The organism is Agrobacterium sp. 16-2014-1-2a (assembly GCF_053522705.1).
The window spans coordinates 1-57,671 of record NZ_JBNWBX010000003.1; the positions used below are offsets into that span (position 1 = coordinate 1).

The 57,671-nt window shown below is 59.6% G+C and carries 43 protein-coding genes (1 of these 43 running past the window's edge); 14 read left to right on the forward strand and 29 right to left on the reverse strand.

Annotated features, from left to right (window positions below; translation table 11 throughout):
- The first annotated feature begins 103 nt into the window (after positions 1 to 103).
- Positions 104 to 511, forward strand: a complete 408-nt coding sequence (locus tag ACQZ45_RS11675; RefSeq protein WP_448742252.1) for a CPBP family intramembrane glutamic endopeptidase — start codon at positions 104 to 106, stop codon at positions 509 to 511.
- A gap of 86 nt (positions 512 to 597) precedes the next feature.
- Here ACQZ45_RS11675 and ACQZ45_RS11680 read toward each other — a convergent pair whose 3' ends face one another.
- Both ACQZ45_RS11680 and ACQZ45_RS11685 read right to left on the reverse strand, forming a co-directional pair.
- Complete coding sequence (locus tag ACQZ45_RS11680) at positions 598 to 2,028, reverse strand: mannose-1-phosphate guanylyltransferase/mannose-6-phosphate isomerase (protein WP_025595636.1); 1,431 nt, start codon at positions 2,026 to 2,028, stop codon at positions 598 to 600.
- Positions 2,029 to 2,295: 267 nt separating this feature from the next.
- Positions 2,296 to 4,725 carry a glucose/quinate/shikimate family membrane-bound PQQ-dependent dehydrogenase gene (locus tag ACQZ45_RS11685; protein WP_111795337.1) on the reverse strand — a complete coding sequence of 810 codons (2,430 nt, stop codon included), beginning with the start codon at positions 4,723 to 4,725 and terminating at the stop codon, positions 2,296 to 2,298.
- A 327-nt stretch (positions 4,726 to 5,052) separates the two neighbouring features.
- On the opposite strand from ACQZ45_RS11685, the gene ACQZ45_RS11690 reads away from it, so the two are divergent.
- The 8 genes from ACQZ45_RS11690 (at position 5,053) to ACQZ45_RS11725 (ending at position 14,811) form a co-directional block, all read left to right on the forward strand.
- Positions 5,053 to 6,027, forward strand: a complete 975-nt coding sequence (locus ACQZ45_RS11690) for a LysR family transcriptional regulator (RefSeq protein ID WP_025595631.1) — start codon at positions 5,053 to 5,055, stop codon at positions 6,025 to 6,027.
- 160 nt (positions 6,028 to 6,187) lie between these two features.
- The gene (locus tag ACQZ45_RS11695; protein ID WP_003510961.1) at positions 6,188 to 8,476 is read left to right on the forward strand and encodes an NADP-dependent malic enzyme; all 2,289 of its coding nucleotides are present in this window, start codon (positions 6,188 to 6,190) and stop codon (positions 8,474 to 8,476) included.
- A gap of 267 nt (positions 8,477 to 8,743) precedes the next feature.
- Positions 8,744 to 9,583, forward strand: coding sequence for a transporter substrate-binding domain-containing protein (locus tag ACQZ45_RS11700; protein WP_003510963.1), 840 nt, complete (start codon positions 8,744 to 8,746; stop codon positions 9,581 to 9,583).
- A 203-nt stretch (positions 9,584 to 9,786) separates the two neighbouring features.
- Positions 9,787 to 10,530 (forward strand): amino acid ABC transporter permease, encoded by a 744-nt coding sequence (locus tag ACQZ45_RS11705; RefSeq protein WP_003510965.1) that lies wholly within the window; start codon positions 9,787 to 9,789, stop codon positions 10,528 to 10,530.
- Positions 10,527 to 11,309, forward strand: coding sequence for an amino acid ABC transporter permease (locus tag ACQZ45_RS11710; RefSeq protein ID WP_013761604.1), 783 nt, complete (start codon positions 10,527 to 10,529; stop codon positions 11,307 to 11,309). Before ACQZ45_RS11705 ends, ACQZ45_RS11710 begins: the two co-directional genes overlap by 4 nt.
- Positions 11,310 to 11,321: 12 nt before the next feature.
- Positions 11,322 to 12,122: an amino acid ABC transporter ATP-binding protein gene (locus ACQZ45_RS11715; protein WP_013761605.1), complete on the forward strand. Its 801-nt coding sequence runs from the start codon at positions 11,322 to 11,324 to the stop codon at positions 12,120 to 12,122.
- Positions 12,123 to 12,126: 4 nt separating this feature from the next.
- The gene (locus ACQZ45_RS11720) at positions 12,127 to 13,473 is read left to right on the forward strand and encodes an MmgE/PrpD family protein (protein WP_112192079.1); all 1,347 of its coding nucleotides are present in this window, start codon (positions 12,127 to 12,129) and stop codon (positions 13,471 to 13,473) included.
- Positions 13,474 to 13,491: 18 nt separating this feature from the next.
- Positions 13,492 to 14,811, forward strand: a complete 1,320-nt coding sequence (locus ACQZ45_RS11725; protein WP_162685975.1) for an LLM class flavin-dependent oxidoreductase — start codon at positions 13,492 to 13,494, stop codon at positions 14,809 to 14,811.
- A gap of 69 nt (positions 14,812 to 14,880) precedes the next feature.
- Here the strand turns inward: ACQZ45_RS11725 and ACQZ45_RS11730 are convergent, their stop codons facing one another.
- Positions 14,881 to 16,617 carry a methyl-accepting chemotaxis protein gene (locus tag ACQZ45_RS11730; RefSeq protein WP_065659559.1) on the reverse strand — a complete coding sequence of 579 codons (1,737 nt, stop codon included), beginning with the start codon at positions 16,615 to 16,617 and terminating at the stop codon, positions 14,881 to 14,883.
- A gap of 332 nt (positions 16,618 to 16,949) precedes the next feature.
- On the opposite strand from ACQZ45_RS11730, the gene ACQZ45_RS11735 reads away from it, so the two are divergent.
- Positions 16,950 to 18,203, forward strand: coding sequence for an NAD(P)/FAD-dependent oxidoreductase (locus tag ACQZ45_RS11735; RefSeq protein ID WP_003510975.1), 1,254 nt, complete (start codon positions 16,950 to 16,952; stop codon positions 18,201 to 18,203).
- 61 nt (positions 18,204 to 18,264) lie between these two features.
- Here the strand turns inward: ACQZ45_RS11735 and ACQZ45_RS11740 are convergent, their stop codons facing one another.
- Positions 18,265 to 18,798, reverse strand: coding sequence for a hypothetical protein (locus ACQZ45_RS11740; RefSeq protein WP_413373049.1), 534 nt, complete (start codon positions 18,796 to 18,798; stop codon positions 18,265 to 18,267).
- An 82-nt stretch (positions 18,799 to 18,880) separates the two neighbouring features.
- The gene (locus tag ACQZ45_RS11745) at positions 18,881 to 19,105 is read right to left on the reverse strand and encodes an aa3-type cytochrome c oxidase subunit IV (RefSeq protein WP_003510978.1); all 225 of its coding nucleotides are present in this window, start codon (positions 19,103 to 19,105) and stop codon (positions 18,881 to 18,883) included.
- A 415-nt stretch (positions 19,106 to 19,520) separates the two neighbouring features.
- Between ACQZ45_RS11745 and ACQZ45_RS11750 the strand changes: the two genes are divergently transcribed.
- The gene (locus ACQZ45_RS11750) at positions 19,521 to 20,060 is read left to right on the forward strand and encodes a TRAP transporter small permease subunit (RefSeq protein WP_003510982.1); all 540 of its coding nucleotides are present in this window, start codon (positions 19,521 to 19,523) and stop codon (positions 20,058 to 20,060) included.
- A 32-nt stretch (positions 20,061 to 20,092) separates the two neighbouring features.
- Positions 20,093 to 21,574: a TRAP transporter large permease gene (locus ACQZ45_RS11755; RefSeq protein ID WP_003510985.1), complete on the forward strand. Its 1,482-nt coding sequence runs from the start codon at positions 20,093 to 20,095 to the stop codon at positions 21,572 to 21,574.
- A gap of 313 nt (positions 21,575 to 21,887) precedes the next feature.
- Here ACQZ45_RS11755 and ACQZ45_RS11760 read toward each other — a convergent pair whose 3' ends face one another.
- Positions 21,888 to 22,985: a TRAP transporter substrate-binding protein gene (locus ACQZ45_RS11760; protein WP_003510986.1), complete on the reverse strand. Its 1,098-nt coding sequence runs from the start codon at positions 22,983 to 22,985 to the stop codon at positions 21,888 to 21,890.
- Between the two features lie 304 nt (positions 22,986 to 23,289).
- Here ACQZ45_RS11760 and ACQZ45_RS11765 point away from each other — a divergent pair, with 304 nt between their 5' ends.
- Positions 23,290 to 24,045 carry a gamma-glutamyl-gamma-aminobutyrate hydrolase family protein gene (locus ACQZ45_RS11765; protein ID WP_080801247.1) on the forward strand — a complete coding sequence of 252 codons (756 nt, stop codon included), beginning with the start codon at positions 23,290 to 23,292 and terminating at the stop codon, positions 24,043 to 24,045.
- Positions 24,046 to 24,143: 98 nt separating this feature from the next.
- Here ACQZ45_RS11765 and ACQZ45_RS11770 read toward each other — a convergent pair whose 3' ends face one another.
- From ACQZ45_RS11770 to ACQZ45_RS11860, 19 genes are all read right to left on the reverse strand, one after another.
- Positions 24,144 to 25,175 (reverse strand): ABC transporter permease, encoded by a 1,032-nt coding sequence (locus ACQZ45_RS11770; RefSeq protein ID WP_113291570.1) that lies wholly within the window; start codon positions 25,173 to 25,175, stop codon positions 24,144 to 24,146.
- 32 nt (positions 25,176 to 25,207) lie between these two features.
- Positions 25,208 to 26,749, reverse strand: a complete 1,542-nt coding sequence (locus ACQZ45_RS11775; protein WP_003510992.1) for a sugar ABC transporter ATP-binding protein — start codon at positions 26,747 to 26,749, stop codon at positions 25,208 to 25,210.
- A 241-nt stretch (positions 26,750 to 26,990) separates the two neighbouring features.
- On the reverse strand, positions 26,991 to 27,920 hold the full coding sequence (locus ACQZ45_RS11780) for a sugar ABC transporter substrate-binding protein (protein WP_003510994.1): 930 nt from the start codon (positions 27,918 to 27,920) through the stop codon (positions 26,991 to 26,993).
- 360 nt (positions 27,921 to 28,280) lie between these two features.
- The gene (locus tag ACQZ45_RS11785) at positions 28,281 to 29,723 is read right to left on the reverse strand and encodes a M20 family metallopeptidase (RefSeq protein WP_113291571.1); all 1,443 of its coding nucleotides are present in this window, start codon (positions 29,721 to 29,723) and stop codon (positions 28,281 to 28,283) included.
- A 127-nt stretch (positions 29,724 to 29,850) separates the two neighbouring features.
- On the reverse strand, positions 29,851 to 31,395 hold the full coding sequence (locus ACQZ45_RS11790; protein WP_162690576.1) for an ABC transporter substrate-binding protein: 1,545 nt from the start codon (positions 31,393 to 31,395) through the stop codon (positions 29,851 to 29,853).
- 29 nt (positions 31,396 to 31,424) lie between these two features.
- Positions 31,425 to 32,267 carry a serine hydrolase gene (locus ACQZ45_RS11795; protein ID WP_026330689.1) on the reverse strand — a complete coding sequence of 281 codons (843 nt, stop codon included), beginning with the start codon at positions 32,265 to 32,267 and terminating at the stop codon, positions 31,425 to 31,427.
- A 13-nt stretch (positions 32,268 to 32,280) separates the two neighbouring features.
- Positions 32,281 to 33,915 (reverse strand): ABC transporter ATP-binding protein, encoded by a 1,635-nt coding sequence (locus tag ACQZ45_RS11800; RefSeq protein ID WP_112192086.1) that lies wholly within the window; start codon positions 33,913 to 33,915, stop codon positions 32,281 to 32,283.
- Positions 33,912 to 34,730, reverse strand: a complete 819-nt coding sequence (locus tag ACQZ45_RS11805) for an ABC transporter permease (protein ID WP_013761618.1) — start codon at positions 34,728 to 34,730, stop codon at positions 33,912 to 33,914. Before ACQZ45_RS11805 ends, ACQZ45_RS11800 begins: the two co-directional genes overlap by 4 nt.
- The gene (locus ACQZ45_RS11810) at positions 34,727 to 35,671 is read right to left on the reverse strand and encodes an ABC transporter permease (RefSeq protein WP_448742253.1); all 945 of its coding nucleotides are present in this window, start codon (positions 35,669 to 35,671) and stop codon (positions 34,727 to 34,729) included. The genes ACQZ45_RS11805 and ACQZ45_RS11810 overlap by 4 nt, the downstream gene beginning before the upstream one ends.
- 180 nt (positions 35,672 to 35,851) lie before the next feature.
- A complete protein-coding gene (locus tag ACQZ45_RS11815) occupies positions 35,852 to 36,757 on the reverse strand; it encodes a LysR family transcriptional regulator (RefSeq protein WP_003511007.1) in 906 nt (301 codons plus the stop codon).
- 117 nt (positions 36,758 to 36,874) lie between these two features.
- Positions 36,875 to 37,819, reverse strand: coding sequence for an isoaspartyl peptidase/L-asparaginase family protein (locus ACQZ45_RS11820; protein ID WP_065687770.1), 945 nt, complete (start codon positions 37,817 to 37,819; stop codon positions 36,875 to 36,877).
- Positions 37,820 to 37,864: 45 nt separating this feature from the next.
- The gene (locus ACQZ45_RS11825; protein WP_065687771.1) at positions 37,865 to 39,403 is read right to left on the reverse strand and encodes a hydantoinase/oxoprolinase N-terminal domain-containing protein; all 1,539 of its coding nucleotides are present in this window, start codon (positions 39,401 to 39,403) and stop codon (positions 37,865 to 37,867) included.
- A complete protein-coding gene (locus ACQZ45_RS11830; RefSeq protein WP_065687772.1) occupies positions 39,400 to 40,476 on the reverse strand; it encodes a DUF917 domain-containing protein in 1,077 nt (358 codons plus the stop codon). Before ACQZ45_RS11830 ends, ACQZ45_RS11825 begins: the two co-directional genes overlap by 4 nt.
- Before the next feature lie 115 nt (positions 40,477 to 40,591).
- Positions 40,592 to 42,187 (reverse strand): ABC transporter substrate-binding protein, encoded by a 1,596-nt coding sequence (locus ACQZ45_RS11835; protein WP_065687773.1) that lies wholly within the window; start codon positions 42,185 to 42,187, stop codon positions 40,592 to 40,594.
- A 43-nt stretch (positions 42,188 to 42,230) separates the two neighbouring features.
- The gene (locus ACQZ45_RS11840; RefSeq protein ID WP_413373040.1) at positions 42,231 to 43,364 is read right to left on the reverse strand and encodes a DUF917 domain-containing protein; all 1,134 of its coding nucleotides are present in this window, start codon (positions 43,362 to 43,364) and stop codon (positions 42,231 to 42,233) included.
- Positions 43,357 to 44,913: a hydantoinase/oxoprolinase N-terminal domain-containing protein gene (locus ACQZ45_RS11845; RefSeq protein ID WP_065688002.1), complete on the reverse strand. Its 1,557-nt coding sequence runs from the start codon at positions 44,911 to 44,913 to the stop codon at positions 43,357 to 43,359. The genes ACQZ45_RS11840 and ACQZ45_RS11845 overlap by 8 nt, the downstream gene beginning before the upstream one ends.
- A gap of 17 nt (positions 44,914 to 44,930) precedes the next feature.
- Positions 44,931 to 46,577, reverse strand: coding sequence for an ATP-binding cassette domain-containing protein (locus ACQZ45_RS11850; protein WP_035199488.1), 1,647 nt, complete (start codon positions 46,575 to 46,577; stop codon positions 44,931 to 44,933).
- A gap of 4 nt (positions 46,578 to 46,581) precedes the next feature.
- Positions 46,582 to 47,463 carry an ABC transporter permease gene (locus tag ACQZ45_RS11855; protein ID WP_019564714.1) on the reverse strand — a complete coding sequence of 294 codons (882 nt, stop codon included), beginning with the start codon at positions 47,461 to 47,463 and terminating at the stop codon, positions 46,582 to 46,584.
- Complete coding sequence (locus ACQZ45_RS11860; RefSeq protein ID WP_448742254.1) at positions 47,463 to 48,491, reverse strand: ABC transporter permease; 1,029 nt, start codon at positions 48,489 to 48,491, stop codon at positions 47,463 to 47,465. Before ACQZ45_RS11860 ends, ACQZ45_RS11855 begins: the two co-directional genes overlap by 1 nt.
- 136 nt (positions 48,492 to 48,627) lie before the next feature.
- Between ACQZ45_RS11860 and ACQZ45_RS11865 the strand changes: the two genes are divergently transcribed.
- Positions 48,628 to 50,979, forward strand: a complete 2,352-nt coding sequence (locus ACQZ45_RS11865; RefSeq protein WP_161986913.1) for a helix-turn-helix transcriptional regulator — start codon at positions 48,628 to 48,630, stop codon at positions 50,977 to 50,979.
- Positions 50,980 to 51,012: 33 nt separating this feature from the next.
- On the opposite strand, the gene ACQZ45_RS11870 is transcribed toward ACQZ45_RS11865, so the two are convergent.
- The 4 genes from ACQZ45_RS11870 to ACQZ45_RS11885 form a co-directional block, all read right to left on the reverse strand.
- A complete protein-coding gene (locus tag ACQZ45_RS11870) occupies positions 51,013 to 52,326 on the reverse strand; it encodes an HlyD family type I secretion periplasmic adaptor subunit (protein WP_065687776.1) in 1,314 nt (437 codons plus the stop codon).
- Positions 52,313 to 54,160, reverse strand: a complete 1,848-nt coding sequence (locus ACQZ45_RS11875; RefSeq protein ID WP_065687777.1) for a type I secretion system permease/ATPase — start codon at positions 54,158 to 54,160, stop codon at positions 52,313 to 52,315. Before ACQZ45_RS11875 ends, ACQZ45_RS11870 begins: the two co-directional genes overlap by 14 nt.
- A 14-nt stretch (positions 54,161 to 54,174) precedes the next feature.
- Positions 54,175 to 54,930 (reverse strand): hypothetical protein, encoded by a 756-nt coding sequence (locus ACQZ45_RS11880; RefSeq protein WP_065687778.1) that lies wholly within the window; start codon positions 54,928 to 54,930, stop codon positions 54,175 to 54,177.
- Positions 54,931 to 55,035: 105 nt separating this feature from the next.
- Positions 55,036 to 57,671: the 3' portion of a TonB-dependent receptor gene (locus tag ACQZ45_RS11885; protein WP_065687779.1), read on the reverse strand. The gene runs 136 nt beyond the window's last position; 2,636 of the gene's 2,772 nt are visible here — the last part of the coding sequence; the start codon falls outside the window, past its right edge — the gene reads right to left on this strand; it ends in the stop codon at positions 55,036 to 55,038.

Consider the following 57,671-nt stretch of genomic DNA (forward strand, 5'->3'; position numbering starts at 1 on the left):
AGCTTCGCGTTTCCGCCGGTTGCTCACACCGCGCCACTTGGCGTATTCAAAACCACCGGGGCTCTAATCGCCACTGGATGAAAGTTCAGTGGCAGGTCAGTCTGTGATCCTGCCTGCCTTCACCGATACGGCAACCATGGAAAAAATGGCGGCGTTTGAAGTCCCACTTGTCACCCGGCTTCTCTATGGCGGCATAACGGAGGAGCTGCTGACCCGATGGGGCTTGATGGCATTATTCGCATGGGCGCTCTGGCGAATAGTGGGCAAGGGGCAAGTCCAGCCGGTCATGATGTGGACTGCCATTGTCATCGCAGCGGCCCTTTTTGCCTTGGGCCACCTGCCCTTTCTGTTTGCCATTACCGTTCATCCGCAACCATTGCTGATTGTCTGTGTCATGCTCGGCAATTTTATCCCCGGACTGATGTTCGGGTGGCTGTTCTGGCGTCGCGGGCTGGAAGCAGCGATGCTTTCCCACGCTTTCGCCCACTGCGTGAATGCAACTGTCGCCTGACCCGTCGAACCGACAGATAAGTCAGGGGTTTATCATCCCGGCCTCGCCGGCCGGGATAAAATGCCGCTTCGGTGCGGGCAGCAGTCCTAATGCCTCTTATAATCATCCTCGATGCGGATGACGTCGTCTTCGCCAAGATAGGCGCCGGTCTGGATTTCGACCAACTCAAGTGGAATCTGCCCCTCATTGGCAAGCCGGTGCGGTTGACCAATCGGGATATAGACGGACTGGTTTTCCGTCAGCAGCCGGGTTTCGTCGCCAATCGTTACGGTTGCCGTGCCCTTGACGATGATCCAGTGCTCCGAGCGGTGATAGTGTTTCTGGAACGAGATGCGGTGGCCAGGATCAACCGTGATGTGGCCCACGCGGTAGCGCTCGTCCACATACATATGTTCGATGTAACCCCATGGACGATACACTCGCCTGTGCGCTTGCGTCCGCGGCGCGTGTTCGCCATCCTTCAGTGTCTCCACCAGGCCCTTCACGTCCTGCACCCGGTTTTTCGGCACCACCAGAACCGCATCCTTGGTGGCCACCACCACCAGATCCTTTGCCCCCACCACGGTCGTCAGCAATTGCGTGGAATGGATCAGGCAGCCCTCGGAATCGATGAAGACGCCGTCGCCCTCGAGCGCATTGTCGTTGCCGTGCTTGTCGGCGATTTCCCAGATCGCGTCCCAGCTGCCGATATCCGACCAGCGGAAATGGCCGTGCACCACCGCCATGCGCTTGGTCTTCTCGATCACCGCATAGTCGATGGAGTTTTTCGGCGAGGCTTCGAAGCTCGCCTGATGCAGGCGCACGAAGCCAAGGTCGCTTTCATATTGTTCGACCGACTGCGTTACTGCCGCAAGAATCTCTGGCGCGAATGCCTTGAGTTCGGCAATCATCACGTCGGAACGAAACAGGAAGTTGCCGGAGTTCCAGAGATACCCCTTCTCCAGATAGGAGATTGCCGTCTTCACATCCGGTTTTTCCACGAATGCCTCGACGATGCTCAGGTCAGCCTCACCATCAATTGCTTCACCAGGCTTGATGTAGCCGTAAGAGGTGCGCGGCTCGGTTGGCACCAGACCGAAAACGACGATATTGCCCTGATCGGCGGCCTTGGCGCCAAGCCTCACGGACTCTGAAAATTTGTCGGCATCCAGCACCACATGGTCGGCGGCGAGCGCCAGCACCAGGCATCCCGGCTCCCGGCGCTCGGCCAGCACGGCGGCAGCGGCCATGGCGGCGGCACTGTCGCGGCGGGCGGGTTCGAGAACCACCGTCGCCGGAAGATCGATCTCCTCAGCCTGGCGGCGGGCGAAGAAGCGGAAATCCTCGTTGGTGATCACCAGCGGCTCGGCATAAAGCGCCTTGTCGGCCACGCGCGTCAGTGTCTGCTGATAGGTCGAAAGATTGCCGACCAGCGGCTGGAACTGCTTGGGCAACTGATCGCGCGATACCGGCCAAAGCCGTGATCCCGCCCCACCAGCAAGAAGAACCGGCGTGATCTTTCGAGATTGTTCCGTCACAATAAAAACCTTTCCAACTTTAAAAAATTCCCGGCGGGCCGGACAATATACATATTTACCAATGCTGCCATCATCGATTCACGGGCGGATAAGCGCAAGCTCATAAGTTCGCCTTGTGAAAGCTTGGTGAATGTCGGACCCGTTTTGCTAACGCAACCCACAGGGTGAGGTTCCGCGCAAAGGTAGTTCAGTGGCTTTGACAGGCCGCAAAGAAAAACCCGGGCGAATGGCCCGGATTTCCGTTTTCAGAGCGATGACCTGTCAGGATCAGTTCGGCAGCGCGTAAGCGATCACGTAGTCGCCACGGTCAGGAGACTGACGTGCACCGCCGGCCGAGATGACGACATATTGCTTGCCTGTCTTCGGAGACTTGTAGCTCATCGGGCCGCCCTGGCTGCCGACAGGAAGGCGGGCCTTCCAGACTTCCTTGCCGGTCGCCGTATCGAAGGCGCGCAGATAATAATCCTGGGTGCCGGCGATAAAGACGAGACCGCCCTGGGTGGCAAGCGTTCCGCCGAGCGTAGGCATGCCGATCGGGATCGGCAGACCCATCTTGATGCCAAGCGGACCGGTATCCTCAACGGTGCCGACAGGAACCTGCCACTTGATCTGCTGCGTCTTCATGTCGATCGCAGTCATCGAGCCATAGGGCGGAGCCTGGCAGGGAATGCCAAGAGCAGACAGGAAACGGTTCTTGTTCACCGCATAGGGCGTGCCCTTCATGGGAACGACGCCCATGCCGGTATTGACGCTTTCGCCGCCGCTTGCCGTTGCCTTGGTGGGAGCAGCTTCCTTCATCTCAATCCACAGGCCGAGGCGCATATCGTTGATGAAGATTGTGTTGGTCGTCGGGTCAGTCGAGATGCCGCCCCAGTTCATGCCGCCGAGCGAGCCCGGGAAGGCGAGGGAGAGGTCCGTGCCCGGCGCCGTATAGAGGCCTTCATAACGCATGCCCTTGAAAGCGATACGGCACAGAAGCTGATCGAAAGGGGTGGCACCCCACATATCGGCTTCCGTCAGCGTCTGCGCGCCGATTTGCGGCATGCCCACCGAACGCGGCTGCGTTGGTGCATATGGCTCGTTCGGAATGTTGCCGGCCTTGACCGGAACGTCTTCCACCTTGGTCAGCGGCTGGCCAGTCGCCCGGTCCAGCACATAGATCTGACCGGCCTTGGTGCCGAAGACCAGAGCCGGAACGGTCGTTCCATCAGCCTTCGGGAAATCGATGAAGCTCGGCTGCATCGGCACGTCGAAGTCCCATAGGTCGTTATGAACCGTCTGGTAGACCCACTTTTCGCGGCCGGTCGTGGCATCGAGCGCCAGCATGGAAGCGCCGTATTTATGATCGAGCGGTGTGCGCGTCGCGCCATAAAGATCGACCGAGGGGCTGCCCACCGGCATGAAGACCGTGTTCAGCTCCGGATCGTAGGACATGGATGCCCAGACGTTCGGCGTGGAACGGGTGTAGGTCTGGCCCTCGGGCGGCAGTTTGGTGATTTCAGGGTTGCCGGGATCGAAAGCCCAGCGAAGCTCACCCGTCACCACGTCGAAACCGCGCATCACGCCGCCAGGCATATCCACCTGTACGTTGTCAGCGATACGTCCGCCGACCACGACGGTGGTGCCGGCCAGTGTGGGGGCCGATGTCAGCACATATTGCGGGTCCGGCGCATCACCAAGACCGATCTTCAGATCGACGCGGCCATTGGTGCCGAAATCCGGGCAAAACGCGCCGGTGTCGGCATCGAGCGCGATGAGTTCCGCGTTGATGGTGTTCATGAGAATGCGGCGCTGGCAAAGCGCGCCGTCGGCTACGATCGCCGGGGTGACAGGCGTTGCGCCCGGAGCGGTCGGCTGCTTCAGCGGCGCCTTGGCATCGAAATAGGCGAGACCACGGCAACGCATCCAGACGGTGGATTTGGCGTTGATTTCGGTCTTCCACTTCTGCGCGCCGGTATCGGCGTCGAGCGCGATGACATTGTTGTGCGGTGTGCACACAAACACGGTGTCGCCGACCTGAAGCGGCGTTTCCTGATCTTCCGCACCGTTCGCGCCGGGGCTGATCGGGATGTCGCCGGTCCGATAGGTCCATGCCACCTCAAGGTTCTTGACGTTATCGCGGTTGATTTCGTCAAGCGCAACAAAGCGGCTGCCGCCCGCCGTATTGCCGTAATGTTCCCAGTTCTTCTGCTCTTTTTCCGGCGTTACCGGCGTCAGTGCAGCAACCTCACCCTTGAAGGCGACGGTCGGATGCGGCACGAACATGCCGGCAAAACCGGCAGCGGACGCGATGGCCAGAACGCCAGCAAGGGCAAAGGAAGCGCCGTAAGCGGGCGTCTTGCCAGCCGCGCGCCGCAGCAGCGGATAGGAGAGCGCAACCACCGTGGCGCCCACGCCCAACGCCAGCAGGCGGGAGATGAGCGGCCAGAAGTGCAGTCCGGCTTCCCACACTGCCCAAACACCGCTAACGATGAAGACAAGGCCGAACAGAAGCGCGCCGGCAGGCTTGCGCAGGAGAATAAGCAAGCCGGAGACGATCAGCGCGATACCCGCCAAGACGAAATAGAGGCTGCCGCCGAGTGTTGCGAGCTGCCCGCCGCCAATGGCGAAGAACAGTCCCGCAGCGACAATGACAGCGCCGAGCACGAAGAGCCATAATCTGGCTGCAAGCGACGTTGAGGTTGCTGGTTTACTCATGAAATTAAATATCCGGTTAGGAGAGCCGCCGCGAAGGCTGACGCCCTATGATCTTTCAATGCCCGGCCCAGGCCAGACAGTCCGCCGCACTTACGGCTGAGCGAAGATGCGCTGAAGGCGACGAGGCGAAATGGGGAACAATGGTGGGGGAGACTTCCGTGGTGACTGTCATTTTGACCCATTCACTGCAGTTTATCGCCGGCCCCAATGGACGGCGGACAATGTGCTCGAACAAATCCTCCCAAGTTCGTATCGCAGAGGCCCGCATGCGGGCACTGGGCGACCGAAACCTCGGTGCGGTATAACGTCGCCTGCGACAAGATGACAATGCGCAAGACGGGCATTTTTGATAAGCTGCGCTTATACCATATCAACACCTACAACACAAAGACCTCTCCGCCGATGGATATTCGCCAGCTCGCCATTTTTGTGGAAGCCGCAAGGGCCAAAAATTTCCGCGCGGCCGCTTTGCAGCTGGGCATCGCCCAACCGGCCGTAACGCAGCGTATCCGGCAACTGGAAGAGAATCTGGGCTTCAAGCTTTTCCTCCGTGTCAACCGTGGTGTGGAACTTACGCCGGCTGGGCAGTCGATGCTGCTCGATGCGGAGGAAATTCTTGCCCGCACCAAGGGCGCGCTGGAAAAGGCACACCAGATCAGGCGCGGCCAGCTCGGCACGCTGCGCATCGGCTTCGGCACCAGCGTGATGGCGGAACGAAAATTGCCGGCGCTGATCACCCGCTATGGCAACGACCACAGGGAGGTGACGCTTGAACTCCTGCCCGGCATGACGATGGAACAATTGATCGAGCAGGTGGCGACGCGCAAGACAGACGTCGCTTTCATTCGCGCACCCCTGCCCCAATTGCCGCAGAGCTTGCGGGCCATGCCCTTCGACCGCTCCAAACTGTGCGTCGCCCTGCCGGAGCGCCATCCGCTCGCCTCCCGCCCCAGAGTTTCGGTTGGCGATATCGTGCAGGAAAAACTGCTGCTGCCGGTGGACGAGATCGGCCTGGGGCTCAGCAGCAGCGCGCTTTCCCTTTTCGAGGATGCAGGCTGTGAGCCGGAAATCGGCATGCGCATCGCCAACGTCAACACCATCCTTGCCCTCGTGGAAGCTGGCGCAGGAATTTCCATTCTGCCGGAAAGCACCGTGCGCTCCACAAGGGGCATCACAGGTGTGCCGCTCGAAAGCGCCGATGCCTGGTCAGATAGCGTGCTGGTCGTCAGACGCGGTCCGCTTGCCCTCCACGTGGAGGCCTTCGTGAATATGGTACGGCAGGCCTACCAGTCCCACCTATAATGCCGACAATACGCACTTAATCGATTGAATCGGCCACAAATTTCGCCACGGCTAAATTTGCTGCACTGAACAACATTCAACGCTTGGCACGCGCGCGAAAAATACAATAACAACGACGGATATTTTTGCACTGTTATCGACACGAAAGCACACTCAGCCCATGTCCGACACGACGAAGCCCGCCAGCCCCAGAACATCGGTTACAGATCAGGAAGCACTGGATTTCCACGCGCAAGGCAGACCGGGGAAACTGGAAATCACCCCGACCAAGCCGATGGCGACTCAGCGGGATCTGTCGCTTGCCTATTCGCCTGGAGTGGCCGTGCCGGTGAAAGCCATCGCCGAAAATCCGGCGACCGCTTACGATTATACGACACGCGGCAACATGGTGGCAGTGATCTCCAACGGCACGGCGATCCTCGGTCTCGGCAATCTCGGTGCGCTCGCCTCCAAGCCTGTCATGGAAGGCAAGTCCGTTCTGTTCAAGCGCTTTGCGGATGTGGATTCCATCGATCTCGAGGTTGATACCGAAGACGCCGACGAATTCATCAATTGCGTGCGTTACCTTGGCCCCTCTTTCGGCGGCATCAATCTGGAAGACATCAAGGCGCCGGAATGTTTCATCATCGAAAGCCGCCTGCGCGAGCTGATGGACATTCCCGTTTTCCATGACGACCAGCACGGAACCGCCATCATCGCCGCCGCCGGTCTCATCAACGCCATCGAACTGACAGGCCGAGACTTCAAGACGACGAAGCTCGTCTGTAACGGCGCAGGTGCTGCTGCCATCGCCTGCATGGACCTCATCAAGGCCATGGGTTTCAACCCCGAAAACATCACGCTTTGCGACACCAAGGGCGTGATCTACCAGGGACGCACCGAAGGCATGAACCAGTGGAAATCCGCCCATGCGGTAAAGACTGACAACCGCACGCTGACTGAGGCCATGAAGGGCGCGGATGTCGTCTTCGGCCTGTCGCAGAAGGGTGCCTTCACCGAAGAGATGATCCGCTCAATGGCGCCAAAGCCGATCATTTTCGCAATGGCCAACCCTGACCCGGAAATCACCCCGGAAGAAGTCGCCCGCATCCGCGATGACGCCATCATGGCGACCGGGCGTTCGGATTATCCGAACCAGGTCAACAACGTCCTCGGGTTTCCCTATATCTTCCGCGGCGCGCTCGATGTCCGTGCAAGCCAGATCAACGACGCAATGAAGATTGCCGCGGCACAGGCGCTGGCCGATCTTGCCCGCGAGGATGTGCCGGATGATGTGGCCGCCGCCTATCAGGGCAACCGCCCGCGCTTCGGATCGCAATATATCATTCCCGTTCCCTTCGATCCGCGCCTGATCTCGGCAATTCCGGTGGCCGTGGCCAAGGCCGCCATCGAAACCGGCGTCGCTCGCCGCGAACTGCCCGATCTCGATGCCTATGCCCGCGAGCTTTCCGCCCGTCGCGACCCCATGGCGTCGACCACGCAGCGCCTTTACGAGCGTGTGCGCCGCTCTCCGAAGCGGGTCGTTTTCGCCGAAGCGGAAGAAGAACAGGTGATGCGCGCAGCGATCTCGTTTACCGCGCAGGGGCTTGGCACCGCCATCCTGCTCGGCCGTGACGACATCATCAAGGCCAATGCAGAGCGTGCCGGCATCGATCTCGACCGCGCCAATATAGAGATCACCAATGCCCGCCTTTCCAGCCGCGTCGATGCCTATGTCGATTATCTCTATGCGCGGTTGCAGCGAGGCGGCTTCCTGCTGCGCGACGTGCAGCGCCTGATCCACAACGACCGTAACCATTTCGCCGCCTGCATGGTGGCGATGGGCGATGCGGACGCCGTAGTCACCGGCGTTACCCGCAACTATTCCACGGCGCTCGAGGATATCCGCCGCTGCATCAACACCAAACCCGGCCACCGTGTCATCGGCGTTTCGCTGGTCGTGTCGCGCAACCGAACGGTCTTCGTGGCAGATACCGCCGTGCACGACATGCCGTCTGCCGAAGACCTTGCCGATATCGCCGAAGAAGCAGCCGGTCTCGCCCGCCGTTTCGGCTACGAACCGCGTGTAGCGATGCTCGCCTATTCCACCTTCGGCCAGCCGGTTGGCGAACGCTCCGACAAGGTGCGCGAAGCGGTGAAAATCCTCGACAAGCGCAACGTCAATTTTGAGGTCGACGGGGAAATGTCGGCCGATGTGGCGCTGAACCATCATCGCATGCAGAGCCAGTATCCCTTTGCCCGCCTTTCCGGTGCGGCCAACGTGCTGGTCATGCCAGCCATCCATTCCGCCTCGATCTCCACCAAGATGCTACAGGAACTGGGCGGCGCGACCGTCATCGGCCCGCTTCTCGTCGGCCTCGACAAATCGGTGCAGATCACCTCGATGGGTGCCAAGGACAGCGACATCGTCAATATGGCGGCGATCGCGGCCTATAACGCCGGTCGGTAACGATGTGGGAGCGCTCTTCGGGAGAAGGGCGCTCAAAATGCCCAAGCATAGCCAGCATATCCTCGCCTCGTGGCGAGGATATGCCAAAGCGCCGAACCCCGGCACCGTAAGAACAAGATTCTACGATTTCAAATTATTAGGTTATTTTTTCTCACCAGAGAACTTATTGGAACACGATTTTATTTATACGATTTTTTGCGCAACGCCAATTCTCGCTCTCGACGGACGCCTCATGTAGTTTCCACCCACAACCAAAAGGAAATACCCATGGCCCTCTCCTTCTCCAGATTTGCCGCAAAACTCATCGCCGGAACCGTCGTCATCGCTTCGATGGCCACCGCCGCTCACGCGGATGCGACGCTCGACCGTATCAAGGGTCGCGGCAAGCTCACCGTCGGCGTCATCCTGTCCGGCGCGCCTTTCGGCTTCATCGATCCGAAGACGCAGGAGCAGAAGGGCCTCAACATCGACGTCGCCAAGGCGCTGGCCGCCGGTCTCGGTGTGGAGCTGGTGACCGAAACCGTGACCCCGCCCAACCGCGTGCAGTTCCTGCAGCAGGGCAAGGTCGATATTCTGATCGCCAACATGCAGTACACGGAAGAGCGCGCCAAAACGCTCGATTACGTGCCCACCCCCTATGACCGCCAGGGCGGCGCAGCCATTGGTCGAAAGGACTCGGGCATCAAGGACTGGCCGGACCTGAAGGGCAAGATTGCCTGCGTATCGCAGGGCTCCAACTACACCCAGCCGCTGATCGAGCAATATGGCGCGCAGGTAAAGGCGTTGCCGAGCCAGCCGGAATCGCTGCTCGCGCTGAAGGGCGGCAATTGCGATGTCTCCGTGCACGTCAACGGCACGCTGAGCCTAATGCTTCAGGACCGCGCCGATGAGTGGAAGGATTACGGCATCCTGATCCCCACCGACCTTATCCCTTCTGACTCAGTCATCTGGCTGCGCAAGGGCGAGGCCGACACGCAGGCTGCGCTCGACAAGATCGTCAAGGAGCTGCACGCTTCCGGCAAAATGATCGAATTCGCGAAGGCCAACCGCCTGCCGAGCATCGGCTTCATGGAAGAGCAGAAGACGAAGCTCTCCGCGGCGCAGTAAAGGCTGGGCAATCCCGCTTGCTTCGTCACCCCGGACCTGGTCCGGGGGACCGGCATGTCGTAGGGGCATCTGCCATCACGGAGATTTCCCCTCACCACTGAGAACGGCCGGTTTCGCCCGCCGTTCTTTTCTGCTTTATAGCAAGACAGGTCATTCTGGCACCGCCTGCCGGGCGGCAGCCGCGACAACAGCATGGATATCCGATGCAGGATGGATTTACAGCGCGTTTCATAGAGTTGGCCGCGCATATAGGCCTCAACTATGACTTTCTGAACAGCGGCTACGAGGTTCAGATCTGGCTCGACGGCATGAAGATGACGCTCATCCTCGTCGCCGTCACCCTGCCGCTCAGCCTCGTTTTCGGCTTCATTTTCGCCGCCATGCTCACGTCAGGCAAAGGCTGGCTCGCCGGTCCGGTGCGCGCCTATGTGGAACTGACGCGCAACACGCCGACGCTGGTGCAGCTGATGTGTGGTTTCCTTGTGCTCAACATGTTGATTTCAAACGCGCTCGGCGGTGCGCAGAACAATCCGCTCACCCCGTTCTTCTGGGTCGTCGCCATCACCGGCCTGCACGTTGCCGCTTTCCACGCGGAAGCCTTGCGCGGCGGTATCGAGGCGGTGCCGGCTACCACCATCGAGGCGGCACGCGCCATCGGTTTCAGCTCATTCGAGATTTTACGTTACGTGGAATTTCCGCTGGCAATTCGCACGGCACTTCCTTCCATCATCAACAATCTCATCAATCTGGTGAAGCTCACCACCGTCGGCTCGGCGATTGCGGTCGGTGAAATCACCTATGCCTCGATCCTGATCTGGACGCAGCGCGACAATGTGGTCGAACTGATGCTGGTGATCCTCATCTTTTTCAGTGTCATCAATTTCATCGTCGCAAGGGCGGGCCTGTGGCTTGAGCGGCGTCTTGCGGTTCCGGGGTTCGGTCAATGAGCGCGGTGGTCTCTCCAACACAGGCGGCGAAGAAGCTGCCTTTCGGCACCATTCTTCTGTGCGGCGTGCTGGTTGCTGTCGTGCTGTGGCTGGTTCTCGATCCCTCGCTCGGACAGGTGCTGCTGGAATGGCTGCCCTATCTCGGCAAGGGTTTTGCCATGAATGTGCTGATCAGCATCCTGGCGATTGCCATCGGCACCATCATCGGCGTCGTGCTAGGCATCATGGAGCTTGCACCCTATCGCCTCGTGCGGGCGCCGGCGCTCACCTACGTGCAAATCTTCCGCAACGCCCCGCATCTGGTGCTGATTTTCGCCGCGACCTACATCTTCCCCTTCGAGATCGTCGCCTTCGGCAACTACATTCCGTTTCCAGACTGGATCAAGGCCGTGGTCGGGCTTGCGATTCCGGCCAGCGCCCACATCGCCGAAATCACCCGGGGCGCCATCCAGTCCATTCCCACCGCACAATGGGAAGCGGCGCAGGGCCTCGGGTTTTCGCGCAACCAGACGCTGCGCTGGATCATCCTGCCGCAATGCGTGAAGCGCTCGCTGCCGCCGTGGATGAACCTTTACGCCTCCATCACCATGGGCACGGCGCTTGCCTCGCTGGTGGGCGTGCATGAGCTTCTCCACGCCGCAACCGATGCCAGCACCGCCGTGCAGCGCAACGATTTCACCGTCGTGGTCTATCTCACCGTCCTGATGGCGTTCTTCCTGTTCTGCTATCCCGTGTCCCGTTTCACGCAGCGCCTTGAACGGCGCTTCGCTTCCCGCTGATTGGAATACACCATGTCCGCATCCGCCCCCCAAACCGCCGCCAAAGCTCTGGTTGAACTGGAAGGCGTGCACCTGTCTTTCGGCGACAATCAAGTGCTCAAAGGCATTGATCTCACCGTCAACAAGGGCGACGCCGTCTCCATCATCGGCCCTTCCGGCTCGGGCAAATCCACGATCCTGCGCTGCATCAACGGCCTGCTCATTCCGCAATCTGGCAAGATCACCGTGGGGGGCACCCGCGTCGATCAGCTGAAAACGGAAGCTGAGCGCATAACGCTGCGCAAGCGCATCGGCATCGTCTTCCAGCAGTTCAACCTCTTCCCGCATCTGACTGTCATGGAAAATATCACCATCGCGCCGATTAAAATCCTCGGCACGCCGAAGGCGGAAGCCGAGCGTCATGCCCGCGAATTGCTGGAAAAAGTCCGCCTGTCGCAGAAGGTGGATGCCTATCCCGGTCAGCTGTCCGGCGGCCAGCAGCAGCGTGTGGCCATTGCCCGCGCGCTTGCCATGCGGCCTGAACTGGTACTGTTCGACGAAGTTACCTCCGCACTTGATCCGGAAACCGTGGGCGAAGTGCTCGCCGTCATCCGCGATCTCGTCAATGACGGCATGACCAGCATTCTCGTGACCCATGAAATGCGCTTCGCCGAGGAAATCAGCGACAATATCGTCTTCACGGAAAACGGCCTGATCGTTGATCAGGGCACGCCGGAGCACATCTTCTACAAGTCGACCAATCCGCGTATCAACGCCTTCGTAAAGGGTCTCGGCGGACAGGTGGCACGGGTCGCCGACGGCGAAGGGATCTGACGCCATGCCCGCCGACGAAAAACTCACCCTTCATCTGGCAGAAGCCATCGCCGCCTCTGATCCGCTCCGCGACGAAGAGGCTGTGACGATCGCCCGCACGGCGCTGATCGACTTTTTTGCCTGTATGCTGGGTGGCGCTTCCGACCGAAGCACGAAAATCCTCATCGACAGCTTTACGTCAGGCACATCCGGCACGGCGGGCATTGTCGGCCATGATCTGCGCACGGATGCATTCACCGCCGCACTCATCAATGGTCATGCGGGGCACGTGCTGGATTATGACGACGTCCATGGCAGCGTGCGCGGCCACCCCACCGTCGCCATCGTTCCCGCTCTATTGGCTGTTGCGGTCGAGGAAGGCTCTACGGCGGATGCATTTATCGCCGCCTATATTGTCGGGCTGGAAACCATGGCGCGGCTTGGCCTGTCGCTCGGCACCAAGCATTACGAAAATGGCTTCCACGCCACCGCGACCCTCGGCCCCATCGGTGCGGCGGCGGCCATTGCCCATCTTCTGAAATTCACCCCGCAGACGACCGCTATCTCACTCGGCCTTGCCGCCACGCAGTCTGCGGGACTTCGCCTGCAATTTGGTTATGATGCGAAGCCACTGCATGCCGGGCTTGCGACACGCGCTGGCCTCACCGCCGCGCGGCTGGCAAGATCAGGTTTTCAGGGTGCGCCGGATTTTCTGGAAAACCCTATCGGCTTTTATTCCGCCTTCGCCTTTGGCGCGGAACAGCCGAAACGGCTCCTGTCCGGCTGGGGTACACCCTGGCAGATCGTCTCTCCCGGATTGACGCTCAAGGCATTTCCCTGCTGCACCGCCAGCCACCCTGTTGCCGTTGGTGCGCTTGCACTGCGCAGCGCCAATGATCTGGCACCAGATGAAATCGAAACTGTCGTCATCACCTTTCCCCCGGGAGGCGATGCCGCTCTTGTGGGTTCGGCCACACCCGCCACGGGCATCGATGCGCGTTTCAGCGCCGAATATGTCTTCGCCGCCGCACTGACGGATGGCGCACTCGGCATCAGCCATTTCGACGAACGCCCTGCACGCGCCGACCTGCTTGGACTTTCCGCAAAAGTCTCGCGCCGGCACGACGAGACCGCCCGCCGCCTCTCGCCGGATCCTACCACCCGTTTCGTGGTCATCGACGTGACGAAGAAGGATGGCACAGTGCTGTCGCGCCGTATTGACGGTCTTCCCGGCATTGATGACCCCACGGAAAAATTTGCCGACGCCACCGGCGGCAATGAAAAATTCGCCGGAATTCCGGCACTGGTGCGGACCATGAAAACCGCAACCGACCTCAAGAAGCTAGAAGCGCTTCTGGCAACGCAAATATAACACGACCGAAATAAAGGCATGATCACCATGACCACGAATACCCGCAAAAGACAGATGCATCTTGGCCTGTTCCTGCAAGGAGCCGGCCACCACGTTTCCGGCTGGCGTCACCCGGATGCGGAAGCCGGCAGCGAGAATTTCGACCTGTTGACCCGTGTCACGAAAATGGCCGAAGATGCCAAGTTTGACATGGTCTTTCTGGCAGATGGCCTCACAAGCGGCGTCGACGCCCATCCCTCGATGATCGCCCGTTTCGAGCCGCTTACCCTGCTTGCGGCGCTTGCCATGGTGACAAACAAGATTGGACTGGCCGCCACCGCCTCCACCACCTATGGTGAGCCCTACCACACCGCACGCGCCTTCGCCTCCATCGACCATCTCAGCCACGGGCGTGCGGCGTGGAACATCGTTACCACCTCCTATGCCCGCACGGCGGCGAACTTCTCCAAGAGCCATCCCGAGCATGACGAGCGTTATGCCGTTGCGGAAGAATATGTGAACGTCGTGCGTGGCCTGTGGGACAGCTGGGACGACGACGCCTTCGTCAAGGACAAGGAAGGCGGCCGCTACGTCGATCCGCAGAAGGTCCATATTCTCGATCACGAAGGCAAATATTTCACGGTGAAGGGTCCGCTGAACATTCCGCGTTCGCCGCAGGGTCACCCGGTTCTCATTCAGGCCGGCTCCTCCGGCCCGGGGCAGGATCTCGCCGCCCGCACTGCCGATATCGTCTTCACCGCCCAGCAGGCCATTTCCGAGGCGCAGGCCTTCTACACCAGCCTAAAGGCGCGAGTGGAGAAATTCGGCCGCGATCCATCAAGCGTCGCCGTGATGCCCGGTTTCATGCCCATCATCGGCAAGAGCTTCGAAGAGGCCGGCGAAAAGCTGAAGGAGCTGAACCGTTGGACCGATATCAAGAGCGCCATGCCGTTGCTTGAGGAACGCATCGGCCATAGCCTTACCGAGTATGATCTCGACGGCCCGCTGCCGGACCTCCCTATTTCAGACCAGTTGCGCAGCCGCGCCGAACTTTTGACCGAACTGGCGCGCCGCGAAAAGTTGACGATCCGGGAACTGGCGCTGCGCGTTGCAGCTGGTCGTGGCCACCATATCGTCATGGGCACGGCCAAGGACGTGGCGGATCGCATGCAGGAGTGGTTCGAGAACGGCGCGGCCGACGGCTTCAACGTCATGCCGCCCTTCTTCCCCGGCGGGTTGGAAGAATTCAACCGCGAAGTCGTGCCGCTCTTGCAGGAACGTGGCCTGTTCCGCAAGGAATACGAAGGCTCGACGTTGCGCGACCATCTCGGCATCAACAGGCCTGCCCTGCGGGCATAAAAACGGATGCCCGGCGACGGGCATCCGCATGACAAGAGGCTCACGTGGAAGCAGGCTGTCGCCGATCCGTCAGGCTGCTTTCCTTCCCGACAGTTTCACACTGTGGCTCGTCCGCGACGAGTTGGATGAAATGGATGCCCCGTCGTCGCGCTGGGTCGCGCGGCGGTTCAGTTTGAACAGGCTGACCAGTTGCGCCAGCACATCCGCACCCTGGGCAAGGGTAGCGCTAATGGCGGTCGTGCGCGCGCTCATCGCCGCGTTTTCCTGCGTCATCCGGTCGAGCTGGTTGACTGCACGGTTGATTTCGCTGATGCCTAAGGCCTGTTCATCGGCGGCCTTGGCGATCATATCGACATTGCCGTCAATGTGCTTCACCAGCGCATCGATCTGCTTCAGCGCCTCACCCGTCTCGCCAACAAGCCGCACGCCTTCCATAACCTCGGTGCCGGAATTGTTGATGAGCGCCTTGATTTCCTTGGCGGCACTGGCGGAGCGTTGCGCAAGTTCGCGCACCTCCTGTGCCACGACCGCAAAACCCTTGCCCGCATCGCCCGCGCGCGCGGCTTCGACGCCCGCATTCAGGGCAAGAAGGTTGGTCTGGAAGGCGATTTCGTCGATAACGCCGATAATCTGGCTGATTTCCCGCGATGCCGTCTCGATGCGCTGCATGGCGTTGACGGTACGCCCAACGACTTCGGTGGAAGCCGCCGTTGACGTCCGCGCACTCTGAACGAGTTTTCGGGTTTCCTTGGTGTTTTCCGTCGATGCCCGTACGGTCGCGGTGATTTCTTCCAGCGCCGCCGAGGTTTCCTCCAGCGCCACGGCCTGCTCACGCGATCTTTCGGCGAGATGAACAGAGGCTTCGCTGACTTCCTGGCTGCTTCTGGTCAGGTCATCGGTCTGCCCAAGAACATTTTCCAGGGTTTTCTGGAATTCGGCGATGGACTTGTTGAAATCCCGTCTCAGCCCCTCGAACTCACCCACGAAAGGCTTGTCGAGCGTGACGCGGATGTTGCACTGGGAAAGACGCTCAAGCGCAGCGCCCAGTTCTTCCACCGCATGCACGCGGTCCGTTACATCGAAGGCGAATTTCACCACCTTGACGACTTTTCCCCGCTCGTCGATGATCGGGTTGTAGGACGCCTGGATGAAGACGCGTTTTTCGTTCTTGCCAAGCCGCATGAACTGACCGGTCGAGAACTCTCCCTTACTAAGATCTTTCCAGAAATTGCGGTACTCTTCGGACTGCACGTAGCCACGCTCACAAAACATCGAATGATGGTTGCCGATGATCTCTTCCGCCGTGTAGCCGAGTGCTGTCAGGAAGTTTTCATTCGCGGAGAGAATTTTCCCCTCGGGCGTAAACTCGATCATCGCCTGCGCACGCGAAAGCGCTGCCAGCTTGCCGTTATCCTCGGTGCTTCGGCGCTTCGTCGCCGTGATATCGGAAGCGATCTTGACCACCTTGTAAGGTTTGCCGAAACGAAAAACCGGATTGTAGGAGGCTTCAATCCAGATGTCGTCGCCGGTTTTCGACCGCCGCCGATATTGGCCCTGATCGTATTCGCCGCGTGAGAGTTTCGCCCAGAAGGCCTTGTATTCGGGTGACGCTGCATCTTCGGGAGACAGGAACATGCTATGGGGGCGTCCGATGATTTCTGATTGCTGATAGCCGACCGCCTTGCAGAAATTGTCGTTCGCTTTCAGAATTTTGCCAGTCAGATCGAACTCAATGATGGCTTGCGAGCGGCTTAGGGCATCAAGTACCGCAGATGCGTCCGTACCGAGTTTGAAAAATTGAGACATGTCTTTGAACTCCCAACAATAACTTGTATGCGGACCTTTCCTCCTCGATGCCAAAGAGATGAAAATAAAGGATCGGTCTGCGTGTACGCGGAACCTAGCCGGACACCGTTAAATAGCAATTAATGATGACCCATAACTATTGGTCCAATGACCGAAACTGTTGGCAAGAATACTTCAGACCGAGCTGCCTTTACCAACCCGTCCTCACCGGATGAGAACCGCTTATTTGCCACAGTGCTGATATTTCTGCCGCCGCAGAGCGATACGGGCTTTCATCGGTACGGCATTCATTGTTATGGCGGGCTTGAAAGATTTGTGTTGCAGGAGCGCCGATGACCAAAACCCTGAAATGCGACGTGCTGGTGATCGGCACCGGCATTATCGGTTCCATGGCGGCGCTTTACCTGCAAAATGCCGGGCGTGAGGTCTTTCTTCTGGAGCGCGGTGAAGTTGCCCGGGGCGCAAGCTCCGGTAATGCCGGTATCCTCGCCTTTCCCGAAATCATCCCCATTCCCGCCCCCGGCATCATGAGAAAAGCACCGCGCTGGCTTTTCGATCCGCTTGGCCCGCTCAGTGTGCCGCCTGCTTATGCGCCGAAGATCGCGCCGTGGCTGTGGCGTTTCTGGCGCGCCAGCGCTGAGCGCAACTTTCGCCACGGCCTGAGAACGCTCAGCGAGATCAACCGGCTGTCTGCCACCGAAATGGCCCATGTCGCCGCCATGCCGGAGCTCTCGCACTTTGTCGCGAAAACCGGCACGCTCGATCTTTACGACAGCGAAGCCAGCCTCAACGCTGCCCGCAAGGACTGGGATGAAAAGGAACAGGCAGGCTTCTCTTCCAAGCGTGTCGCCCGCAACGAGATAGACGAATTGCAGCCGGGTCTTGCCCCGCAATTCCGCCACGCCATGTTCTCGCCTGATGGCTTGCAGGTCTCCGATCCCTACGACTTCACCCGTGCCATTTTCGACCTGGTGATCGCCCGTGGCGGAAAGCTGCGCAAGGGCGAGGCAGAACGCATCGACGCCGTCGGCGAAAGTACGATCGTGACCCTGGAAAACGGCGACAAGATTGACGCCGACAAGGTGGTGATCGCCTGCGGCGCGTGGTCCAAGCCGCTTGCCGCAACACTTGGCAACATCGTGCCGCTGGAAACCGAACGCGGCTATAACACCACCCTGCCCGCCGGCGCCTTCAACCTCACGCGCCAGCTTTATTTCAACGACCACGGTTTTGTCGTTACACCGCTATCTTCCGGCATCCGCGTTGGCGGCGCAGTCGAGTTGGGCGGTCTGGAGTTGAAGCCGAATTTCAAGCGATCCGAGGCCATGCTCAAAAAAGCCGGTCGTTTCCTGCCCGGTCTCAAGGTTGAAGGCGGCCAGCAATGGATGGGGTTCCGCCCTTCGATGCCGGACTGTCTTCCCGTCATCGGCACGGCGCGCACCACACCTTCCGTCATCTATGCCTTCGGCCATGGTCATTTGGGGCTGACGCAATCGGCAGCTACCGCCCGCCTCGTGACGCAACTGGCAAACGGCGAGGAGACCGCAATATCGGTCGATCCGTTCCGTCCGGGGCGTTTTTCCTGACAATGCGGAAATCCGGTTTCAAGCCGGTTAGAGTTTCTACGGTTTAGCGGACGCCTGCACGCTATTTCACCTGCTGTACGGAATCTTCCGGAAACTCCACCGTGGCGAAGGATGGATAGACCTTTCGCAGGATCGTCACCTGCTGCTGATCGCTCACGCGCAGCAAATACCATTGCGTACCGTCTATAAGCGCCAGGGTATGGGATTTCGCTTCGATCGTCTGGCCGCCAGTTTCCATTACCGTTTTCGTCGGAACGAGCGCATAGGGTGTTCCATCAGGCGTCTGCTGCACACTGATCGCCGCCGTGTCCATGGTGAATTCGGTAATCTTGACTGCTGCAAGCGCCATTTGCATCTGCGTGGTCAGAGCGCTACGCAACTGCCCGACGGAAACACCCGCGTCGTTTGCAATGAATTCAAAGATTTTCGGCGGCACCGTCCGGCCGACAAAATCAAAATCCTGCGCATTCAAGGCGGCGCTGAACCGCTCTATCTGTGTTTGCAGCTTGTCTTGCTCAGACGGCAAAAGATCGCGCGACAAAGCGGTATGCGACATAACCGCCAGCAATAACAGCCAGGCAAACAGGCGTTTCATTGCTTCGCCTTTCCGGGTTTGGGCTTGCCGGTAGCAAGGCATCGCAGCGTCCGCGCCGCGACACGCTTGTGAACAGCGTTGTTCAGCGCAGCAGAATGAAACCCGCAGCCGAAAGCACGAGGAAAACGATAAGGCCGCCAAGGAAACCCACGGACGTGAAGAAACCCGCGACCATGGCCAGCATCAGCACGCAGACCAGCATCGTGCCATACTTCGTCATGGCAAGAAAAGCGTTGTAGGTCTTTTCATGCTCGGCGTAGTTCATCTCGGCGCCAACTTCGACCGGACCTGTGTGGTGTTCGCTCATTCCGCTTCCCCTTCTGCTCCATCCGCCATACCCGCCGCACAAGACAATTTGCCCTGCGGACGATAACGGGCCCATGCCGGATTCTCCGGGGCCAGAGGTAACATGAAGTCGGCGAAAAGTGCAATGCGTTCCACACGAAAGAACATCGATGACAAGCGGGGCAAACGGTATGCCGTGCAAAGCGTGCCGTCGTGCAACATTCTTTTGTAAACGGTTGAAAACGGCGGCCATACGGCCGGTTTAATAGTGGTTTCGGTTGCTTTTCGGACAGCCTGCCCATACACGGGATTCTGTGGGGAGGAACGCCGGAATTTGGCTGTGCGGATACGCGTGGAGGCGTGCCCGTCACGATGGCCGACCGGCTTGCTTGCCACCATAACCCGCAAAGGGCCCGGCAAGGGAAGAGGGGAAAGTCATGAAACCGCTTTTGAAATTAAGTGCGCTGATCGACCTTGTCAGCGAAGCTCTGGGCAAGGTCGCCGGTTATCTGGTGCTTGTCTGCTGCCTCGTCAGCGCCGGAAACGCCATGGTGCGTTATACCTTCAACTATAGTTCAAACGGCTGGCTCGAAATCCAGTGGTACATGTTTGCCTTCATCGTGCTGGTGGGTGCCTCCTACACGCTGCGCATGAATGAACATGTGCGGGTGGACATCATCTACGGGGCTATCTCGTCTCGCACGCGCCTGTGGGTGGACATCATCGGCATCGTACTTTTTCTTATGCCCGCCTGCTTTTATCTGGCCTGGCTTTCCTGGCCGATGTTCATGCTTTCCTGGCATCAGAACGAAATGTCCTCCAATGCCGGCGGGCTCATCCGCTGGCCGGTGAAACTCATCATCTTCGCCGGTTTCGCCCTTCTGGTTCTTCAGGGATTTTCCGAACTCATCAAGCGCATAGGCGCCCTAAACGGGCTTTATGCGCTCGATACGAAGTACGAAAAACCCCTGCAATGATCGCCGCGATCTGAACCTTCAGGATATTTCCCATGTTCGAATATGGAATTCTTCCGCCACTGATGTTCCTCGGCATGATCATCTTCATGCTCTACGGATTTCCGGTTGCTTTCTCTCTTGCCACCGTCGGTCTGGTTTTCGGCGTCATCGGCATCTTCACCGAGCATTTTTCGCCGGCCTTCCTTCAGGCCTTGCCGCTGCGCATCTTCGGCATCGTCTCGAACGACCTGCTGCTCGCCATTCCGTTCTTCACCTTCATGGGCGCGATCCTGGAGCGATGCGGGCTTGCCGAAGATTTGCTTGAAGGCACGGGCAAGCTGTTCGGCGCCATTCCAGGCGGCCTCGCCTATGCCGTCATCATCGTCGGCGCAATCCTTGGCGCGATCACAGGCACGGTTGCCGCCTCCGTCATCACCATGGGTGTCATCTCGCTGCCAATCATGCTGAAATACGGTTACAATCCGCGCCTCGCCACCGGCGTCATCGCCGCATCCGGCACCATCACGCAGGTCATTCCGCCTTCGCTCGTGCTGATCGTTCTTGCCGACCAGCTCGGTAAATCCGTGGGCGACATGTATCTCGGCGCGATTGGCCCGTCGATCCTGCAAGTCGCCATCTTCATGCTCTTCATCCTGTTCATGTCGATCGTGCGGCCGAAGGATTTGCCTGCTTTGCCGCCAGAAGCGCGGGGCGAACTCAACCGTGCACTGGTATTTCGCGTGCTGGCGGGCATGGTGCCCTCCATCGTGCTGATCTTTCTCGTGCTCGGCACCATCTTCCTCGGCCTTGCAACACCAACGGAGGCCGGCGCGCTCGGCGTCGTCGGCGCCATGGCGCTGGCCGCAGCCCACCGCCGCCTCACCTGGGATCTCGTCAAGCAGGGCATGCATTCCACCATGCACATCACGTCCATGGTGGTGTTCATTCTGGTAGGCGCCACCTGCTTTTCCCTCGTCTTTCAGGGCATGGACGGTTCGCTGTGGATCGAGCACATGTTGTCGGGCATTCCGGGCGGCCCGATCGGCTTCCTGATCTTCGTCAACATCTTCATCTTCTTTCTCGCCTTCTTCCTCGATTTCTTCGAGATCGCCTTCATCGTCATCCCGATGCTCGCACCCATCGCGCAGGCGCTCGGCATCGACCTGATCTGGTTCGGCGTGCTGATCTGCATCAACATGCAGACCAGCTTCATGCACCCGCCCTTCGGTTTCGCGCTGTTCTACCTGCGCTCAATCGCGCCGCGCACGGTCAAGACCTCGGATATCTACATGGGTGCCATTCCCTGGCTCGGCATGCAGCTCATCCTCGTCGCCATCGTGATCTTCTGGCCGGAATCCGTCACCTACTGGTTGGACAAAGCACCCCAGGTGGATCTCAACTCCATCAAGATCGAAGTGCCTGCCTTCGGCAATCAGGGCGGCAACACCATGCCCAATTTCGGCCTTCCAGGAGGCCAGCCGGGTGGGTTGCCAGGCATGCCTAACCTCGGTGAACCACCGAAGATCGGGCCTTAACCGGCGTCTTTTGCGGATTTTTCGGAGAACTTATCATTGCTGTGTGGAAGACAGGGTTGCACCCCTGCCTTCCATTTACTCTGTGTGGAAATTGAACCTGACAGTCATCGACCAGCCTGTCCGGTTTTTCCGAGGTCAGCGTGGCCAATCCTTGCCGAGACTGCGCCTGGTCACTGAGCCTGCTGCTTTTGCTTCCGACAGCCCCAATCGTCAATCGCCCTTTCCTGGCGGGCGGATGCAGGCGCGACGGCACAACAAAAACCCCGGGGACCGAAGTCCCCGAGGCTTTTGTCCGGTCCGCCGCACCGAATAATCAGAGCTTGCCGTTACGCTGCTGGATCATCATGAAAGTATCGAAAGTATATTCCGCAAGCTGCATCCACAGGTAACCCTCGCGCTTGAAGGCAACCTGATCCTCGTAGATCTTCTTGAAGTCCGGGTTGGTTGCTGAAATATTGGCATAGACTTCCAACGCCGCCTTATAGCAGGCCTCGAGGATTTCCTGGCTGAAGGGCCGCAGCACGGCACCTTCCGAAACCAGCTGCTTGATGGCGATCGGGTTTTTCGCGTCGTATTTCGCCATCATGCTGGTATTGGCGAAAGCGCAGGCATCCTGGAGCACCGTCTGGTAGTTCTTCGGCAGGCTGTTCCACTTGTCCAGATTGACGAAGGAATGGATGACCGGGCCGCCTTCCCAGAAGGCCGGGTAATAATAATATTTCGCCACCTTCTGGAAACCGAGCTTGTGGTCGTCATACGGACCAACCCATTCCGCAGCGTCGATGGTTCCTTTTTCCAGCGCCGGATAGATATCGCCGCCGGCGATCTGCTGCGGGACCACGCCGAGTTTTTCCACCACTTTGCCGGCAAGACCGGCAATGCGCATCTTCACGCCCTTGAAATCGTCGACGGTGTTGATTTCCTTGCGGAACCAGCCGCCCATCTGGGCGCCGGTATTACCTGATATCATGCCGTAGAGATTGTGCTTGGCGTAGAACTCGTTGAGCAGCTTGTTGCCGTTGCCTTCGTAGAACCAGGAATTGGTCAGGCGGGCATTAAGACCGAACGGTATCGCCGTGCCGATAGCGAAGGTCGGATCCTTGCCGACGTAATAATAGGAGCAGGTATGGCACATTTCCACCGTACCCGATGATACGGCATCGGCTGCTTGCAGGCCGGGCACGATTTCGCCAGCCGCAAAGGGCTGGATGGTGAAATTGCCGTCGGTAGCGGCCGCCACATGTTTGGCAATATCCTCGGCGCCGCCATAGATTGTATCGAGAGACTTCGGAAACGACGACGTCAGTCGCCAGGTGATCTTGGTATTCTGTTGTGCAATTGCGGGCGCAGCCAAGGCTGTCGCAGCAGCCCCCGCCAGCGCACCTTTTTTCATAAAGGAACGGCGATCCATCTATATCCTCCCAGATATCAACGCTGCCCGCAGCTTGAATTCCCCTCGTGCTGTTCAGGCATCGCAGCAAAGTAAGCACGGTTACCGCCCAGCTGACAAGCACCCGCGCCAAGAATTAATTGCCGGAAAACCAGCCATATCAGGATTTTTTCGGCGGCCTCTTCGCTATTTTATTTGCAACTGAAATATCGCGACGCCGCCTTATACTTTAGCCGCATATATTGCGTTCCGAGGACGAAACACATGCTTGACTTGGCCCGCTGGCAGTCGCACAAATTTTCGAAGATTCGCCCCCGGAGCCACCATGCCAAAACCGATTATCGCCGTCCCCGCCGACATCCGGCATTTCACCGGAGCCGACTGGCACGCCGCGCAGAACCAGTATCTTTCCGCGGCGCTGAAGGTGGCTGATGTCATGTCCTTCATCGTTCCGGCCTTTGAGGACGGCAATGAGGTCGATGCCATCCTCGACCGGGTCGATGGCCTGCTCGTCTCCGGCTCGGCCACCAATGTCCACCCTTCTCTTTACGGAAAAGAGGCACAGGAGAGTGACGGCCCGTTCGATCCAGCCCGCGACGCCACCAGCCTGCCGCTGATCCGCCGGGCGTTGGAACGCGGCATTCCGATGCTTGCCATCTGTCGCGGCATTCAGGAGCTGAACGTCGCGCTGGGCGGCACGCTTGCTTCCGAAATTCAGGAACAGCCCGGAATATGGGACCACCGAAAGCCGGAACATGAAGACCGCGACGTGGCCTTCGCCATCCGCCAGCCGGTGCATGTGCGCGAAGGCTCCTGCATTGCGCAGCATCTTGGCGTGTCGGGAGAAATCCAGATCAATTCGCTGCACCGGCAGGCAATTGCCGAGACCGCGCCACGCCTGCAGGTGGAGGCGACAGCGGCAGACGGCACGATCGAGGCCGTTTCCGTCATCGATGCCAAGGGCTTTGCCGTCGGTGTGCAATGGCACCCGGAATATTGGGCCGAGACAGACGCACCCTCGCGCGCTTTGTTCGAAGCTTTTGGCAAGGCAGTTCACGAGTACCGGAACAGCAAGACCTGAAACCGACCCCTCCCCTCCAAGGCCATTCAGGTCCTTGTCGATAGGACAAAAAAAGGGGCAAGCCTGAAAGCCTGCCCCAGGTCCGGGAGGAGAAGTGCTTAGCGTTTTGCGCGTTTCTTCTGGCGGTAGACGTCAGCGACGACCGCAGCCACGATGATCAGTCCCTTGACGATCTCCTGGTAATAGGCATCGACCCTGAGGAACGTGAAACCGGATGTCATGACACCGAGAATGATGGTGCCGATCACTGTGCCGGTAATACGGCCAGCACCGCCGGCGAGCGAAGTGCCGCCGATAACGGCAGCGGCGATGGCGTCGAGTTCATACATCACACCCATGCCGGCCTGCGCCGTCTGTGCACGGGCGGCGGTGACGACGCCTGCAAGACCGGCCAGCATGCCGGCAATGGCATAGACCTTGATCAGATGCGCCTCGATATTGATACCGGAAACGCGGGCGGCCTGCTGGTTGGCGCCGATGGCATAGGTGAACTTGCCGTAACGGGTGTAACGCAGCGCAACGTGGAAAATAACCGCGACGACGAGGAAAACCACGACCGGCCAGACACCTGTACCGATGAAGGTGAAACCGTCGGTCAGACCGGAAATCGGCTGGCCCTTGGTGTACCATTTGGAAAGGCCGCGCGCCGTCACCATCATGCCGAGGGTTGCGATGAAGGGCGGGATTTTCGTACGCGCTATAAGCTGCCCGTTGATGAAACCGGCCAAGGCGCCAGCCAGAATGCCGACAGCCAGCGGCATGAAGAAAGGCAGATCGGTCAGACCCGGGTAAAGCGCCCGCGGCCATGTGGAGGCCTGCCCCACGCTGGCGGACAACATCGCCGTCAGACCGACGACCGAACCGGAGGACAGATCGATGCCGCCGGTGATGATGACCTGCGTGACGCCGACGGCGATGATGCCGATGACCGACACCTGCAGGATCATGATCGTCAGGCGCTGCTGGTTAATCAGAAAGCTCTGGCCGATGAAAATCCAGCCAAGAATTTCGTAAACCAGCGCGATGCCAATCAGCACGAAAAATATATTTGCTTCGGGCGGTATGCGCCTGTGCGGCTTGCGTCCGGATTTTGCATCCAACTCTGCGTTGGCGGCGGCGTTCGTATTCATAGTCATTCCTCCTCGAGAAATCCCGGCGCGCCTCACCGCGATGCGAGATCCATCACTTTCACCTGTGTGGCTTCACTTCTGTCAAGGAAGCCCGTCACGCGACCTTCATGCATGACCATGATACGGTCGCTCATGCCCAGAACCTCCGGCATTTCGGAGGAAATCATGATGACGGCGACGCCATTGCGCGCCATCTCGCCAACCAGCTTGTGGATTTCGGCCTTTGCGCCAACATCGATCCCGCGCGTCGGCTCATCCAGAATGAGGATGCGTGGCTGTGTCAGCATCCAGCGCCCGATCAACACCTTCTGCTGATTGCCGCCCGACAGGTTTTCGATGCGCTCGTAAAGATTGGGCGTCTTGACCCGGAGCTTGCGGCACATGTCGTCGCAGGCTTCCGAAAGCGTCTTTTCCTGCACGAAGCCGTTGGCGACATATTTGTCCTGTAGAACCGCGATCTGCATGTTCTCAAGAATATTTAGGATCAGCAGGCAGCCGGTATCCTTGCGGTCTTCCGTCAGGAACGCCATGCGGTGACGGATCGCCTCTGTTGGACTTGCGATCGACACAGGCTTGCCGTTGATTTCCACAGTGCCCGAAGACGCCGGCGTAACGCCGAACACCGTTTCCGCCACGTTCGAGCGGCCAGAACCGACAAGGCCGGCGACACCTAGAATTTCCCCGGCGCGAACATCAAATGACACGTCATGGAAGACGCCGTTCAGCGTCAGGTTCTTGACCGACAGCACCACATCGCCGATCGGGACCTCTTCCTTCGGGAACATCTGGGTAATTTCGCGCCCCACCATCATGCGGATGATGTCGTCTCGCGTCACATCGGTGGACGCGTGGGTGCCGATATATTTGCCGTCGCGAAAGACGGAAAACTCATCGGCGATCTCGAAAAGCTCATTCATCTTGTGAGTGATGTAGACGATGCCGATACCGCGGTCCCTGAGGTCGCGGATGATGCGGAACAGATGTTCCACCTCGCGCTCAGTCAACGCTGACGTCGGTTCGTCCATGATGAGAACGTCGGAGTCGTAGGAAACCGCCTTGGCGATTTCGACCATCTGCCGGCTTGCGACCGATAGTTCGCCGACACGCATTTCCGGATCGAGATCGATACCGAGCCTTTCGAGCAATGTCTGGGTGCGGCGATACATTTCGCCATGGTCGATAAAGCCCAGTCGGTTTTTTGGCTCGCGGCGAATCCATATATTCTCCGCCACCGTCATATAGGCCATCAGGTTGAGTTCCTGATGGATCATCGCAATGCCGTTTTCGAGCGCATCAAGCGGTGAATCGAGGCGTATCGCAGCGCCCTTCAGCCGAATTTCTCCGACATCCGGCTGGTAGATACCTGCCAGAATCTTCATCAGCGTCGATTTACCGGCGCCATTCTCACCCATCAGCGCATGCACGGTGCCGCGCTTGAGGTGGAACGAAACGTCATCCAGCGCGACAACGCCGGGAAATTCCTTGCGTATGCCGTCCGCTGCGAGAAGATATTCTGCATTGGGCACGGCGCCGCTGGCGCGCACGGCGGCCATTGTCGATGGGCTGACGACCATCTTATCCTCCACGATAGACAAAAATGACCGGGGAAGAGGTTTCGCCAAAAGGCGCCCATCCTCCGGGGAGGCTTACAGCGCCGTGCCGATCAAGACACACAAGAGCGCTGTAACACTTTAAATTCACTGAAATACTATTCTAGCCTGGTTCAACTCGGCGTCTGACGCGCCGACTGCCGTCCAGAACCGGCATTTGCTTCCGATATTGCTTGAAACGGTCGCAAATGCCGGTAAAGGGTCGTCAGTTCTTGGCTACGTAGTCCTTGACGTTTTCCGGGGTAACGAGCTGGAAGGGAATGTAGACCTTCTTGTCAACCTTGTCGCCCTTGACGAGCTTCAGTGCGGCATCGAGAGCACCCTTGCCCTGGCCAGCCGCATCCTGGAAGACCGTCACGTCGAGATCGCCTGCCTGCATGGCGGCAAGAGCGTCCTGCGTGGCGTCCACACCGGCAACGACATATTCCTTCATGTCCTTGCCCGCGGCCTTCAGAGCCTGGATAGCGCCGATCGCCATTTCATCGTTATTGGCGATGACAGCATTGAACTCGATACCGCCGGACAGCCAGTTGGTGACGAGGTCGGAACCCTGCGTGCGCTGCCAATTGGCCGTCTGCTCTTCAACCACGGAAATGCCCTTGCATTCATCGGTTTTCAGAACATCGTGAACGGCCTGCGTGCGCATGCGCGCGCCCTGATTGGACAACTCGCCCATCATGATCACGGCCTTGCCCTTGCCACCGAGAAGGCGGCAGACTTCCTTGGTTTCAAGCGTGCCGGCCACAGTTTCTTCCGATGCCACGAAGGCCTGGCCGTCTGGCAGGGAATCCACGTTTACCGGCTGGCGGTTGACGTAAACCAGCGGAATCTTGGCTTCAGCAGCAAGTTTCGACATGGCCGCCGTCGCATCCGTATCAACCGGATTGACGATGATCGCATCGACCTTGGAGGCGATGAAATTCTGGATCTGGCTCTGCTGCTTGGCAACGTCGTTCTGCGCGTCCTCAACTTGCAGGGTGACGCCCTTCAGCTCCTTGGAATAATCCTGCATGCCGTTGCGCAGCACGGTCAGGAAGTTGTCGTCGAACAGGGCCATCGAAACACCGACGGTCTCGGCATGTGCCGCCGTGCCCAAAAGCACAGACATAGCCGCACTGATAATAAGCTTTTTCATTGTTTTCTCCTCCTCGGTGTCCAGCGCCACCTCTCCCAGCCGGAAACGGACCCGAGAGCCCGCCGCTAACTCCTCACATCCAGAAAACGGAATAATGAAACCGAATTTCTGTTGTTCGATATATTTATTCCATTTTTGGTTCGAACGTCAATGCTTTCTTCGTGGTCGTGGAGCGAGACGGCACACAAGGCGGTGATGATCAGGAGTTTTCAGAGAAAACGGGGATAGCCCCCTCCGCCCTGGCGTGGGCGGAGGGGGCTCATGCGCTTGCTGAGCACTTTCGCGGAAGTCGCTGGGCTGCCTGCGATAAAACATCACGGACAAATGGAAGAGTTGGACGGGCGCGAAAGACGCCACGTCTTAATCGTGAAAACCGGGCATCACATCCGCCGGAATGGGGCAGACATAATCACTGCCCTCGGTTTTTTCCAGCCATTCTTTTTTGACACTTTCAAGCAGCTCGGGCGAGGTCATCAGCGAAAGACCTGTCGATGCGAGCGTCTTGGCAGCGTGTGCCATAGCTTTGTGGGCGGCCGGGCTTTTGCCCTGCGCCACCACCTGCCATGTATGCGGATTGGTCCCGATTGCCCATGCGGGTGTCCAGCATTGCGCTGTCGGCGTCACCCAACTGACATCACCGACATCGGTCGATCCGGCACGAAAATGCGACTGCCCCTCGAAATCGCGCAGGCCGAGATGCAGCGGCGTCGACCCGTCGATCTTCCCGTTGGAAAAGACGTCGCCCTTGATCTGGTAGAGCCGGATGCTGCTTTTGATCGCCTCTTCCGTGAACGTGTCCTGAATGACCTTGGCGAAGGCCTGATCGGCCTCGTCGAAGGCTATGGGTCCAAGCGCCACCATGTTTTCATGCATCGCCGTTTCGAGTGTGATGTTGGGCAGGAGATTGGTGGAGGCGGTATCGAAGACGATCTCCACCTCTGTTTCGGTCATCATGGCCGCACCACGCGCGACCTTGTCCACACGGGCTGCGAGATCGAGCGCCTGGCGCATTTCAGGTGCGCGGATCAGATAGAGCACTTCGGCCTTTGCCTGCACAACATTTGCCGCTTTGCCGCCGGCATCGGTGATCGCATAATGCACCCGGCAATCCTGCGGCATGTGTTCGCGCAGGAAATTGACGCCAACATTCATCAATTCGACAGCATCTAGCGCCGAGCGACCAAGATGGGCGGCGTTGGAGGCATGGGAAGCAACGCCCTTGAAACGATAAAAATATTCCAGCACCGCGAGATTGTTGGTGGAGCGTACGCCGTTAAAGGGCGCGGGATGCCACGTCAGAGCCGCATCGACATCGTCAAACAGACCGGCGCGCACCATGAAAGTCTTGCCGGAACCGCCCTCTTCGCCGGGGCAGCCATAATAACGCACCGTGCCGGGCAGGTTGTTGGCTTTCAGATGCCGGGCAAGTGCGATGGCGGCCATCAGCGAGCCGACGCCGAGCAGATTGTGGCCGCAGCCATGGCCGGTGGCGTCGGGTTCAAGCGGTTTTGGCTCAGCCACGCCGGCCATCTGACTCATGCCAGCAAGCGCGTCAAATTCGCCTAGGAAGGCAATAACCGGCTTGCCGTGGCCGAATTCACCGATGAAGGCCGTGTCCATGCCAGCTACACCGCGGCGGACCACAAAGCCGTTCTCCTCAAGCGCGTTTGCCAGAACCCCGGCAGATTGCCTCTCCTCGAATTTGAGTTCGGCAAAATCCCAGATGCTGTCGCTCAAAGTGGTGAAATGTGGCTTCATTGACTCGATTTCGGCGGCAATCGACATCACGGCTTCACGGTTCATGGCTTGTCCTCGCATTCCTGCCCTTTAAGGGCGCACGCAAACGCTTCGGCGGGGGGCCGCCAAATCATTACGGTCATGATGGCAAATGCCCGCGCCGGGCTTTGCTTCCGGCGCAGGCAATATTGGATCAGTTGTCGACCGAGACTTCCCAGAGGCGGGCGTTCGACTGCCAGACCGGCTGACCCTTGAGCTTCTTGGTCGCGCCCCAGACATCGACCATGTCGTAAAGGAAGATGCCGGGCATTTCCTTCAGCATCAGTTCGTGGAACTCGTCGAAAATTTTCTGGCGCTTCGCCTGGTCGGCCTCAACATAGGCAGCCTTCATCAGCTCGATCGCCTTCGGATCATCCCACATCAGGGAGGCGTTCTTGTCCTTGTTACCGACGTAGAATGCATACATCAGGGCCGGATCGAGACGCGGCGCGACAGACTGCGAGATCACCTGATAATTGCCGGAACGGCGACGATCCACCTGCGTGGCATAGTCCAGCACCTCGATCTGTACGTTCAGACCCGCCTGCTGCATCATGGCCTGCGCCATGACGGCTGCCGGAAAACTCGGTACATTGCCGCGCTTGTTGGCGATGATAGAGATCGGCTCGCCCTTGTAACCGGCTGCCGCCAGTTCCTTCTTGGCTGCCTCGATGTCATAGGCCGGACGCTTCTTCTGGGTTTCATCGAAATAGACCGAGTCCTGCGAAACCATCGAGCCGTTGGCTTCGCCCGTACCGTTCGATGCGGCGGCGACCAGTTCATCGAGATCAAGCGCCATCGCCATGGCGCGGCGCACGCCGGGATTGCTCAGCACCTTGTCGCGGGTCTGAATATAGAAAAGGTTCTTGCCGTTGTTGCGGGCAACAATGAGCTGCATCTTCTCATTCGTCTTGAACTCCGGAATGAGATCGGGAGAAATCTCGGCGGTGTCGAGCACGCCGGATTCGAGGCCCGCCTTCACGGTCGAGGCGTCCGGAATAACCATGAACTTGATGCCGTCGGCCAGCGGCCGCTTGGAGCCGACCATGCCATCCGGCTTGCCGTCGTTCACAGGCGAAACATAATCCGCAAATTTGGCGAGGCGGATATATTCACCCTTCTTCCATTCGTTCCACTGGAACGGACCGGTGCCGATGGGCTTGACGAAGCTGCCGTCAGCGGCAACAGATTCCGGCGAGATCATGCCGGTATAACCGCATTCGGGCCGCGACATCAGGCCGAGGAAAACGGCTGACGGCTTTTCAAGCGTAATCTGAACCGTGGAGGCGTCCGTAGCCTTGACGCCGGTGACATGCGCGGCACCGCCTTCCACGAAATCATTCAGGCAGGCCCATTTGGTTTCGGGCTTCAGATAGCGCGTCCAGTTCCAGACGACATCTTCTGCGGTGAGCGGCTTGCCGTTATGGAATTTTACGTCCGCGCGCAGCTTGAACGTATAGGTGAGGCCATCTGGCGAAACCTCGAAGCTCTCGGCAAGCAGCGGCTTTACTTCGCCGCCATTGTTGTAACCGACGAGGCCTTCGACGATGTGCAGGATCACCCCGTCCGTATTGCCGTCACGATTGACGCCGGGATTGCTGCTGCGCAGATCGGAGCTCTGCGCGATGGTGATGTCGCGAGCCGCCGCGATATTGGCTGTTACGAGCAGGGCCGCGCCCGCGAGAAGAAGTTTGTTCACTGTTCTACCCTCTTTGTTGTCGTTGATTATCATTGTTGAAAGCCGTCCCAGCAGGCCTGCGCCAGCCGGCCAATCGTTTCGAGCGCGATGGTGTATCCCGGCGTGCCGTCAGGCATCACCTGCGGCACTTCATCGGTATAGGCGGTGATGATGAAAGACGGCGCGCCGTTTCTGTAGACGATGCCGGCGTCCATACGCCCGCGCTTTCCGCGTCCGCTCTTGCTCGCCACCACAGCCTCGAACGGCAGGCGGGAGCGGATTCCGTAGCGCAATATCTGGTTTTTTAGCGTCTGCATTGCCCAGCCGCACAATTGAGGGCTGCAGCCGAGCTTTGCCTGCGCCTCTGGCGAGGACTGGGCATCAAGAATGGTCTGAAGCAGCAGCACCTGGTCCGCCGCCGAGGTGGTGGTGACGGTCTTCAGCGGATGATCGGCCGCCAGCGCCAACGGCGGAATGAGGAAACGGTGGTGGGTATTGGCCATGCCGAGCGTCTTGCAATAGCTGTCCACCTCCTCAAGCGTCAGCCGCTCCAGCACCATCTTGGTGCAGACATTGTCGCTCAGCACCATCATGCCGGCGAGCGCATCGCGCAGGGAAATTACGATGCCTGGCGTCAGATAGCGGAACATGCCGCTGGCCACCTCTTCCGCCAGCCTCTTCTCATAGGTGACGGGCTGGTCGAGATCGAGCCGCCCTTCGCTGGCAGCCTTGAGCACTGCCATCATGATCGACGTCTTGCGGGTGCTGCCCGATGGGGTCTCCTCGTTTTCTCCCCGTCCGATCTCTTCGCCGGTCAGGAGATTGCGCACCATGAAGCGCGTCACAAAAGGCTGTGCATCACAGATAGCATTCAGTTGGGCAGCCACAGTCATTGTCATGTTCCTGTTAAACTTCTTCTTCCAGACGCCATTTGAGTGTCACACCGCCCTTTTCGTTCTGGTCGAGGGCGGGAATGGCCGAGAGGAGCCGGCGTGTGTAGGCCTCTCTCGGGCTGTCGAAAATCGTGTCGCGGTCGCCCTCTTCGATGATACGGCCGTCCTGCATGACGACGACACGGTCGGCCACCTGTTCGACCACGCCGAGATCGTGGCTGATGAACAGGCAGGAAAAGCCGTAACGTTTCTGCAGATCGGAAAAGAGATCGAGCACCTGCGCCCGCACCGTCACGTCAAGGGCGGAAACCGGTTCGTCGGCGATCAGGAACCGCGGACGGCGGGCAATGGCACGGGCAATCGCCACGCGCTGGCGTTGGCCGCCGGAAAGCTCGTGCGGATAACGGCTGGCATAGTCTGCGCCGAGCCCCACCTCTTCCAGCGTTTCCAGCGCCCGCTTGCGCTTGGCAGCCTGATCCAGGCCTGGGACGAGACGCAACGCCTCCTCCACCAGCGCCTGAATGGTCATTCGCGGATCGAGCGAGGAATAGGGATCCTGAAACACCATCTGGCAATTCAGGCGATAGTCGTTCCAGTCTTCTTTGCGTTCCCGCCCCTGAAACTGGATCTGCCCTTCGCTTTCCTTTACGAGACCGGCAATGGTGCGGCCAAGCGTGGTCTTGCCGGAGCCGGAGCCACCGACCAGTGCCACGACCTCACCTTCGTGAATATCGATGCTGACCCCATGCAGCGCCCGCTTCGGCTTGGCTTTCTTCAGCAGTGACTTGCGTCCGGCATAATCGACAACAATGTCTCGGGCTGAAATCATCGGCGCCTTGCTGGTGTCGACGACACGCGGCTCGCCCCGGAAGGGCAAAGAGGAAAGCAGCTTTTTCGTATAGGGATGCTGCGGCGCATCGAGCAGGTCTTCGGTTCGCCCCTGTTCGACAATCGCGCCCTTCTCCATGACCACGATACGGCTCGTATAGCGGGCCACCATCGGCAGGTCATGGCTGATGAGAAGGACGGCTGTTCCCTCCGCCCGTGTCAGTTCGACCATCAGCTCCATGACGTCGCGCTGGATGACGGCATCGAGCGCCGTCGTCGGCTCGTCGGCGATCAGCAGCGCCGGTTTCAGGAGCATGACCGAGGCCAGCATGATGCGCTGGCGCATGCCGCCGGAAAACTCATGCGGATAGGCAGCAAGCGCCCCTTCGGGATCGCGGATACCGACCCGTCTCAGCATCTCGAGAATTTTCTCGCGGCGCTCTTCCGGCGATAACTTGGTGTGAAGGATCAGGCCTTCTTCCAACTGCCGGCCAATCGTCATCGACGGATTGAGAGAGGTCATCGGCTCCTGGAAAACGACGCCGATTTCCGCGCCGCGCAGGCGACGAAGTTCCCTTGCCGGCAGGGACATCACGTCCCTTCCCTTGTAGATGACCGATCCACCGGTGACGGCGATTGCCGGGGGCAGAAGCGAGATGAGTGCGCGGGTGGCCAGCGTCTTTCCCGATCCGCTTTCACCGACGATGCCGAAGATTTCGCCAGGCGCAATATCGAAGGAAACATCCTTGACTACCCGGTGGCCGCTTCCCGCGACCTCCAGCGAAAGGCCGCGCACGGTAAGAAGAGTATTGTCCGTCATTTGAGACCTCTCATGCGCGGGTCAAGCCTGTCGCGAAGGGCATCGCCCAGAAGATTGATGCCGAGCAGTGTCAGCGCGATGCAGAGACCGGGGAAAAGCCCGAGCCAGACGGCCTGCTGGATGAAGGGCCGGCCAGCGGCCAGCATGTTGCCCCAGGTGGGGGCCGGCGGTGGCACGCCAAGGCCGAGGAAGGACAGTGCGCTTTCCGAGAGGATTGCCCAGCCGAACATGGATGTGGCAAGCACCGTGATCGGCGCGATGCAATTGGGCAGGATGTGGCGGAACATGGTGTAGATCTCGCCATTGCCCATCACCAGCGATGCCTCGATGAACTCGCGCTCACGCAGCGACAATACGGCGCCACGCACCACGCGGGCCATTGATGGCGTGTAGGCGATGCCGAGCGCAAAGATGATGCCGTACTGGTTGGCACCAAAGACCGCGAGAAGGCCAAGCGCCAGGAGAATGCCGGGAAAAGCGAGAAGCGCATTGTTGATGGCCATGATGACGCCATCAATCCAGCCGCGCGCATAACCGCTGACAAGACCGATCAGAGTGCCGCAGATCGTCGCGAAGCTGACCGTCAGGAAGCCGATCCAGACGCTGGCACGCGCGCCGACCATCAGGCGGCTGAGAACATCGCGCCCGAATTCGTCGGTGCCGAGAAGATGGCTGGGACCGGGCGCGGCCAGCCGCGAGGCGAAACCGAGCTTCATCGGATCATAGGGCGTCCAGAACAGGCCGGTAATGGCGGTGATGAGCAGGAGGCCGATGAGAACGCCGCCGATAAGCCCGTTGAGTGTGAACTTTTTCATTCGGCAACCACACGCGGATCGAAGAGGGGATAAAGAAGGTCGACGAAGAGATTGACCAGCACGTAGGACAGGGAAACGAACAGCAGGCAGCCCTGTATGACGGGGTAGTCACGCGCAAAGATACTGTCGACCATCAGCCGCCCGAGCCCCGGAATGGTAAAGACCGTCTCGATGACGGCGATGCCGCCGAGAAGATTGCCGAGGATGAGGCCGATCATTGTCCATGTCGGACCAAAGGCATTCTTGAAGGCGTGCCGCCAGAGGACGGCACTCTCCGAAAGTCCCTTGGCGCGGGCATGGGTAATGTAATCCAGCCGCAGCACTTCAAGCGTGGAGGCGCGGGCCATGCGGATCAGAACACCCATTTCGTGGATCACCAGCGTCATGACAGGCAGGACAAGATAGAGCATGCCGCCAACGAGATTGTCGCTGATCGATACGTATCCCAGCACCGGTAGCCAGCCGAGCTTTAGACCGAAGAACAGCAGAAGCAGAAGCCCGAGCCAGAATGTCGGTATGGACAAAAGCAGGGTTGCCGTTCCAACCAGTGCAAGATCGGTCAGGCTGTTCTGTTTCCAGGCGGCGATCACACCCGCCGGAACCGCAATCAGGCTGGCCAGCAGAACGGCGACGACGACGATCTCAGCACTGACGAGGAACCGCGACACGACCAGCTGCAATACTGCCTCGTCGTTGACGATGGACCGGCCGAAATCGCCCTGCACCACATTGCCCGCCCAGATGACGAACTGTTGCGGCATGGACTTGTCGAGACCAAGCTCTGTTCTCATCGCCTCGATCTGTTCCGGTTGCGCCATGTCGCCCAGCATCAGGGCGGCCGGATCACCCGGAATGAAGCGGATGAGCGCAAAGACCGTGATCGACACAAAGGCGATCGTCGGCAGCGCCATCAAAAGACGGCTCAGTATGAATCTTATCATCGGTTCCCCACGATTGATGGCCGGGAACGTGCTCCCGCCTCTATCGGTTTCGTTGCGAATGACTATGACGGATTGATAAATAACGCGCAATATTATGCATAAACGTCATATGCCTATGCAGAATGGTGGCACGTTTCATCCTGACAGGGACAATGAGATTTCTCGTGAAAAACCCTGTTTTCAGTCGATTTTTTGCGAAAGCTGGATTTGCTGCTTCAAGGCGTCGCTGAGTGCCTGCGCCGCGATGGACAGCGGTGCGCCCGATGCCCGGGCAAGACCGAACTCCTGCGTTGATTGCGGAATGAAGGGCAGCGCCACGACGGGGAGGTGCCTGTAGAGGTTAGCATAAAAACTGCTGATGATCGTAACGCCCAGACCATGCGCGACATATGCACATGCGGAACTGTTGGTGTGGGTCTCGATCTTCACCATGGGCTTGACGCCCGCCTTCTTGAAGACCTGCTCGAGCGCCATGCGGTTCGGCCGCTGCCGGCCGATCAGAATGAGCGGAATGTTGCGCAGGTCCTTCACCGTTATCTCGGTAAGCTCGGCTAAAGGGTGATCCTGACGGACCACGCAGACGCTTTTGCCTGTGGCGACACGCTCGACATCAATGCCCGGTCCAATCTCACCTTCCATGCGCAGGAAACCGAGGTCGATCACCCGCTCGCCAACCAGCCTGTTGATGGCGGTGGTCGTTTCAAAAAAAGTCTCGATGCGCACGCCGGGGAAATCCCTGACATAGTCTATCAGCATGGCGGGCGCGAAGTTCTCCCACATGCTGCTCGGCAGGCCGATGCGGACGATTTCCGGACCGGCAGCACCATTGCGCAGATCTTCGGCGTGGCCGGACATGCGATCGACAGCAAGCAGCACATTTTCCGCGTCACGCGCGAGAAGCGCTGCCTCCGGCGTCGGGATCAGCCGCCCCTTGTCACGGGCAAACAGCGTCAGCGACAGGTCCGCCTCGAGCTGAGCCAGAAGCCGGCTGATACCGGACTGGCTTAGCCCCATGGCCTTGGCGGTGGCGATGGTCGAGCCGGTGGAAAGAAGCGTGCGAAGGACTTCGAGCTGCTTGATATTCATGAGGCCAGCACCATGGGATGAAAAGACGAGCCGGTTTCGGTTCAGACCTTTTGCCGCCGATAGGCCTTCATGTCACCGGTTTTTTTAGCATTGTCATTCGGCCCGGTCGGTCGCCGGTTACAATTCCACGTCATAGACCCTGTCGTGGGTGGCAACACGGGCCTCTCCTGTTGGAGTCACCCAGCCCCGGAACATGCCGGGCGTATTATAGGGTGCGGCAATGCCGCCTTCGGCATCGATGGCGACAAGACCCGCACCGATATCGTAGGGCGCCAGATCCTTGTGGACGAGGTTGCCGGCGGCGGTTTCCAGATCCTGCCCGAGATAGGCGACACGGGACGCGATCTCATGGCCGACGACGTAACGGATGAAAAATTCACCCTTGCCGGTGCCGGAAACGGCGCAGGCGCCGTCGCGTGCATAGGTGCCCGCCCCGATCACAGGGCTGTCACCCACCCGGCCGTCAGGCTTGTTGGTGTAGCCGCCGGTGGATGTCGCGGCTGCGAGATGCCCAGCAGCATCGAGTGCCACGGCACCGACGGTTCCGTGTTTTTCGTTTTCCGTCGCTTCCGTACCTGCCGTGGCATGGGCCTTCATGGCCGCCAGCGCCTCGACACGCTTTTGCGTGGTGAAGTAGGATTGAGGCTCCGTGGCAAGCCCCTTCTCCTGCGCAAACCGGTCAGCCGCTTCACCGGTGAGATAGACTGCGCGTTCGTCCTCCATTAGCACCCGGGCCGCCTTCACCGGGTTGCGGATGGCGCGGGAGGCGCTGATTGCGCCTGCCGCAAGGGTCTTGCCATCCATGATCGACGCGTCGAGTTCGTGAATGCCATTCTCGTTGAGCGCCGCCCCATGGCCTGCGTTGAAATGCGGGCTGTCCTCCATAACGACGACTGCCGCCTCAACCGCTTCCAGCGCAGTTCCGCCAGCCTTGAGCACACCATAACCGGCGCGCAGTGCCCCCGCCAGATCGTGGCGCGCCGCTTCCCATTCCTCCGGAGTCATGCTGTCTTCCGGCATAACCCCGCAACCACCGTGAATGGCCAGTGCGATCTTCGTCATATCCTCACTCCACTGTTGCCCCGCCGCAGGCAGGGCCTCTTACCATCAATGAAAGGCTATATCGCCGATAACACGCACGCGGACCCTGCGAGCGCCGCCTGGCAAATAGGCGATGGGAATATCCTCCACCTCAAGCGTCTTGAGGCTCGCGCGCTCCGCTCCCGAAGCGACCGCTGCGTTCTGCGCTTCGGTCTCGGCTTTCGCAAGGGCCTCGTCGCGGCTCAACCCGGAAAAGACCTGATCCACCTCACCGGACACCTGCGCCATCGCTGCGCCGAGCGCATTGGCAACGCCTGCATTTTCCACACGCAGCACCTCGGATGCGCCCGGCACCTGCTCCGGTATCAGGAATGCGCCGCCGCCGACCGCAACCAGCGGCACGTCTTCGGCTGATGTCTTCATCTGGTCGAAACTGTCGGCCACCATGTCGCGGATACGGCCGAGCGTCGCCTGCACGAATGCCGGATCGAGGCCCTTCACACGATCCCTGTCGCCCATCTCGATCAGGCCTGCCGCAACGGCGATATCCGATGCCGTCAGTGTCTCGCCGCCGAAAACGCGGGCTTCGGTCAGGATGCGATACCCAACCGAGCGCGGGCCGATCTTGCCTGTCTGCGGGTCGACAATGGTGCCGCCGCCCAGTGCTACAGGTAGAAGATCGGGCATGCGGAACAGGGTGCGGACCCCGCCAATATGGACAATATTATTTGCCTCACGCGGAAAACCACCGACAAGGCAACCAATATCGGAGGTAGTGCCGCCGACATCCACCACCATGGCATCGGAAAGCCCGGTGAGAAAAGCCGCACCACGCATCGAATTGGTCGGGCCGGAAGCGAAGCTGTGCACGGGGTTTGCGGCAGCCACATCCGCAAGCGCCACGGTGCCGTCATTCTGTGTAAGATAAAACGGCGCCTTCACACCTGCTTCGCGCAGCGCATCCGAAAATGCCTGTACCGTGGTCCTGCCAAGGGTCTGCAAGGCGGCATTCAGAAGTGCAACGTTTTCGCGCTCCAGAAGCCCGATACGGCCCAGCGTATGGGAAAGCGTGATGCGTGCATCGGGGATCACCGAACGGACAATCTCCGCCGCCCTCACCTCGCACTCCGTGGTCAGCGGCGAAAAGGTTGCCGAAATGGCGATCGAGGTAATGCCTGCATCGCGGATTTTCATCGCCGCTTCACGGATTTCATCCGGGATCATCGGCACCAGCGGACTGCCATCGTATTCATGGCCACCATGAACCATGAAGATCAGCGGATCGACAGCCTCGTAGAGATCCTTCGGCCAGTCGCACATGGGCGGCAGTGAAGAGCCGGTCGGCAACGCGATGCGGATGGCCGCAACTCGCTCCAGCCGGGCGCGCTCCACGACAGCATTGGTGAAATGGGTGGTGCCGATCATAACCGCATCGATCGGGCGATCTGCCGTGCCGACATGGCCAGACATGTGAGCGAGGGCCGCCTTCACGCCGGACAGGACATCCTGCGTGGTCGGAACCTTGATCGAGGCAACGATGGCGTCTCCATCGATCAGAACGGCATCCGTATTGGTGCCGCCAACGTCAATACCGATGCGTTTCATGGGAATACCGATCTGAAATCAATGTCATAACCGAAGGCACGCGGGCCAACGGCAGCAATGCCGGCAGGCGTCGTCAAGAGTTCCGGCGCCCGCAGGGCGATAACCGTGACACGCTGGCCATAGCGCACCGATTCCGTGCCGATGGCGCTGCCCGAAACAGTGTCGAGAAGGCAGATCAAATCCGGCGTCATGGCGACCGGCTGGCCGTCGCGGAAGGCGACCGCCCACTCGTTCTGGAAGGCAAGTTCCATGCGTGAGCCGCGATCGGCGTCGATGCCTTCAATGGTCGTACTGCCGCGCAGAAAGCCACCGGTGGTCTCGCGGGCGACATCCACCACCTTGCCGCGGAACAACTGTTTGCCACCCTCATGGTTGAGAACCGCCTGAACCGGGTCATCATGGCGTGCACGCGCCTCCATCACCGCGCGCCCGAGTTCGGTCGCCTTTGTGACGGTGTAATGAATGCCCCATTCCTTCACTTCCTTGCCGGTGCGCGGCGCCTTGCAGGTGGCGGCGGTGGAACCAACTTCGGTGCAGACCTTGCGCGAGATGCGCTCCATCCATTTCCACGATGCAGCGCGTGTCACGATCACCTCATTGTCTCGTACATCGACCAGCGATAATGGAAACATCGGCAGATTGCCGATGGCGAATGAGGTCATCTGCGCTTCGGGATAAGCACGTCCCATGGCATCGGCATTGACGACGGGACGGTCGAGCATGGCGGCGGCGAGGAAGGACGATAACGCATTCGAACCGCCGATTTCCACGCTCATGATCGCCCGGAAAGGCTTGCCGAGATAATCCTCCATGACCTCGACCGCGCGGGCAAGATGAACGGGGTCTCCCAGCCGTTCCTGACCAACAAGCGGTGCACCCATCTTGGAGACGACCGCAACCATGTCGTCATCAGCAAGCGCCATGGGGTCCATGACCTTCACCCGTCTGCCTTCGGCATAAAGACGGCGCAGATTGAGCGTCGAGATATAGGGATTGCCTCCACCGCCCGTTCCCAGAATCCAGGCGCCGGTGGCAAGAGGTTCGATGTCGTCTTCGGAAAATTCCTGGATCATGCGTCATCCTCGGGCATGCCGCAGCCTTTCCGGCGCAAGCGATGCTCCTTCCCTTTATCGTTCCAAGTCTCATCGGCCCCGCCATGCGGCGGGACCGCTTTTCATGGGACGGAGATCACTCCGCCTTGCAGTCCCAATGGAAGTTGGAGAAGTTCAGGTCCCAGCTCTGCATGGGAATGAACTCGTAACCCTGAAGGCACTTGTTCGCCGCATAACGGCGGTTCGGCGCAACCGCCCACACATCCGGTTGAAGATCGGCGATCTTGGTCTGCAGTTCCTTGTAGGTTGCGTTCTGTTCGCTGGTATCGGTCGTGGCACGGACCTTGTCGACCAACCCGTCGATTTCCGCGTTCTGCAGCCATTCCATCGACATCCATGTGCCTGATGCCTTGGAGTGATACTGGTTGTAGAACATCGCATCCGGAGACGGATAGGTCGGCGAGATATTCACCTGCGTCGACGCAGGCGTCGTTTCAGGCTTGGAGGAAAGCTCAACGATACGGTTCCACGGCTCTGGCTTGATATCGAGCGTAATACCGATTTGCTCGAGGCTGGATTGCAAAAGCAGCGCCACTTCCGCCTCGAAGGCCAGCGAAGCGACATAGCTGTTGACCAGCGTGATTTTCTGGCCGGCATATTTCGACTTCGCCAGTTCTTCCTTCGCCTTTTCCAGATCGTAGACGCCGGGCTGAATATCGCCGTTATGCGCGTCCTTGAAAGCGTCGGATAGCGGCCCCTGCATGTCGAAACCGGGATAGATCACTTCCTGGATCGTCTTGTAATCCGTCGCATAGGCAATGGCGCGACGAACGTGAACGTCGTCGGTCGGGTAAACCTTGGTGTTGAGCTTGATGACGAAACCGCCGGCGGTGCGGGTCTGGATGAGCTTGTAACCCTTCATCCGGCCGATGGATTCATAGGTGTCGTTGCCAAGGCCGTGCGAGGAAAGGCCAAGTTCGCCCTTTTCAGCCAGCGCCTTGACGGTAGCGTCGTCGCTCGTCTGGACGAAGCGTACTTCGTCGATCGGCTTGCCCTTGGTCCAGCCAAGGAAATAGTCCGCATTGCGGGCAATGACCATATCGGCAGAACGGTTGTAGCTGACGAGCTTGTATGGGCCGGAACCGGCGGAATGTTCGCCCACATAGGACTCGCCCCACTTGTCTTCGGGCTTGGCATTGGCTTCGATCAACGTCTTGTTCAACGCCATCATCAGCGGCGTGGAGGCCATGAAGGGCGAAAACTGACGCTCGATCTTCATGACGAGCGTCGCATCATCAGGCGCGCTGACGTTTTCGGGCTTCAGCACGCCGACGATGAGGTTCGACGGACCCTTGTTGATGCCGAGCAGGCGCTGCACCGACCAGACGAGATCGGCAGCCTTGACCGCCGTGCCATCCTGGAACTTCGCATCGTCGCGCAGATGGAAGGTATAGGTCAGGCCGTCTTCAGAAATATCCCAGGACTTTGCCAGATGCGGCACGATTTCGCCCTTGGCATTCACCGTGGTCAGGCCGTCATACATGTTCACGATGGCCATGTAGCCGGTATAGTCAGTCACTTTCGCCGGGTCGAGCGAGCTGAATATCTGCATGGTGTTGACCGCGACCGAAACCTTGTCCTCCGCAAAAGCAGCGGAAGAAACAAGCGGCAACGCGATTGCCGTGCCGAGCGCAAGCACGGCAAGGCGGGAAGGAAGTCCTGGCATTTTCATTGTCGTTCTCCTCTTTATTGCGGGTCATTTGCCCCGCTTATGGTTAGGCAGCCTTGCCGACCGGGACGGGCAGCGGTGAGAAAGGAATGTCCGGGTAACCGAAAGCCGCCGGTCCAACGACTTCGAGCGCGCGGGCGCTGCGCAGCAGATCGTGGCAGGGGATCGCGACCACGGCCACGCGCTGGCCGTAACGCAGGACTTCGGTGGTGATCGGGTAACCGGTATCGACATCGAGCAAAACGATCAGATCAGGAACGGTCACTTCCACCTTGCCGTCACGGCGGAACAGCAGGAATTCGTTCTGGATCGCCACGCTCGCCGTCTGACCCGAGCAATCGTCGAAGCCGGAAAGCTCGACATCGCCCACGGCGAAACCGCCGCGCAGATGGCGTTTCAGATCGGTGATCTTGCCGTTGAAGATGCGCCGTCCGCCTTCAAGCGCGCAGACTGCCGCAATCGGGTCTTCCTGCTGCTTGCGGGCACGGATCACCGCCTCGCCGAGCGCGATCGCCTTGGTGTAGGTTTTCGGAATACCATACTGGTGCACGTAGTGCGCCTGCATCGGCGCGGTCGCCAGCATTGCGCCGCCGCCCTGAGAAACGACGCAGGCACGGGCCATGCGCTCGTGCCAGACTTCGGAAACGGCGTGGCTGAAGATCACGGCATTGCCGTGCAGGTCGCACATCACCGATGGCGTCGAACTGTGGCCGTAGATGGAGAAGGTCGTCATCTGCATCTCTGGGAAAGCCCGGCCCATGCCGTCGCAATCGAGGATCGGCAGGCCACCAAGCGCCGCCGTCACCAGCGGGTTCATGGAGTTCGAGCCACCGATTTCCTCGCAGACGATGGCGTCTACCGGCGTGCGGATCAGCTCTTCCATGGCGCGCAGGCAACGCAGACCCTCACGGCCCTCGCGAATGCGCTCCACGCCGACAACGGGGGCGCCAATGCCGCCGATGGACATGCAAAGCGCGTCCGGCTCGATGGCGTCTGTCGCAAGGATCTTCATCTCGCAACCGGCCTTCATGGCCTCGAGTGCAAGCAGCTTGCCCAGATAGGGATTGCCGCCGCCGCCAGTGCCGAGAATGCCCGCACCGATTTCCAGCGCGTCGAGATCTTCCCTCGTCAGCGTACGCAATGCCGCTTCGTCATATTTCAGCTTGCGCGTCTCAGCCATGATTGGCTCCCATTTCTCCAACGACTTTCACATGAATGCGGGTGGCATTGCCGGGCAGATAGGCAAGCGGCATATCCTCGCGCTCGATGACTTCCAGCGTTTCGGCCACTGCACCAGCCGCAATCGCCTTTTCGCGTGCCTCGGCCTCCGCCTCCGCAAGCGCGCTTTCACGCGTGCGCCCCTCGATCAGCGAGAAGACGCGGTCCGTCTCGCCGCTAATCTGCGCGATCGCTGCACCCACGGCATTCGCCACCGCGAAATTCTCGGGGCGGATGACGTCCAGATCACCGATACGGTCAGGCATGAGAATGGAGCCGCCGCCAACGGCGATCACCGGCACCGGTGATGACGAGATGCGGCTGCGTTCCACACAGGACTCGAGCATGTCGTTGATCTTTTTGACTGCGGCATCCACCAGCCGCTTGTCCAGAGTGGAAACCAGAGCCTTCTCGCCCACGTCCGCCTTGCCGGAGGCGACAGCGATATCGGTTGCAGTCAGGGTCGTGCCGCCGAAGCAGAGCGCCTCACGGCGGACGCGGTAACCGACTGATTTCGGGCCAACGGTGAGGCCATGTTCGCCATTGACCACCAGCGAGCCGCCACCGAGACCGATCGAGAACACATCCGGCATGCGGAAATTGGTGCGCACGCCACCAATATCCACCGTCGTGGACGCCTGGCGCGGAAAGCCGTGCGACAGCGAGCCGACATCGGAGGTGGTGCCGCCGACATCCACGACCACGGCATCCTTGAGGCCGGTGAGGAAAGCAGCGCCGCGCATGGAATTCGTCGGGCCGGAGGCGAAAGTGAGCACAGGGAAGCCGCGCACCACATCCGCCGCCATCAGCGTGCCGTCGTTCTGGGTGATGTAGAACGGGCAGGTTATGCCCGCTGCCTTCAGCGCCTCGCCGAAAGCGGCAACGGTGCGGTCCGCAAGCGAAAGAAGGCTGGCATTCATGATCGCAGCACTTTCGCGGGCGAGCAGACCATGCCGTCCGATATCCTTGGACATAACCACCGGCAGGCCGGGGCAGCGCTCCTGCAGGATATCCTTCGCCCGCACTTCCATCGCATCATTGATGCCGCTGAAGACGCAGGTGACGGCCGCGGCCTTCAGGCCCTTTGCGCGGATATCGGCGGCGATGCGGAAGATTTCGTCCTCATCGAGGGCTGAGATTTCGCGACCGTCGAATTCATATCCGCCGCGGACCTGATAACCGTGGTTACCAACGATTTCCCGGAGGTCATCCGGCCAGTCGACCATCGGCGGCAGGCCGGCGCCGGACGGCAGGCCGATCCGGATGGCGGCGACCTCGTCCATATGCCGCCGCTCGATCACCGCATTGGTGAAATGCGTGGTGCCTATCATCACGGCACCGATGTGTGCCCTGTCGATGCCCGACGCCTCGATCACCTTTTCAAGGGCTTCGATGACACCGGACGTCACATCTTCGGTGGTGGAGGCTTTCACCCCCGCCAGAACAGTCTTTTCCTGTAACACAACGGCATCGGTATTTGTGCCGCCGACGTCAATTCCAACGCGATACACGTCAGGCTCCTCTTTTATCAATCGGTCGTTTTTACGAGGAAGCGCATACGCTCTTCCTCTGTCACGGTGGGTTTCAGGCGCTCTTCCTCGTCGGTGACGACGGGGATCGCCGCGATAAGGGCGCGGGTGTAGGGATGCTTCGGCTCGGCGAAAACCGCAGACGTCACCCCTTCCTCGACGATCTCGCCACGCAGCATGATAGCGATGCGCGAACAGAAATTGCGCATCAGCGAGAGGTCGTGCGAGATCATCAGATAGGTCAGGCCAAGCTCTTCCCGCAGCTGCAGCAGAAGGTCGATAACGGTCTTCTGCACGGAGACATCAAGCGCCGCCGTCGGCTCGTCGAGGATGAGGATCTTCGGTTCAGCCGCGAGTGCACGGGCAATGGCGACACGCTGCTTCTGTCCGCCGGAAAGTTCATGCGGATATTTACCGAGATAGGATTGCGGCAATCGCACCAGCCCCATCAGTTCCTGCATCCGGCGTTCGCGCGCCTCACCGTCCATACCGATGGATTTCAACGGCAGGTTAAGCGTCTGCCTGACCGTGCGCTTCGGATTAAGGGAAGTGCCCGGATTTTGATAGACGATCTGCGTCAGCCGCTTGCCACGCCCGGGAGATGGGGCGTCGATGACAAGATTGCCGGAGGTCGGGCGAGAAAGTCCCATGATCATCCGGGCGACCGAGGTTTTTCCAGAACCGGACTCGCCCGCAAGACCGAAAATTTCGCCGTCCTTCAGCGTCAGGTTCACGTCGCGCACGGCGTGGTAACCGTTGCGTCTGCCGTAAATCTTGTTCAGGCCCTCGATGGTAACGATCGGCGAGCGTGTGCTCTGCGCCAGATCGGCGACACGCGGACCGTAGAGCGGCGGCACCGCATCCAGCAGCGAACGCGTGTAGTCCGCAGCGGGAGCGTGCAGGATTTGCGTGCAGGGACCGGTCTCGACGATGTCGCCATGGTGCATAACCACGACCCGATCCGCCACCTTACGTACGACACCGAGATTATGGGTGATCATCAGCAGCGCCATATTTTCTTCGGCAACCAGCTGGTTGATGAGATTGAGAATTTCGTCCTGCGTGGTGACGTCGAGCGCGGTGCCGGGCTCATCCGCGATGAGGAGCTTCGGCTGATGCAGCAACGCAAGCCCGATCAACACGCGCTGGCGCATGCCGCCCGAAAGCTCGGACGGATAGGCATTCATGACCCGCTCGGTATCGCCAAGCTGCACGCGGCGCAGAACCGCTGCGATACGGGTGCGGCGCTCTGCCTTGGACGAGTTGATGCCGTTGCGCTTGTCGGCAAAGCGCATGACATCATCGAGATGCGTGCCGATCTTGAAGACCGGATTGAAGGAAGACAGCGGGTCCTGCATGATCAGCGAAAACGCCGTTCCCTTCAGCGCCTCGCGTTCCCTTCGCGGCATGGCGAGCACATCCCGCCCGTCGATGACAATGGCGCCGGAGGCAATAGTGGCATTCTTCGGCAAAGTGCCGATGATCGCCTTGGCGGTGACCGATTTACCCGATCCGGTTTCGCCGATCAGCGCCACCCGCTCGCCGGCTGAGACTGTGAAGGCGACATCGCGCAGCACCTGGCGCGTGCGACCGTAGTTGGTGAAGGTGACGTTGAGGTTTTCGACTTTAAGAAGCGGTTCAGTCATGGCTTTAGCTTTCCACGTCGAACATGTCACGCAGGCCGTCGCCCAGCAGATTGAAACCCAGCGTCACGTAAAGCACGGCCGCGCCGGGGCAGAGGACTTCCCACCAGAAATCCGGCATGAACTGGCGCCCATCGGCAACCATTGAGCCGAGATCGGGAGTTGGCGGTTTGACGCCGAAACCGAGGAAACTCAGCGTCGCGCCAAAGAGGATGACGAATGCCGCATCCAGCGTCGTCTTGACTGATATGACCGAGACGCAATTGGGCAGAATTTCGCGAAAGAGAATGTGCAGCGGACCCGCACCTGCAAGACGTGCCGCTTCGATGTAGTCCTCGGATGCGATGGATTTCGACACCGAATAGATCAGCCGCGCATGCCAGGTCCACCATAGAAGCGTGATCGCGATCATGGCGTTCATCAAGGTGGGTTCCAGCAGGTTGGAGACCGCCAGCGCCATGACGAGGGGCGGCATGGCCAGCATCACATTCGTCAGGCCACTGATGATTTTCTCGGTCCAGCCGCCGAAATAACCGGCGACCAGGCCAAGCACAGTGCCGACCGGGACCGAGATGCCGAGCACGCCGATGACGAGAAGAAGCGAGACCCTGAGCCCGAAGACAGTACGGGAAAAGATGTCGCGTCCGGCCTTGTCGGTTCCGAACCAGTGCTCCAGATCCGGCGGCATGTGGCGGGCACGGAAATCGACGACCGCGCCGATATGTTTGGGATAGGGTGTAAGCCAGGGCGCAAAGATCGCCAGAACCAGCACCGACAACAGGATCAGCGAACCGATGACCGCTGCCGGATTGCGGCTGAAGCGGTACCACATCATGTAACCGGCGCTTAAGCCCCGATCGGTGGGTTCGAGCATTTTCATATCAGCCATCAGCGAGCCTCCTTGCGGCGCAGGCGCGGGTCGATGATCGAGATCAGGACATCAACGATCAGGTTCGCAACGATGAAGAACAGGCCGGCCACCAGCACCACGGCAGTCACGGCATTGAGGTCTTTCTGAAGGATGGCGTTCAGCCCGTAGGACGCGAATCCGCCCCAGGCGAAGACCATTTCGATCACGAAGGCATTGCCGATCAGCGAGGCGAATTCGAGCCCCATGATCGTCAGCGGCGCGATGGAGGAAAGCTTCAGCAGATAACGGAAGATGATGACCCGCTCCGGCACGCCGAAGCTTTGCAGGGTGAGCACGTGATCCTTGCGCTGGTTCTCGATCATCGAGGAACGCGTGATGCGGGTGATCTGGCCGATACCGGCCATGGAGAGCGCAAAGGCCGGCAGCGCAAGGTGCTTCAGCGCATCCAGCACTACATCGAACCGTCCGGCAAGCGTACCGTCGATCAGGATGAAGCCCGTCGGGCCACCCTGCCAGACAAGTGAGTGATCGATCCTACCGATGATCGGCCAGCCGGAGAGAAAGCGAGCGGCCAGCAATTGCAGCGTGATGGCAAACAAAAAGCTCGGGATCGTCACGCCGGTGAGCGAGAGGATACGGCCGATATGGTCGAGCGGACGGTCGCGGTAATGCGCCGTGATGACGCCGAGCGGGATGGCGACGGCAAACATGAAGATGACTGAGACCAGAACCAGTTCGACGGTCGCAGGAACGGTCTGGGCCAGATCGGTGGTGACGGGGCGCTGGGAAACCAGCGAGAAGCCCAGGTCACCGTGCAGGGCGTTGCCGATGTAGTCGAGGTATTGGGCGGAGAGCGGCTTATCGAGACCCATCTCGCCGCGCAGCGCATCAACTTGTTCCTGTGTTGCCGCAGGGCCGAGCGCCATGCGGGCGGGATCACCCGGCACCACACGGGCTAGAGCAAAAATCATGATGGACAGGGCGATCATGACCAGTACGAAAGCGCCGAGCCTGTTCAAAATCGCGACCAGCGGATGTTGCTGCATCGGTGGACCGTTCCTTGTGCATCAGTTTCCTGAGCACAAGTTTTCACCACATGTCCTTTTGAACAATCTCAGAAAGGTATAGTTTTTTGATAAATGAGTATAGGTTTTTGAATTAAGATCTCCTATCCCTGTCTGAATGACGCTTCTGCCGCGCACCACACTCTGCCGCCGTATCGCCAGCGAAACCGCAGGCGTGATCTTTCTGCGCGCGCCGGCGGGCGCCGGGAAAAGCGTTCTTATGGACTTGCTGGCACAAGAGCTGGGGACCGAGGTATGCCGGACGCACCAGCCCAGAAGTGATGAGGCGGCAAAAGGCTGTCTGCTATGGGATGTGCCGGTCTTCGCACGCGCGGTCCGCATGCCCGCCCCTATTCTGGAAACCGTGCGTTTCGTGGTCATCGCCTGCCGTCCGGATCAACGTATCAGCGGGCTGGCGCGGCAAATATTGCATCGTGGTTCGCTGACGATCGGAGCAAATGAACTGGCCTTTGGCCAAGATGAGACCGCGGGCCTTCCAACAGAACAGAAGCGTCTGGCGCTCGATGATTATGCGGGGTGGCCGGCCTTTCTGTCTCTCGCTCGCCTCGCCGACGAAAAACTATGCGTTGACTATCTGCGGGAAAATTATCTGCCGCATCTGTCACCGGCCCAGACGGTCGCGCTTTCGCTCTGGCTGGAAAATCCCTCGGCAGAACCCGACGCTGAATGGGCAGAACTTCTGCCGCCCTTCCTGATCGCAAACCCGGAAAAACACGGCACACTGATAAGGCTTCTGACCGTGGCAGCGGGAGAACGTCTCGCCACATTACAGGCTGGCAGGGCAGTGGTAGAGGTCGCTTCCGCATTCGAGAAGGAAGGGCGGGCGCTTGCGGCAATGGCCATGTTGCTTGACCGCGGTTATGAGACCCACGCCGCGCAAATCCTAGAACGCGCCCATGGGCGCGAACTGATCTACCGAAGCAGCGTCGACAGATTTCGCGAGATCATCATGCGGTTTTCGCAGGACATGATCGCGGCGAATGAAACAGTCCTCTTCGCCGTCACCCGCGCATTGCTGAAACAGGGCGAATTGCAACGCGTGCGCCATCTGCTTGGCAAGAGCCTGGGTTCGGATTATCTCGATCCACTCAAGGTGCTTGCCCGCGGTTCGCGTTTTTCCTTTGCCGCCCGCACCTTCCGGCTGAACCTGATGATTGCCGAGGACCTGACCCCCAATGACGCTGTGATAACGCGCCTCGGGGAATTCATGGCCGATTACCCCATGGACGATCACGGCAAATGGGCGGCCTATTACAATGCGTTGCTGGAATTCGAAATCCGCCGCCGTAATTTTCGCGAGGCCGAGGCCGCTGCCGCCCGCGCGCTTATCTATCTGCGCAAGATGGGCGGGCAGCCGCTGCTCGAATTCTTCATCCATCTGCACCAGATCGTCCTGCGACTGATGAGCGGTGATGTGCTCTTGGCCCGTCGCGCGGCACAGGATGCGCGCACGAGGTTGGAACAGGTGCCACACGACGCCGCGCAGGAGTTCCGAATGCTGCGGCTGGCGGAAGCCTGCCTTGCCTATGAGGCGGGAAAACCGCGCGACCTGTTGCACTTCGTCGAGCATGAATTCGACCACTTCGCCGCCTCCGAGATATGGCCGAGCCTGATGCAGTTTGCCCTGCATTATGCCTCGCAGGTGCTGATCGATCATTTTCCGATGACCGTTCGTCCGGGCTTTCTCGACGGCCTGTGGATTCACCTTTCGGAAGGGCTGCAATTCCATGCGATGATGGAGATCAGAACGGCCATCGCCTACCAGAACGCCAACCGCTGGGCGGATGCGGCAGCAACGCTATCGGCAATTCGCATGCCGATGGGTCGCAACTGGGTGGAGAGCGCAAATGAGGACCTTGCCCGGCTCACGCGGCGCGACGAAATCGCCTATGTGATGGCCTGGCTCCGCGACGCGGTACATCTTTTCACGCCGCGCGCCTATCTCGCCCGGCAGATGGATGCAATGATCGCCAACCCCAAGGTCACCAACCGCGAAAAGGTCGCGCTCAGAATATGGCAGAGCTATGCCGCACACCAGCGTCGTGACAGTGCCGGCGCCCGCGCCCATATCCTCAACGCACTTGAATCGGCGACGCGCCTTGGCTGCAACGGCGTCCTGTCGGAGGAGCGCATATTCCTGTCGCCGCTTCTGAACAATCGCCGTATCCGCGGTTTCATCGAAACCTCTTCCGATGTCCGGAACGCGCTGTCGATTTTCGCCGCCTCGGTCAACTCGCCGCAGGCACGCGCCCTGCATGGCGGGCTTTCACAGCGGGAAGCACAGATGCTGCAATTGCTGGCCAGCGGCATGTCGAACAAGAAGATCGCGCAGACCCTCAACATCTCGGAAGTGACGGTAAAATTCCATCTCGGAAACCTGTTCCGCAAGCTGGATTGCAAACGCCGCGCGGAAGCGATCCGCGCAGCGAAAGCGCTGGGCTGGCTTTGATCTCAAGTCGTGACTGCCGATCAGAAAAGCCAGCTACTCTTCCCGGAAGGCGCGGTTGATCTGGTCCGTCAGCGGCTTGGCGATATAGGACAGCGCGGTGCGCTCGCTGGTCTGGATGAAGGCCTCGGCGGGCATGCCCGGCATCAGCGGCGCATTGTTCAGCTTTTCCCGCTCGGCAACCGGTATGGAAATCCGCGCCAGATAATAGGAGAGGCCGGTCCTCTGGTCGGTGGTGATATCGGCGGCGATGCGGCTGACATGGCCTTCCAGTTCCGGCGTGACGCGCTGGTTGAACGCGGTCATCCGCAGCATCGCTTTTTGCCCTACCTGCAACTGGTCTATATCCTTCGGCACAATCTGCACCTCGAGCGCCAGTTCGTCCCCATCAGGCACGATGAGCATGATCGGGTCGGCCGGCGTCACCACGCCGCCCACTGTATGCACCGCCATTTCATGCACCATGCCGGATTGCGGCGCGATGATATCGATGCGCTTCAGCTCGTCCTCCGCAGCGACCTTCCGCTCAACATATTCACCCGTCTGCGCCTGTATCTCGCGCATTTCCCGGCCCACTTCGGTGCGCAATTCCTGATCGATCTGCAGGATCTGCAGTTTCGTTTCGGTGATCCTGCCCGCCGTCTGCGCCTGATAGGCGATTTTTTCGCCACGCTCACCGCCAAATGTCGCGGCCTGGGTCTGCAGGCTGTTCAGCCGCTGCACGGACACGATGCCCTGCTCCCGTAAGGACTTCTGCGAGGTTATCTCAGCCTGCAAAACCGCAAGCCCGTTGTCGTAGGCGACTTCCTGTGCCCTCAACCCTTCGATTTCATGTTCGAACTGGGTGATACGCTCCACAAGCTGCGCTTTGCGCCCCTCACGGTAGGATTTGCGGAATTCGAACAGCCTGGTTTCGCTGCGCATTGCGGAAGCGACATCGGGATCGTCCTTGCGCGCCACCAGAGCCTGTGGAAAAACGAGTTCCGGCAGATCGTCCCGTTCGGCCTCCAGCCTTGCCATGCGCGCGCTCAGCTCATCCAGCCGCTTGGTCACTATGGCGAGATTAGCGCGGGTCTGGGTGGCGTCGAGACGCATGACGACGTCGCCGGCCTTTACCCTGCCACCTTCGCTCACCAGAATTTCACCGACGACGCCACCCTTGGGGTGCTGTACCTTCTTGATATAGGAATCGACCACAAGATGACCGGACGCGACGACCGCGCCAGCAAGATTTGTCGTCGCTGCCCATCCGCCGACGCCGGCCAGCAGTGCGGCGCTTGCGGCAAGACCGGCAAGAAGATGTTTGCGGATAGAGCGGGACACCTGCGTGCGCTGGTCAATTTTTGACATCCGTATCTCCTTCCTGCCTGTTCTCCTCGCCGCTCTCTTCCACCGCCACCGTCTTAGGTTGGGTATTCGCGACGACACGCAATGGTGAAACCGTGTGCGCGGATGCGGTGAAACCTTTCGCCGCTTGAGCATTCGGAGTGCGCAGCACTTTCGAGAGAACCTCGTCGCGCGGACCGAAGGCCTTCATCCGCCCCTCCTCCATCATCAGAATGAAATCGACGGCACCGATCGCGCTGGGCCGATGCGCGACGACGATGGCGATACCGTTGCGCGCCTTGACCGACGCGATCGCCCTGACGACGGCGGCCTCGCCCTCTGCATCGAGATTGGCATTCGGCTCGTCCAGCACGACGATGAAGGGATCGCCATAAAGCGCACGCGCGAGACCGATACGCTGGCGTTGTCCTGCCGAAAGCGCGGAACCGGCCTCACCTATATCGCTGTCATACCCCTTTTCGAAGCGCAGGATCAGGTCGTGCGCACCGGCGGCTTTCGCAGCGGCAATGATTGCGTCGGGATCGGGATTGTCCTCGAAACGGGAAATGTTTTCGCCGATCGTGCCGTCGAAAAGCTCCACGCCCTGCGGCAGATAACCGATATGGCGGCCGAGGGCTTCGCGATCCCATTGATCGAAGCTCGCACCATCAAGCCGCACCTTGCCGGCGGCGGGCGTCCAGGCTCCGGTGAGAATGCGCGAGAGGGTGGATTTTCCCGAGCCGGACGGGCCGATGACACCGAGCGCATTCCCGGCGGTCATGACGAAACCAAGGCCCGCGACGGTCGGTTTTCTCTCTCCCGGCGGAATGATGGTGACGTTTTCGACTTTCAACTCTCTCTCAGGCTTCGGCAGTGCCATTGCGGTCGCCGTTACCGGCATCTGCGCAAAAAGCTCCCTTAGCCGCGCCCAACTCTGGCGGGCGGCAACAAAGGACTTCCAGTTGGATATTGCAAGATCGACGGGCGCCAAAGCCCGACCCATCATGATCGAACTGGCGATCATCACGCCGCCTGAGGCCTCCTGCTGAATGACCAGCCATGCGCCGACCGCCAAAATGGCCGATTGCAGCACGATCCGCAGGGATTTTGCGATATTGCCGAGGCCGCCGGCCACGTCGCCCGCCTTGCGGTTGGCGGCGAGATAAGCCTCGTTGGAGATTTGCCAGCGTTTGCCAAGCCGGCCGCCGAGCCCCATGGCCTGCACGACTTCGGCGTTGCGGCGCGAGGCTTCCAGCTGCCGGTTGCGCGCCATGTTTTCGACCATGGTGTCGCGGATCGGCTTCTGAGAGAACATATTCGTCAAGATGGTCAGGGATATAAGCAGAACGGCACCGGCAAGAGCCGTCACGCCGATCCAGAAATGGAACAGAAAACATATGCCAAGGTAGAGCGGCATCCAAGGCAGATCGAAAAAGGCGGTGGGCCCCGTGCCGGAAAGAAAACCGCGCACGTTGTCGAGATCGCGCAGCGGCTGCAGGCCGTCCCCCGGCATACGGTTGACGAGCGGCAGGCGCACCACCGCATCATGCACCTTGCCGGAATAGCGCATGTCGAAGTCCTCGCCGATACGGATCAGGACCCGGGCGCGGATGATGTCGAGCAGGCACTGGAAGCCATAGAGGCCGAGCGCAAGAATGGCGATCCCGACAAGTGTCGGCAAACTGCCGCTGGCCAGCACCCGGTCGTAAACCTGAAGCATGAACAGGGGCGACGTCAGCGCCAGGATGTTGACCACACCGCTGACGAGCGCCACACCGAAAAACGTGCTTTTAAGGGGCGAAACAACCGCCGCAGTGAGGGACTGCGGCGGTGTCTGCTGGTGGTTTTGAAAGCCCACAGCCTGATTTTCCTTTAAGCGGCAAGCGCCGATGCGCTGGCGAAAATGAAGTCCGATGCGTCCAGTACGCTTGCATCGACACCGTTGAGCGTGATGGATACGGACGTGTCTGCTGCCGAAAGGATAACGGCATTTCCGTTATCGTTATACCACAACAAATCATTCACCGAAGTTGCACCCCAAGCGGAAACATCAAGCGTATCCGTACCATCCTGATAACCGTAGGTTCCGGTCGGGCCGGCGTTCACGACGTCATTGCCGCCGGAGAATAGGAAGGTGTCCGCGCCGGCAAAGCCCGTCAGGGTATTGGAAGCGGCCGTATCCTCGATCACCGTGCCGGTGGCCGCGAAGTAGTCATAGAAGCCGGACAGAGAGCCGAAACGGGCAAGCTGGTAAACGGCGAGATCGAGAAGATCGCGAGCGCCTGCGAGCGAGTAGGAGCCGTCGGGATCGATCAACAGTTCCTGCTGGCTGACGGCGATGCCGCTAGTGGACTGGCTGTAGCCGGTGCCGAGAACGATGCTGTCGACCGAACCTGTCAGGTTGCCCTGGGAGTATTGCAGGGCACCGCTCATGACAATGCCCTTGCCACCGTTGCTGCCATCGCCCCACGCCTCATAGGTCGTGTTCGGATCGATAGTGGTAGTGGCGAGAGAGCTGGTCTGAGCGTCGTAGAACGCACCATAGGTCGAACCGAAACCGCTCGTCCAACCGTTGAGGTAACCGATCAGGTCGGAGGAAGACTGCGTCAGTTGAATTGTGGTAGCCATAGGTGTACTCCTTTGCTGGCCAATAGGGATACCTTTGTCATGTGACGAAGGCGTTTCATCTCCGGGACGGGCTGCAACCCCAGCCCGGAGAATTTCTTCCGCGCATCAGAACTTCACGTTCATCGTTGCGATAAATGTGCGGCCCGGCGCGGTATAGGCACTGGCTGCCGGGATGTATTTGCGGTCGGTCAGGTTGTTGACCGCGAAACGAAGCGTCGCCTTTTCGTTGAAGGTATAGGAGCCGTATAGGTCCACCGTCGTGTAGGGATCGGTTACCTCCCGCAGATTACCCTCCGTATCGAGCGTCCGCGATTGCGTCGGCGTGACATGGTTGAGCCGTGCGCCCATAGAGAATTTTTCCTCGAAGAAACGCATGCCGCCATCGAGCGTCAGCTTCACCTTGGGTGCAACGTCACCCGGCCATGCGACGATCTCGCCGCTTGTCGTGGTCGTGCCGTTAGAGAAAACCTGGGTTTTGTCCGGCCAATCGGTCTTCAGCAGCGTCGCTGAGCCACCAAGCCAGAAGCTTCGCGCATCGTAATTGCCCTCGAATTCAAGGCCGCGCATATAGGTCGTGCCATCGAGATTGACGAAGCTGGTATAGGTCCGATCCGCCACCTGATCCGTGACGAGATAACCGAGAGCGATGTAATCCTTCACCTCACGGCGAAAGGCGGCCATTTTGATGCGGACGGAATCGTTGTCCAGCAGCACGCCGTCAAAGCTCATATTCGCGCCGATTTCGTAAGTGGTGGCTTTTTCGGCCCGCAGGGATGTGTTCGGGGCATATTCATATCCGGGGCTGTCCCCCGGACGGGCACCGGCAAAGAGAGCCTCGAGAATTGTCGGCGGACGCAGGCTTTGGGAATAGCTCACATAGGGACGGAACCAGTCGACGGGTTTCAGTTCAATCGTGGCGGAGGGTAGCCAGGCACTGTAGGTGCGATCGATATCGACATTGTGCTCCGGGTAGTCGGTAACGGGTATCGGTGGCGTAATTGTGCCAGTTCCAGGCATGCAACCTGCCGAAGCATTAGGCCAGGCACGCGCCAGATAAAGCGCGTAGCGCGCAGTCCAGGACGGGTTGGCGGGAAGGAACACCTGATTGAAATAGTCGAGAGGTGTGTAATGGTTGCCGACTGGATCGCAGGGGACAGAGGTGTCTACGAGATAGCTGCGGGTACTGTAATAAGTCGCCGATCCCTTCAGGCGTGACCAGTCGTAACGCACGCCGCCACTTAGCGTGATCCAATCCGCCGGCTCCAGCTCACCGTTTAAAAACAGGCTCGCGACATCGCGCCGCCCGGCGGGGCTGAAAGCCGTGTAGCTGGTAGCAAAGGAGGGGTTTTCCTTGATCTTGGAGCTCATAGCAACGGATGTGGCTATATCCCGGAAGGCTTCGGCCCCATAATTTAGGCTGAGCGCACCCGCCTTGGTGTCGAAACGACTGGTATTTTCCAAGTTGCCACCGAAGCTGCGCAGGCCCATATCTAGATTGGTCTCCACCGCATAAGTGCGCGCCGATCGCAACTCGTGCGTCATATTGTCGTTCAGCCACAACGACGATTTGAAATCGATGAGTTCGCTTTCGGGGTCCCAGTCCAGCTTCGCGACGACGCTGTCGTTGCGTACACTTTCCCTGTCGACCACGGTGGACGCACCCTGAACAAAATCATTCTGCTGATGCATCCATGACAACGAAGTCTGCACATCCCCGAAGTCACCTTCGCCCTTGAAAAAGGTCGACCAACCGTCCCTGCCGAGCAGATCCTTCATCGTCAAAGCGGTGCTTTGGGCCTCACCCTTGGTTCCGATCTTGTATTCATCCATGATCGTGCGGCTGTAACCGGCAACAAAGGAGAGAGGGCCATTCGGCTCACGAACTGCGGCCAGAACCGAACCCTGAAAATCGTAACCATTGGTGCCACGGGAGACATTCACCTCAGCCCCCTTGTTCGCACCCTCGGGGATCAGATCGGCGGCGCTGACGGTACGGAACTCGACCTTCCCGCCAAGCGAACCCGCGTTACCCGACCTCGCATTGGTTATTTTCTCGATCTCGACAGCACGGATAAAGGCAACATCAACGTAACCCTGCCCGGCGCTCGCGGTGTAACTCGTGGCCCCGCCGAAAGCTGCGCCACGCTGCGCATTCTGCCGCGCACCATCAATGGAGACGACCACGCGGCCGCTTTCCTGCAAGCCACGTATATTGGGCGAAACGGTAGGGAAGCTGCCGTTGCCCTCACCGGCATAGACGCCGGAGACGCGGTTGAAGACATCGCGCGTGTTGCGCACGCCAGCGGACTGGATCGCCTCGCGACTGACGACGCTGACACTGGCGGGTGTTTCATAAACCCAGTCGGGCGTTCCCTGATAACCGGTGCCAGCAATGGAATTGCGTCCGGTTTTTCCGGTCACTGTAATTTCTTCCAGAACGGTAGTGCCTTCCGCCCCGGAAAGATCGGCAGCGGCCTGCCCCGAGCCGATGACGACGGTTCTGCCACTTCCGGTAAACCGGAAATTCACGCCCGTGCCGGCCAGAAGCCGGGACAGCGCATCCCGCACCGTAAAACTGCCGGTAACGGCATTGGTGCGCACATTGCCGGCGGACGGCGTGGCAAGCGTAACCTGCAGACCGGATTGCCGCCCGAAAACGCCGACAACGGAGGACAGCGGCTGGGCGGGAATATTAAAAGGCCGCGTTGCACCCTGCTCGCCACCGGAGCGCTGACCATTGG

What these genes read in the sequence shown, in the direction of transcription:
- ACQZ45_RS11840 (WP_413373040.1), bottom strand. Translation starts at nt 43,364, where the DNA reads ATGGCTGAGACGCGCAAGCTGAAATATGACGAAGCGGCATTGCGTACG.
- ACQZ45_RS11820 (WP_065687770.1), bottom strand. Translation starts at nt 37,819, where the DNA reads ATGACGAAGATCGCACTGGCCATTCACGGTGGTTGCGGGGTTATGCCG.
- ACQZ45_RS11825 (WP_065687771.1), bottom strand. Translation starts at nt 39,403, where the DNA reads ATGAAACGCATCGGTATTGACGTTGGCGGCACCAATACGGATGCCGTT.
- ACQZ45_RS11740 (WP_413373049.1), bottom strand. Translation starts at nt 18,798, where the DNA reads ATGAAACGCCTGTTTGCCTGGCTGTTATTGCTGGCGGTTATGTCGCAT.
- ACQZ45_RS11860 (WP_448742254.1), bottom strand. Translation starts at nt 48,491, where the DNA reads ATGCAGCAACATCCGCTGGTCGCGATTTTGAACAGGCTCGGCGCTTTC.
- ACQZ45_RS11880 (WP_065687778.1), bottom strand. Translation starts at nt 54,930, where the DNA reads ATGGCTACCACAATTCAACTGACGCAGTCTTCCTCCGACCTGATCGGT.
- ACQZ45_RS11865 (WP_161986913.1), top strand. Translation starts at nt 48,628, where the DNA reads ATGACGCTTCTGCCGCGCACCACACTCTGCCGCCGTATCGCCAGCGAA.
- ACQZ45_RS11725 (WP_162685975.1), top strand. Translation starts at nt 13,492, where the DNA reads ATGATCACCATGACCACGAATACCCGCAAAAGACAGATGCATCTTGGC.
- ACQZ45_RS11805 (WP_013761618.1), bottom strand. Translation starts at nt 34,730, where the DNA reads ATGAAAAAGTTCACACTCAACGGGCTTATCGGCGGCGTTCTCATCGGC.
- ACQZ45_RS11785 (WP_113291571.1), bottom strand. Translation starts at nt 29,723, where the DNA reads ATGAACCGTGAAGCCGTGATGTCGATTGCCGCCGAAATCGAGTCAATG.
- ACQZ45_RS11750 (WP_003510982.1), top strand. Translation starts at nt 19,521, where the DNA reads ATGAAACCGCTTTTGAAATTAAGTGCGCTGATCGACCTTGTCAGCGAA.
- ACQZ45_RS11690 (WP_025595631.1), top strand. Translation starts at nt 5,053, where the DNA reads ATGCGCAAGACGGGCATTTTTGATAAGCTGCGCTTATACCATATCAAC.
- ACQZ45_RS11815 (WP_003511007.1), bottom strand. Translation starts at nt 36,757, where the DNA reads ATGAATATCAAGCAGCTCGAAGTCCTTCGCACGCTTCTTTCCACCGGC.
- ACQZ45_RS11695 (WP_003510961.1), top strand. Translation starts at nt 6,188, where the DNA reads ATGTCCGACACGACGAAGCCCGCCAGCCCCAGAACATCGGTTACAGAT.
- ACQZ45_RS11795 (WP_026330689.1), bottom strand. Translation starts at nt 32,267, where the DNA reads ATGACTGTGGCTGCCCAACTGAATGCTATCTGTGATGCACAGCCTTTT.
- ACQZ45_RS11800 (WP_112192086.1), bottom strand. Translation starts at nt 33,915, where the DNA reads ATGACGGACAATACTCTTCTTACCGTGCGCGGCCTTTCGCTGGAGGTC.
- ACQZ45_RS11835 (WP_065687773.1), bottom strand. Translation starts at nt 42,187, where the DNA reads ATGAAAATGCCAGGACTTCCTTCCCGCCTTGCCGTGCTTGCGCTCGGC.
- ACQZ45_RS11810 (WP_448742253.1), bottom strand. Translation starts at nt 35,671, where the DNA reads ATGATAAGATTCATACTGAGCCGTCTTTTGATGGCGCTGCCGACGATC.
- ACQZ45_RS11700 (WP_003510963.1), top strand. Translation starts at nt 8,744, where the DNA reads ATGGCCCTCTCCTTCTCCAGATTTGCCGCAAAACTCATCGCCGGAACC.
- ACQZ45_RS11760 (WP_003510986.1), bottom strand. Translation starts at nt 22,985, where the DNA reads ATGGATCGCCGTTCCTTTATGAAAAAAGGTGCGCTGGCGGGGGCTGCT.
- ACQZ45_RS11770 (WP_113291570.1), bottom strand. Translation starts at nt 25,175, where the DNA reads ATGAATACGAACGCCGCCGCCAACGCAGAGTTGGATGCAAAATCCGGA.
- ACQZ45_RS11730 (WP_065659559.1), bottom strand. Translation starts at nt 16,617, where the DNA reads ATGTCTCAATTTTTCAAACTCGGTACGGACGCATCTGCGGTACTTGAT.
- ACQZ45_RS11720 (WP_112192079.1), top strand. Translation starts at nt 12,127, where the DNA reads ATGCCCGCCGACGAAAAACTCACCCTTCATCTGGCAGAAGCCATCGCC.
- ACQZ45_RS11705 (WP_003510965.1), top strand. Translation starts at nt 9,787, where the DNA reads ATGCAGGATGGATTTACAGCGCGTTTCATAGAGTTGGCCGCGCATATA.
- ACQZ45_RS11745 (WP_003510978.1), bottom strand. Translation starts at nt 19,105, where the DNA reads ATGAGCGAACACCACACAGGTCCGGTCGAAGTTGGCGCCGAGATGAAC.
- ACQZ45_RS11685 (WP_111795337.1), bottom strand. Translation starts at nt 4,725, where the DNA reads ATGAGTAAACCAGCAACCTCAACGTCGCTTGCAGCCAGATTATGGCTC.
- ACQZ45_RS11855 (WP_019564714.1), bottom strand. Translation starts at nt 47,463, where the DNA reads ATGGCTGATATGAAAATGCTCGAACCCACCGATCGGGGCTTAAGCGCC.
- ACQZ45_RS11830 (WP_065687772.1), bottom strand. Translation starts at nt 40,476, where the DNA reads ATGATCCAGGAATTTTCCGAAGACGACATCGAACCTCTTGCCACCGGC.
- ACQZ45_RS11775 (WP_003510992.1), bottom strand. Translation starts at nt 26,749, where the DNA reads ATGGTCGTCAGCCCATCGACAATGGCCGCCGTGCGCGCCAGCGGCGCC.
- ACQZ45_RS11710 (WP_013761604.1), top strand. Translation starts at nt 10,527, where the DNA reads ATGAGCGCGGTGGTCTCTCCAACACAGGCGGCGAAGAAGCTGCCTTTC.
- ACQZ45_RS11780 (WP_003510994.1), bottom strand. Translation starts at nt 27,920, where the DNA reads ATGAAAAAGCTTATTATCAGTGCGGCTATGTCTGTGCTTTTGGGCACG.
- ACQZ45_RS11850 (WP_035199488.1), bottom strand. Translation starts at nt 46,577, where the DNA reads ATGACTGAACCGCTTCTTAAAGTCGAAAACCTCAACGTCACCTTCACC.
- ACQZ45_RS11870 (WP_065687776.1), bottom strand. Translation starts at nt 52,326, where the DNA reads ATGTCAAAAATTGACCAGCGCACGCAGGTGTCCCGCTCTATCCGCAAA.
- ACQZ45_RS11755 (WP_003510985.1), top strand. Translation starts at nt 20,093, where the DNA reads ATGTTCGAATATGGAATTCTTCCGCCACTGATGTTCCTCGGCATGATC.
- ACQZ45_RS11765 (WP_080801247.1), top strand. Translation starts at nt 23,290, where the DNA reads ATGCCAAAACCGATTATCGCCGTCCCCGCCGACATCCGGCATTTCACC.
- ACQZ45_RS11735 (WP_003510975.1), top strand. Translation starts at nt 16,950, where the DNA reads ATGACCAAAACCCTGAAATGCGACGTGCTGGTGATCGGCACCGGCATT.
- ACQZ45_RS11715 (WP_013761605.1), top strand. Translation starts at nt 11,322, where the DNA reads ATGTCCGCATCCGCCCCCCAAACCGCCGCCAAAGCTCTGGTTGAACTG.